Source organism: Microbacterium sp. RURRCA19A (assembly GCF_900156455.1).
GTDB lineage: Bacteria > Actinomycetota > Actinomycetes > Actinomycetales > Microbacteriaceae > Microbacterium.
Map to the genome: position 1 here is coordinate 567,935 of NZ_FTNQ01000001.1, position 55,509 is coordinate 623,443.

Annotated in this window: 58 protein-coding genes and 1 tRNA gene (2 of these 59 only partly in view); 26 read left to right on the plus strand and 33 right to left on the minus strand. The window is 71.2% G+C overall.

Features of this window, described 5'->3' with window-relative positions; all coding sequences use genetic code 11:
• Both BW982_RS02755 and BW982_RS02760 read right to left on the minus strand, forming a co-directional pair.
• A protein-coding gene (locus BW982_RS02755; RefSeq protein WP_076490549.1) for a S9 family peptidase crosses the window boundary here: on the minus strand, positions 1–170 show its beginning. Its footprint begins 1,801 nt before the window's first position; only the first 170 of its 1,971 coding nucleotides appear in the window; its start codon is at positions 168–170; its stop codon lies off the left edge, out of view.
• A gap of 2 nt (positions 171–172) precedes the next feature.
• Complete coding sequence (locus BW982_RS02760; protein WP_076490550.1) at positions 173–937, minus strand: SDR family oxidoreductase; 765 nt, start codon at positions 935–937, stop codon at positions 173–175.
• A gap of 177 nt (positions 938–1,114) precedes the next feature.
• On the opposite strand from BW982_RS02760, the gene BW982_RS02765 reads away from it, so the two are divergent.
• From BW982_RS02765 to BW982_RS02780, 4 genes are all read left to right on the plus strand, one after another.
• Positions 1,115–1,588 (plus strand): NfeD family protein, encoded by a 474-nt coding sequence (locus tag BW982_RS02765; RefSeq protein WP_076490551.1) that lies wholly within the window; start codon positions 1,115–1,117, stop codon positions 1,586–1,588.
• Positions 1,585–2,574 carry an SPFH domain-containing protein gene (locus BW982_RS02770; RefSeq protein WP_076490552.1) on the plus strand — a complete coding sequence of 330 codons (990 nt, stop codon included), beginning with the start codon at positions 1,585–1,587 and terminating at the stop codon, positions 2,572–2,574. The genes BW982_RS02765 and BW982_RS02770 overlap by 4 nt, the downstream gene beginning before the upstream one ends.
• Positions 2,571–3,353 (plus strand): glycerophosphodiester phosphodiesterase family protein, encoded by a 783-nt coding sequence (locus BW982_RS02775; RefSeq protein WP_076490553.1) that lies wholly within the window; start codon positions 2,571–2,573, stop codon positions 3,351–3,353. Before BW982_RS02770 ends, BW982_RS02775 begins: the two co-directional genes overlap by 4 nt.
• Positions 3,354–3,462: 109 nt before the next feature.
• Positions 3,463–3,831, plus strand: a complete 369-nt coding sequence (locus tag BW982_RS02780; RefSeq protein ID WP_076490554.1) for an RNA polymerase-binding protein RbpA — start codon at positions 3,463–3,465, stop codon at positions 3,829–3,831.
• A gap of 14 nt (positions 3,832–3,845) precedes the next feature.
• On the opposite strand, the gene lnt is transcribed toward BW982_RS02780, so the two are convergent.
• The 9 genes from lnt to BW982_RS02825 form a co-directional block, all read right to left on the minus strand.
• A complete protein-coding gene (gene lnt / locus BW982_RS02785; protein WP_076490555.1) occupies positions 3,846–5,408 on the minus strand; it encodes an apolipoprotein N-acyltransferase in 1,563 nt (520 codons plus the stop codon).
• A 69-nt stretch (positions 5,409–5,477) separates the two neighbouring features.
• Positions 5,478–7,952, minus strand: coding sequence for a DEAD/DEAH box helicase (locus tag BW982_RS02790; RefSeq protein ID WP_083696487.1), 2,475 nt, complete (start codon positions 7,950–7,952; stop codon positions 5,478–5,480).
• On the minus strand, positions 7,949–8,707 hold the full coding sequence (gene tatC / locus BW982_RS02795; RefSeq protein WP_076491790.1) for a twin-arginine translocase subunit TatC: 759 nt from the start codon (positions 8,705–8,707) through the stop codon (positions 7,949–7,951). Before tatC ends, BW982_RS02790 begins: the two co-directional genes overlap by 4 nt.
• Before the next feature lie 63 nt (positions 8,708–8,770).
• Positions 8,771–9,025, minus strand: coding sequence for a Sec-independent protein translocase subunit TatA (gene tatA / locus BW982_RS02800; protein ID WP_076490556.1), 255 nt, complete (start codon positions 9,023–9,025; stop codon positions 8,771–8,773).
• A gap of 79 nt (positions 9,026–9,104) precedes the next feature.
• Entirely contained in the window at positions 9,105–10,088 is a 984-nt protein-coding gene (locus BW982_RS02805) for a helix-turn-helix transcriptional regulator (protein ID WP_076490557.1), read from the minus strand.
• Positions 10,085–11,077 carry a helix-turn-helix transcriptional regulator gene (locus BW982_RS02810; RefSeq protein WP_076490558.1) on the minus strand — a complete coding sequence of 331 codons (993 nt, stop codon included), beginning with the start codon at positions 11,075–11,077 and terminating at the stop codon, positions 10,085–10,087. Before BW982_RS02810 ends, BW982_RS02805 begins: the two co-directional genes overlap by 4 nt.
• Positions 11,078–11,103: 26 nt before the next feature.
• Positions 11,104–12,051 carry an FKBP-type peptidyl-prolyl cis-trans isomerase gene (locus BW982_RS02815; protein WP_076490559.1) on the minus strand — a complete coding sequence of 316 codons (948 nt, stop codon included), beginning with the start codon at positions 12,049–12,051 and terminating at the stop codon, positions 11,104–11,106.
• Between the two features lie 9 nt (positions 12,052–12,060).
• Positions 12,061–13,086 (minus strand): tRNA (adenine-N1)-methyltransferase, encoded by a 1,026-nt coding sequence (locus tag BW982_RS02820; RefSeq protein WP_076490560.1) that lies wholly within the window; start codon positions 13,084–13,086, stop codon positions 12,061–12,063.
• Positions 13,083–13,775, minus strand: a complete 693-nt coding sequence (locus BW982_RS02825) for an HAD family hydrolase (protein ID WP_076490561.1) — start codon at positions 13,773–13,775, stop codon at positions 13,083–13,085. Before BW982_RS02825 ends, BW982_RS02820 begins: the two co-directional genes overlap by 4 nt.
• Positions 13,776–13,873: 98 nt before the next feature.
• Between BW982_RS02825 and BW982_RS02830 the strand changes: the two genes are divergently transcribed.
• Complete coding sequence (locus tag BW982_RS02830) at positions 13,874–14,740, plus strand: PAC2 family protein (RefSeq protein ID WP_076490562.1); 867 nt, start codon at positions 13,874–13,876, stop codon at positions 14,738–14,740.
• A gap of 53 nt (positions 14,741–14,793) precedes the next feature.
• Here BW982_RS02830 and BW982_RS02835 read toward each other — a convergent pair whose 3' ends face one another.
• Positions 14,794–15,645, minus strand: coding sequence for an undecaprenyl-diphosphate phosphatase (locus BW982_RS02835; RefSeq protein WP_076490563.1), 852 nt, complete (start codon positions 15,643–15,645; stop codon positions 14,794–14,796).
• Between the two features lie 8 nt (positions 15,646–15,653).
• Complete coding sequence (locus BW982_RS02840) at positions 15,654–16,955, minus strand: M20/M25/M40 family metallo-hydrolase (RefSeq protein ID WP_076490564.1); 1,302 nt, start codon at positions 16,953–16,955, stop codon at positions 15,654–15,656.
• Between the two features lie 138 nt (positions 16,956–17,093).
• Between BW982_RS02840 and BW982_RS02845 the strand changes: the two genes are divergently transcribed.
• Together BW982_RS02845 and BW982_RS02850 are read left to right on the plus strand one after the other, a co-directional pair.
• Positions 17,094–17,178: transfer RNA gene (locus BW982_RS02845), tRNA-Leu, on the plus strand.
• Positions 17,179–17,482: 304 nt separating this feature from the next.
• Positions 17,483–18,526 carry an isopenicillin N synthase family dioxygenase gene (locus BW982_RS02850; RefSeq protein ID WP_076490565.1) on the plus strand — a complete coding sequence of 348 codons (1,044 nt, stop codon included), beginning with the start codon at positions 17,483–17,485 and terminating at the stop codon, positions 18,524–18,526.
• Between the two features lie 210 nt (positions 18,527–18,736).
• Here BW982_RS02850 and BW982_RS02855 read toward each other — a convergent pair whose 3' ends face one another.
• The gene (locus tag BW982_RS02855) at positions 18,737–19,816 is read right to left on the minus strand and encodes a VIT1/CCC1 transporter family protein (protein WP_076490566.1); all 1,080 of its coding nucleotides are present in this window, start codon (positions 19,814–19,816) and stop codon (positions 18,737–18,739) included.
• Between the two features lie 171 nt (positions 19,817–19,987).
• On the minus strand, positions 19,988–21,898 hold the full coding sequence (locus BW982_RS02860; protein WP_083696488.1) for a DEAD/DEAH box helicase: 1,911 nt from the start codon (positions 21,896–21,898) through the stop codon (positions 19,988–19,990).
• A 271-nt stretch (positions 21,899–22,169) separates the two neighbouring features.
• Between BW982_RS02860 and BW982_RS02865 the strand changes: the two genes are divergently transcribed.
• The gene (locus BW982_RS02865) at positions 22,170–23,027 is read left to right on the plus strand and encodes an SGNH/GDSL hydrolase family protein (protein WP_076490567.1); all 858 of its coding nucleotides are present in this window, start codon (positions 22,170–22,172) and stop codon (positions 23,025–23,027) included.
• Position 23,028: 1 nt separating this feature from the next.
• Here the strand turns inward: BW982_RS02865 and BW982_RS02870 are convergent, their stop codons facing one another.
• Entirely contained in the window at positions 23,029–23,835 is an 807-nt protein-coding gene (locus BW982_RS02870) for a TrmH family RNA methyltransferase (RefSeq protein ID WP_076490568.1), read from the minus strand.
• A 72-nt stretch (positions 23,836–23,907) separates the two neighbouring features.
• Here BW982_RS02870 and BW982_RS02875 point away from each other — a divergent pair, with 72 nt between their 5' ends.
• Together BW982_RS02875 and BW982_RS02880 are read left to right on the plus strand one after the other, a co-directional pair.
• The gene (locus tag BW982_RS02875) at positions 23,908–24,756 is read left to right on the plus strand and encodes a Sir2 family NAD-dependent protein deacetylase (protein WP_076490569.1); all 849 of its coding nucleotides are present in this window, start codon (positions 23,908–23,910) and stop codon (positions 24,754–24,756) included.
• A 133-nt stretch (positions 24,757–24,889) separates the two neighbouring features.
• The gene (locus BW982_RS02880; protein ID WP_076490570.1) at positions 24,890–25,477 is read left to right on the plus strand and encodes a histidine phosphatase family protein; all 588 of its coding nucleotides are present in this window, start codon (positions 24,890–24,892) and stop codon (positions 25,475–25,477) included.
• 11 nt (positions 25,478–25,488) lie between these two features.
• On the opposite strand, the gene BW982_RS02885 is transcribed toward BW982_RS02880, so the two are convergent.
• From BW982_RS02885 to pdhA, 5 genes are all read right to left on the minus strand, one after another.
• Entirely contained in the window at positions 25,489–25,956 is a 468-nt protein-coding gene (locus BW982_RS02885) for a MaoC family dehydratase (protein WP_076490571.1), read from the minus strand.
• A complete protein-coding gene (locus tag BW982_RS02890) occupies positions 25,953–27,131 on the minus strand; it encodes an acyl-CoA dehydrogenase family protein (RefSeq protein ID WP_076490572.1) in 1,179 nt (392 codons plus the stop codon). Before BW982_RS02890 ends, BW982_RS02885 begins: the two co-directional genes overlap by 4 nt.
• An 88-nt stretch (positions 27,132–27,219) precedes the next feature.
• The gene (locus tag BW982_RS02895; protein WP_076491796.1) at positions 27,220–28,746 is read right to left on the minus strand and encodes a dihydrolipoamide acetyltransferase family protein; all 1,527 of its coding nucleotides are present in this window, start codon (positions 28,744–28,746) and stop codon (positions 27,220–27,222) included.
• Between the two features lie 55 nt (positions 28,747–28,801).
• Complete coding sequence (locus BW982_RS02900) at positions 28,802–29,839, minus strand: alpha-ketoacid dehydrogenase subunit beta (protein WP_076490573.1); 1,038 nt, start codon at positions 29,837–29,839, stop codon at positions 28,802–28,804.
• 58 nt (positions 29,840–29,897) lie between these two features.
• On the minus strand, positions 29,898–31,061 hold the full coding sequence (gene pdhA, locus BW982_RS02905) for a pyruvate dehydrogenase (acetyl-transferring) E1 component subunit alpha (RefSeq protein ID WP_083696573.1): 1,164 nt from the start codon (positions 31,059–31,061) through the stop codon (positions 29,898–29,900).
• A gap of 176 nt (positions 31,062–31,237) precedes the next feature.
• Between pdhA and BW982_RS02910 the strand changes: the two genes are divergently transcribed.
• The gene (locus tag BW982_RS02910; protein ID WP_076490574.1) at positions 31,238–31,711 is read left to right on the plus strand and encodes an Lrp/AsnC family transcriptional regulator; all 474 of its coding nucleotides are present in this window, start codon (positions 31,238–31,240) and stop codon (positions 31,709–31,711) included.
• 69 nt (positions 31,712–31,780) lie between these two features.
• Here BW982_RS02910 and BW982_RS02915 read toward each other — a convergent pair whose 3' ends face one another.
• Positions 31,781–32,773 (minus strand): EamA family transporter, encoded by a 993-nt coding sequence (locus BW982_RS02915; RefSeq protein ID WP_076490575.1) that lies wholly within the window; start codon positions 32,771–32,773, stop codon positions 31,781–31,783.
• A 72-nt stretch (positions 32,774–32,845) separates the two neighbouring features.
• Here BW982_RS02915 and BW982_RS02920 point away from each other — a divergent pair, with 72 nt between their 5' ends.
• Positions 32,846–33,406 carry a CGNR zinc finger domain-containing protein gene (locus tag BW982_RS02920; protein ID WP_076490576.1) on the plus strand — a complete coding sequence of 187 codons (561 nt, stop codon included), beginning with the start codon at positions 32,846–32,848 and terminating at the stop codon, positions 33,404–33,406.
• 21 nt (positions 33,407–33,427) lie between these two features.
• Here the strand turns inward: BW982_RS02920 and BW982_RS02925 are convergent, their stop codons facing one another.
• Positions 33,428–34,312 (minus strand): alpha/beta fold hydrolase, encoded by an 885-nt coding sequence (locus BW982_RS02925; protein WP_076490577.1) that lies wholly within the window; start codon positions 34,310–34,312, stop codon positions 33,428–33,430.
• 88 nt (positions 34,313–34,400) lie between these two features.
• Here BW982_RS02925 and BW982_RS02930 point away from each other — a divergent pair, with 88 nt between their 5' ends.
• The 3 genes from BW982_RS02930 (at position 34,401) to BW982_RS02940 (ending at position 37,604) form a co-directional block, all read left to right on the plus strand.
• Positions 34,401–35,135, plus strand: coding sequence for an exonuclease domain-containing protein (locus tag BW982_RS02930; protein ID WP_076490578.1), 735 nt, complete (start codon positions 34,401–34,403; stop codon positions 35,133–35,135).
• 96 nt (positions 35,136–35,231) lie between these two features.
• Entirely contained in the window at positions 35,232–36,713 is a 1,482-nt protein-coding gene (locus BW982_RS02935; protein WP_076490579.1) for an HNH endonuclease signature motif containing protein, read from the plus strand.
• Positions 36,714–36,785: 72 nt separating this feature from the next.
• Positions 36,786–37,604, plus strand: a complete 819-nt coding sequence (locus tag BW982_RS02940; RefSeq protein WP_076490580.1) for a carbon-nitrogen hydrolase family protein — start codon at positions 36,786–36,788, stop codon at positions 37,602–37,604.
• 51 nt (positions 37,605–37,655) lie between these two features.
• Here the strand turns inward: BW982_RS02940 and BW982_RS02945 are convergent, their stop codons facing one another.
• The 3 genes from BW982_RS02945 to glgA form a co-directional block, all read right to left on the minus strand.
• A complete protein-coding gene (locus BW982_RS02945) occupies positions 37,656–37,910 on the minus strand; it encodes a type B 50S ribosomal protein L31 (RefSeq protein WP_076490581.1) in 255 nt (84 codons plus the stop codon).
• A gap of 124 nt (positions 37,911–38,034) precedes the next feature.
• Positions 38,035–38,817, minus strand: a complete 783-nt coding sequence (locus BW982_RS02950; RefSeq protein ID WP_076490582.1) for an ABC transporter ATP-binding protein — start codon at positions 38,815–38,817, stop codon at positions 38,035–38,037.
• 131 nt (positions 38,818–38,948) lie between these two features.
• Complete coding sequence (glgA, locus tag BW982_RS02955) at positions 38,949–40,139, minus strand: glycogen synthase (protein WP_076490583.1); 1,191 nt, start codon at positions 40,137–40,139, stop codon at positions 38,949–38,951.
• A 76-nt stretch (positions 40,140–40,215) separates the two neighbouring features.
• Between glgA and glgC the strand changes: the two genes are divergently transcribed.
• Positions 40,216–41,460 carry a glucose-1-phosphate adenylyltransferase gene (glgC, locus tag BW982_RS02960; RefSeq protein ID WP_076490584.1) on the plus strand — a complete coding sequence of 415 codons (1,245 nt, stop codon included), beginning with the start codon at positions 40,216–40,218 and terminating at the stop codon, positions 41,458–41,460.
• 64 nt (positions 41,461–41,524) lie between these two features.
• Here the strand turns inward: glgC and BW982_RS02965 are convergent, their stop codons facing one another.
• A complete protein-coding gene (locus tag BW982_RS02965; protein WP_076490585.1) occupies positions 41,525–41,998 on the minus strand; it encodes an S-ribosylhomocysteine lyase in 474 nt (157 codons plus the stop codon).
• A gap of 102 nt (positions 41,999–42,100) precedes the next feature.
• Here BW982_RS02965 and serB point away from each other — a divergent pair, with 102 nt between their 5' ends.
• Both serB and BW982_RS02975 read left to right on the plus strand, forming a co-directional pair.
• Complete coding sequence (serB, locus tag BW982_RS02970) at positions 42,101–42,742, plus strand: phosphoserine phosphatase SerB (RefSeq protein WP_076490586.1); 642 nt, start codon at positions 42,101–42,103, stop codon at positions 42,740–42,742.
• A gap of 48 nt (positions 42,743–42,790) precedes the next feature.
• Positions 42,791–43,462 (plus strand): alpha/beta fold hydrolase, encoded by a 672-nt coding sequence (locus BW982_RS02975; RefSeq protein ID WP_076490587.1) that lies wholly within the window; start codon positions 42,791–42,793, stop codon positions 43,460–43,462.
• Between the two features lie 76 nt (positions 43,463–43,538).
• On the opposite strand, the gene fabG is transcribed toward BW982_RS02975, so the two are convergent.
• Positions 43,539–44,249: a 3-oxoacyl-ACP reductase FabG gene (fabG, locus tag BW982_RS02980; protein WP_076490588.1), complete on the minus strand. Its 711-nt coding sequence runs from the start codon at positions 44,247–44,249 to the stop codon at positions 43,539–43,541.
• A 133-nt stretch (positions 44,250–44,382) separates the two neighbouring features.
• Here fabG and BW982_RS02985 point away from each other — a divergent pair, with 133 nt between their 5' ends.
• The 4 genes from BW982_RS02985 to BW982_RS03000 all read left to right on the plus strand — a co-directional run bounded on the left by BW982_RS02985 (position 44,383) and on the right by BW982_RS03000 (position 46,644).
• Positions 44,383–44,994 carry a DUF4190 domain-containing protein gene (locus BW982_RS02985; RefSeq protein WP_076490589.1) on the plus strand — a complete coding sequence of 204 codons (612 nt, stop codon included), beginning with the start codon at positions 44,383–44,385 and terminating at the stop codon, positions 44,992–44,994.
• A gap of 43 nt (positions 44,995–45,037) precedes the next feature.
• The gene (locus BW982_RS02990) at positions 45,038–45,406 is read left to right on the plus strand and encodes a DUF3099 domain-containing protein (protein ID WP_076490590.1); all 369 of its coding nucleotides are present in this window, start codon (positions 45,038–45,040) and stop codon (positions 45,404–45,406) included.
• On the plus strand, positions 45,403–45,609 hold the full coding sequence (locus tag BW982_RS02995) for a hypothetical protein (RefSeq protein WP_076490591.1): 207 nt from the start codon (positions 45,403–45,405) through the stop codon (positions 45,607–45,609). Before BW982_RS02990 ends, BW982_RS02995 begins: the two co-directional genes overlap by 4 nt.
• A 135-nt stretch (positions 45,610–45,744) precedes the next feature.
• Complete coding sequence (locus tag BW982_RS03000; protein ID WP_076490592.1) at positions 45,745–46,644, plus strand: SURF1 family cytochrome oxidase biogenesis protein; 900 nt, start codon at positions 45,745–45,747, stop codon at positions 46,642–46,644.
• A 48-nt stretch (positions 46,645–46,692) separates the two neighbouring features.
• Here BW982_RS03000 and BW982_RS03005 read toward each other — a convergent pair whose 3' ends face one another.
• A complete protein-coding gene (locus BW982_RS03005; protein WP_076490593.1) occupies positions 46,693–48,291 on the minus strand; it encodes an ABC-F family ATP-binding cassette domain-containing protein in 1,599 nt (532 codons plus the stop codon).
• A 177-nt stretch (positions 48,292–48,468) separates the two neighbouring features.
• On the opposite strand from BW982_RS03005, the gene BW982_RS03010 reads away from it, so the two are divergent.
• From BW982_RS03010 to BW982_RS03025, 4 genes are read left to right on the plus strand one after another with little or no spacing between them, the layout of a single operon-like run.
• On the plus strand, positions 48,469–49,503 hold the full coding sequence (locus BW982_RS03010; RefSeq protein ID WP_076490594.1) for an iron-siderophore ABC transporter substrate-binding protein: 1,035 nt from the start codon (positions 48,469–48,471) through the stop codon (positions 49,501–49,503).
• Between the two features lie 25 nt (positions 49,504–49,528).
• Entirely contained in the window at positions 49,529–50,575 is a 1,047-nt protein-coding gene (locus BW982_RS03015; RefSeq protein WP_076490595.1) for a FecCD family ABC transporter permease, read from the plus strand.
• The gene (locus BW982_RS03020; protein ID WP_175611013.1) at positions 50,572–51,630 is read left to right on the plus strand and encodes a FecCD family ABC transporter permease; all 1,059 of its coding nucleotides are present in this window, start codon (positions 50,572–50,574) and stop codon (positions 51,628–51,630) included. Before BW982_RS03015 ends, BW982_RS03020 begins: the two co-directional genes overlap by 4 nt.
• Before the next feature lie 46 nt (positions 51,631–51,676).
• Positions 51,677–52,501, plus strand: coding sequence for an ABC transporter ATP-binding protein (locus BW982_RS03025; RefSeq protein ID WP_076490596.1), 825 nt, complete (start codon positions 51,677–51,679; stop codon positions 52,499–52,501).
• A 48-nt stretch (positions 52,502–52,549) separates the two neighbouring features.
• Here BW982_RS03025 and BW982_RS03030 read toward each other — a convergent pair whose 3' ends face one another.
• The 4 genes from BW982_RS03030 to sufC form a co-directional block, all read right to left on the minus strand.
• Positions 52,550–53,479: a siderophore-interacting protein gene (locus BW982_RS03030; protein WP_076490597.1), complete on the minus strand. Its 930-nt coding sequence runs from the start codon at positions 53,477–53,479 to the stop codon at positions 52,550–52,552.
• A gap of 66 nt (positions 53,480–53,545) precedes the next feature.
• Positions 53,546–54,703 (minus strand): MalY/PatB family protein, encoded by a 1,158-nt coding sequence (locus BW982_RS03035; RefSeq protein ID WP_076490598.1) that lies wholly within the window; start codon positions 54,701–54,703, stop codon positions 53,546–53,548.
• Positions 54,704–54,808: 105 nt separating this feature from the next.
• Complete coding sequence (locus tag BW982_RS03040) at positions 54,809–55,138, minus strand: metal-sulfur cluster assembly factor (protein ID WP_013586729.1); 330 nt, start codon at positions 55,136–55,138, stop codon at positions 54,809–54,811.
• Positions 55,139–55,147: 9 nt separating this feature from the next.
• On the minus strand, positions 55,148–55,509 hold the end of the coding sequence (gene sufC / locus BW982_RS03045) for a Fe-S cluster assembly ATPase SufC (RefSeq protein WP_063257896.1). The gene runs 409 nt beyond the window's last position; the window shows 362 of its 771 coding nt (coding positions 410–771); its start codon lies off the right edge, out of view; it ends in the stop codon at positions 55,148–55,150.

A 55,509-nucleotide genomic window follows, 5' to 3' on the forward strand; every position in this document is an offset into this window, starting at 1 on the left:
CGGGTGAGGCGGCGCGGCGTGCCGTCCGGGAGGTCGATCCGCCACAGCTGGCCCACGGAGCGGTCCGCCCCGAGGTCGGGGCGGGACGTCGCGTAGACGCTGAACGCGCCGTCGGACGAGAGCGCAGGGCGCCCGACCGACACGAGGCTCTCGATGTCGTGGGCACGCATGCTCACTCGCCCCCGAAGGAGTCCGTGTCCCCGACGAGGCGCGTGTGATCGGCGGGCACCGGGTCGAGCGCCGCGCGGGCGACCTCCGCGGCGAACTCGGCGACGTTGTAGAGCTTCCCGGCGTCCTCGCGCCGCGCGGCGATGGCGCCGGGGTTGGCGCGCTCGAGCAGCGTCGCCGTGATGGTGCCCTCGATCATGTCGCCGGACACGACGGTGAAGCCGATGCCCCGCTCCTCGAGGGCGGGGATGCGCTCGCGCAGGGCGTCCTCGCCGGCGCGCTTGGACAGCGCGACGGGCTCGTACTCGGGCATCGTCGGCGTCGTGCGGATGAAGTGGGCCTGGTGGCTCGTGACGAACACGACGCGGGCACCCTCGCGCAGGATCGGCAGTGCCGACTCGAGCACGTTGACCTGCGCGTCGCGGTTGAGCTTCAGCGCGTAGTCCTCGGCCATTCCCGACTCCATACCGCCCGAGGCGTTGAGCACCAGCACGTCGAGACCGCCGAACGTGCGCTCCACCTCGTCGAACATCGCCTGCACCGACGCCGGGTCGGTGAGGTCGGCGCCGACGACGAGGGCCTCGACGCCCAGCTCGCGCAGCTGCGCCGCGAGCTTCTCCGCGCGGGGGGCCTTGTTGCGGAAGTTGATGACGACGTTCGCGCCGGCCTCGGCCAAGTAGCGGACCGTGTCGGCGCCGATGCCGCGCGACGAGCCGGTGACGAGCGCGGTCTTGCCGCTCAGGGAGCCGGACGGGAGGGTCTGGGACACGGGAACTCCTGATGGTTCGAGATCGGATGCCGCCCACCACGACGTGGGCGGACACGACAAGAGTCCAGCCTACCGACCGGGATGCCGGCAGCCCGAGGAGGACGCCGTCCGAACGGTCGGCGGCATCCGGCCTCGCCGTGGTACGCGCGTGCTACGTTCGGGCACAGGAGGTGCGATATGGACGTTCTCTCCACCATCGACACGTTCGCCTGGATCCTCTGGCTCGTGCTGATCCTGGTCTTCCTCGTCATCGAGATGCTCACGGTCGAGCTGACCTTCCTCATGCTGGCCCTCGGCGGCATCGTCGGACTCGTCGCCGACCTCGGGGGCGCACCGCTGTGGCTGCAGGTGATCATCGCCGCGATGGCGGCCATCGCTCTCGTGGTGTTCCTGCGGCCCCGGATGCTGCATCGGCTGCAGCGATCCGCGGACACCCGCCCCTCGAACGTCGAGGCGCTCCTGGGCCTCGAGGGCGAAGTGCTGATCACCGTCTCGCGGGTCGCCGGACAGGTGAAGCTCGCCAACGGCGACGTCTGGACCGCGCGCAGCGACGGCGACGCGCACCTCGACCCCGGCGCGCGCGTCGAGGTCGCCCGCATCGACGGCGCCACCGCCGTCGTCCGTGCCCGAGGGCAGGAGAACACACCATGAACGCCGAGAATCTGATCCCCGCCGCCATCGGCTGGGCTCTCGCGATCACCGTCGCCATCCTGGCGATCGTCACGGTCTTCCGGGCGATCCGCATCATCCCGCAGGCCCGTGCGGGCGTGGTCGACCGCCTCGGCCGGTACCACAAGACGCTCCTACCGGGTCTCAACATCGTGGTGCCCTTCGTCGATCGCGTGCGACCGCTCATCGACATGCGCGAGCAGGTCGTGTCGTTCCCTCCTCAACCCGTGATCACCGAGGACAACCTCGTGGTCTCGATCGACACGGTCGTCTACTTCCAGGTCACCGACGCCCGAGCGGCGACGTACGAGATCGCCAACTACCTGGGTGCCGTCGAACAGCTCACGACCACGACCCTGCGCAACGTCGTGGGCGGCCTGAACCTCGAAGAGGCGCTGACCAGCCGCGACAACATCAACGGGCAGTTGAGGGTGGTGCTCGACGAAGCCACCGGCAAGTGGGGCATCCGGGTCGGCCGCGTCGAGCTCAAAGCCATCGACCCGCCCGTCTCCATCCAGGACTCGATGGAGAAGCAGATGCGCGCGGAGCGCGACCGGCGCGCCGCCATCCTCACCGCCGAAGGCTCGAAGCAGTCCCAGATCCTCGAAGCGGAGGGGCGCCGACAGGCGGCCATCCTGCAGGCCGAGGGCGACAAGCAGGCCGCGGTCCTCCGCGCGGACGGCGAGGCCCAGGCCATCCACGCCGTGTTCTCGGCGATCCACGAAGGTCGGCCCGACGACAAGCTTCTGGCGTACCAGTACCTCCAGACGCTGCCGAAGATCAGTGACAGCGCCTCCAGCAAACTGTGGATCATCCCGAGCGAGTTCACCGAGGCGTTGAAGGGAATCTCGGGCGCGTTCGGACCGCGCGCGGCCGGGGACGCGGAAGCGGGGGCGGCCGCGACGACTCCGACCGCCCCGTCCGTGGTGACCGACGAGCGCGGCGCCGCCGCCCCCGCCGAGTCATGACGCGCCACCCGTACCTCTCCCCCGCGCCGCCGCGCGTGCTCGCGCACCGCGGACTCGTGACCGCGGACGACGCGGCCCACGGCGCCGTCGAGAACTCCTTCGCCGCCGTCGCCGCGGCGCACGCCGCGGGCGTCGCGTACGTGGAGTCCGACTGCCACCTCACCGCCGACGGCGTCGTCATCCTCTTCCACGACGACGATCTGAGCCGTGTCACGGGAGACCCCCGCAAGATCGCCGACGTCCGCCTCCCCGAACTCGAAGACCTCATGGCCGGCCGCGGGGGCCTCGTGACCCTGCCGCAGGCCCTCGAGGCGTTCCCCGACGTCCGGTTCAATCTCGACGTCAAGGCCGAAGCCGCCGCCGAGCCCGTCGGACGCCTGGTCGCCCCGCACGCCGAGCGCGTGCTCGTGACGAGCTTCTCCGACGACCGACGGCGCGCAGCGCTCGCGGCCGCCCGGACGGCGGGCGCCGCCCTCCGGCCCGCGACGTCTCCCGGATCGTCGACCGTCGCGCGACTGGTGGCCGCCCGGAGACTCGGGCTCCGCGCCACGGTACGGCGTCTGCTGACGGATCTCGACGCGCTCCAGATCCCCGAGCGCCAGGGCCCCGTGCGCATCGTCACCCGCGGGCTCGTCGACGCCGCGCACGCGGCCGGCGTGGAGGTTCACGTCTGGACGGTGAACGACCCGGAAGACATGCAGCGACTGCTCGATCTGGGTGTCGACGGACTCGTCACCGACCGCGCGGACGTCGCGCTCGCCGTGGTGAACGAGCGCTGAACACACGATGGCCTGAGCATCCTCTGTGAATCTCGTCGCGCAGCCCCCCGTTCGAATAAAGCGCACAGGTGCGGCCGTTATACATGGGGACCGACGAGAGGACCACACAATGGCAGATCGCAGTCTTCGAGGCATCCGACTCGGCGCACAGAGCCTTCAGAGCGAAGACGGGGTCGTTTTCCACGACCGAGCCCAGCACACCTACGCCTGCAGCACCTGCGGGCGCGAGACGGTGCTCACCTTCGCCGCCGATGCCGAGGTTCCCCCGGCGTGGGAGTGCCGCACGTGCGGTGCCGAGGCGCTGCTGCGCATCGGCGACGGGACCGCCACCGTTGACCACAGCGACGACAAGGCGCCCCGCACGCACTGGGACATGCTCCTGGAGCGTCGCACGATCCCCGAGCTCGAAGAGCTCCTGGAAGAGCGCCTCGCGTTCCTGCGGGCCCGCCGCGGCGGAGATCAGAAGATCAGCGCGTAACGCGGATCACGGATTCAGACGCCGGTTCCCTCGGGAGCCGGCGTCTTGTTCGTGCGCCCGCGCACCAGCACGCCGACACCCGCGGCGATGAGGACGACGAGACTCCCCCAGCCCAGGACGATCTTGATCGCCGGGCCGATGACCACGGCGGGGGTGAGGCCCGTCCGCAGCGGCACGTCGGTCAGCATGTGTCCGGCCGTGTCGACGGGCAGCTGGTCGAGGGTCGCCCCATCGGGCGCGATGATCTGACTCGTGCCCACGGTCGACAGGTTCACGACCGATCGCCCCGTCTCGATGGCGCGCATCCGCGCGAACGCGAGCTGCTGCAGGTTCTCGTCGGTCCCGCGGAAGTCGGCGTTGTTGGTCTGGAACATGAACACCTCGGCCCCCTGATCCGCCCCGTCCCACACCACGTCGTCGTAGATGACGTCGAAGCAGATCGCGAGCCCCACGCCCACCCCGTTCACGTCGAACACGGGACTGGCCGTGCCCGGGGTGTACTCGCGGCCGATGAGTCCGATCAGGTCGGGGGCGAACGGCTCCCAGAAGGCCCGGTCGGGCACGTACTCGCCGAAGGGCACCGGGTTGCGCTTGTCGTAGGTCTGCTGCGGCCCGCCATCCGCGGTCCACAACAGGGCCGAGTTGTACAGGCGCGGCCCGCGCTCGGTCACCGCCGAGACCAGGAGCGGCGCGTCGACGCGTCGGGACAGCTCGTCGAGAACGCCCGCGGTGGTCTGGTTGCGGGTCGGATCCGAATCGACGCCGCCCTCCGGCCACAGCAGCACGTCCATGTCCTGGCCGAAGAGAGGGGCGGATGCCGCCAGCTGCGCGTTCAGCACCGCGTTGCGCTCGCGCTGGTCGAAGTAGCCCGCCGGGCCGTTGCCCTGGACCGCGCCGACGCGCATCGAACCCACCGCGGTGGTCGGGAACTGCGGCAGCGCCACGAGGATTCCGAGCACGAGTGCCGCGGGTACAGCGGTGAGCAGGCGGCGGAACCGGGCGACTCGGACGTATTCGACGGCCATCGCGCAGAACAGGACGACGAGGAAACTGAGCCCCGACATCCCGACCCACGACGCGACCTCCGCGAACGGCCCGTTCACCTGCGACACCCCGATGCGCCCCCACGGGAAACCGCCGTACGGCCACGAGCCGACGATCTGCTCCCGGAGGGTCCACAGGGCCGCCACCAGCGTCGGCAGCAGCACGAGGCGCCCCCACGGCCCCGGCGCGATCCGCGGCATCCATCGGTACGCCAGCGCGATCGGGACGGCGAACGCGGCCGTCAGCAACGACTCGAGCACCGACAGGGCGATCCACGGAATCGGACCGAGATACCGCGCGGTGAAAAGGAGGTTGACCGAGAAGAACGCGGCGCCGAAGAGGAAGCCGACGAGCGCGGCCGACCACACGCGTCGACCGGCGAGGGCGGTCAGCGCCATCGCCACCGCCGGGAACGCCACGGGCCAGAGAGCCGGGGCGGGGAACGCGGCGACCAGGAGCAGGCCCGCGGCCGTCGAGAGCGGCGCGGCGAAGGCGAGGCGGAGGATCGGTCGCGGCGCGTCGGCGAGGGGCACCCGTCCAGCCTAAGCGGCGGGGCCGGTGACCTCGGCGCGGTCGGGCGACGCCGCCGGGGAGGGATCCCGCTACGCCGAGGTGTAGGCGACGATTCCGCGCCGCACCGAATCCAGCGCCGTCCGCGCCGTCTTCGCGAGCTTCGGCTCGGCGACGAGCGAGATCTGGTCGAGCAGATCGATCGTCTGCTTCGCCCACCGCACGAAGTCTCCGGCCGCCATGTCGGCGAGCGTCAGCACGCTGTCCAAAGGCAGCCCGCGGGCCCAGCCGTGCATGGCCGGAGCGAGGCCCGACGCGGGCGTCTCCGACCCCGGGAGACGATGGTCGCGTTCGAGGTCGTCGAGTTCCTGCCACAGCGTCTGCGTGGCATCCAGGGCCGCACGGAAGGGTCCGCGCGGCAGGCCCCGCTCCCCCGGACCCGCCTCGTCGCGACGCGGTTCGTAGACGAGGCAGCACGCGAGGGCGGCGAGCGACGGTGCGTCGAGGGCGCTCCACAGACCCTGGCGGAGCGACTCGGCCACGAGCAGATCACGCTCGCCGTAGATGCGGCGCATGGTGCGTCCGGCGGGCGTGAGCGTCGTGGCCCCGTCGGCGTCGATCTCGACGTACTCCAGGGCGGCCAGGACGTCGACGACGCGGTCGAACACGCGCGCCACCGTTCCGGTGCGCTGGTCGATCTGCTGCCGCGTCTTGTCGGTGGAACGCTTGAGCTTCCAGTACCGCTCGGCCCAGCGGGCGTGAGCCTCGCGATCGGGGCAGGAGTGACACGGATGCCTCTGCATGCGGCGCCGCAACGACTGGATCTGCTGCTGCCGCTCGTCGCGCAGGCGACGCGGAGCCGTCGCGTCGCGCCGATTGATCTTCTCGAGATCGGAGAGCTCGCGGCGGATCGTGGAGTACTCGCGGAAGTCGCCGCGATCGCACGTCATCGCCGTCTCGTAGCCGGAGAGCGACTCCTCCGCCTCCTTCACCTGACGAGCGAGTCCGACGACCGAGCGGTCGGCCTGGAACTGCGCGAACGACGACTCGAGGATCTCGCGGGCACGGGCGCGACCGAACCGGTCGATGAGGTTGACCGCCATGTTGTACGTCGGCCGGAAGCTGGAATTGAGCGGATAGGTGCGGCGCGACGCGAGAGCGGCGACGGACTGCGGTTCGAGTCCCTCGGTCCACTGCACGACCGCGTGACCCTCGACGTCGATGCCTCGACGACCCGCCCGGCCGGTGAGCTGCGTGTACTCCCCCGAGGTGATGGCGACCCTCGCTTCGCCGTTGAACTTCTCGAGCTTCTCCAGCACCACGGTGCGGGCGGGCATGTTGATGCCCAGCGCGAGGGTCTCCGTCGCGAAGACCACCTTGACGAGCTTGCGACGGAAAAGCTCCTCGACGACCTCTTTGAACGCCGGGAGAAGGCCGGCATGGTGGGCGGCGATGCCCCGCTCGAGGTTCTCGCGCCACTCCCAGAAGTGCAGGACCGCCAGGTCTTCGTCCTTGAGCGCGAACGTGAGCTCCTCCACGACCCGACGGATCTCGGCGCGCTCCTCCGGCGAAGTGAGCCGCACGTCGGCCCGTCGCAGCTGCTGCACGGCGGCGTCGCAGCCGGCACGGCTGAAGATGAAGAAGATCGCGGGGAGCAGGTGGTTCCGCCGCAGCAGGTCGACGACCTGCGGGCGATCGATCCGTTCGATGCGCGGGGCGTGCGCCGCGCGCAACGGTCGCTGGCCTCCCCGCGGCTGACGCTTACCGCCCGCGTGGCGGGCCGAGCGGTACTCCTGCGCGCGTCGGTTGCTCTCGAACGTCGCGGCGTGACCCCCGCGGATCCGGAGGAGCTCCTGATTCACCTGCGCGGTGGCGACTCCGGCGCGGTCGTCGAAGAGCGGAAGCAGATCTCCGCGGACGAGGACGTGCTGCTCGAGCGGCACGGGGCGCGTCTCGGACACGATGACCTCGGTGTCGCCGCGGACGGTGTCGAGCCAGTCGCCGAATTCCTCGGCGTTGGAGACCGTTGCGGACAGCGACACCAGGCGGACCGAGCGGGGAAGGTGGATGATGACCTCCTCCCACACCGCTCCGCGGAAACGGTCGGCGAGATAGTGCACCTCGTCCATCACCACGAACCGGAGCCCGCGCAGCGCCGGGGAATCGGCGTAGAGCATGTTCCGCAGCACTTCGGTGGTCATCACCACGACGCGCGCCGACGCGTTGATGTTGGTGTCGCCGGTGAGCAGCCCCACCTCGTCGTCGCCGTACACCTCTTGAAGCTCGCGGAACTTCTGGTTCGACAGCGCCTTGATCGGCGTCGTGTAGAACGCCTTGTCACCCGGCTCGAGCATCGCCAGGTGAATGGCGAACTCCCCCACGATCGTCTTCCCGGCTCCGGTGGGGGCTGCCACCAGGACGCTCCTGCCGTCCTCGAGGGCCTGGCATCCGGCGATCTGGAACGGATCCAGGTCGAATCGCTGGGACTCCGCGAAATCGGCGGTCAGGGGGTGCCGGGCACGGGCCGAGGCCCGCGCGAATCGATCTGCCGCGCTGAGTCCGCTCACACGATCGATTTTGGCAGACCCATCGCGTCGAGGCGCTTGGCCTTGCGGCGGTCGAAGAGCAGGGATACTCCCGCGGCGGCGAAGAAGAGCACGACCAGGATGCCGGCGAGCATCACCATGCTGATCACATCGGCGGCCGGGGTCGCCAGGGCGGCGAACACGGTGGCGACGATGATCGCGACGCGCCACCCCTTGAGGATCGCCTTGCCGGTCAGGACCCCCGCGACGTTGAGCGCGACCAGGAACACAGGCAGCACGAATGCGACCCCGATGACGAGCATGAGCTTGAAGACGAAGTCGTAGTACTCGGTCGCGCTGAACAGGTTCGCCGCCCCGTCGGGGGTGAAGCCCGCCATCAGCTCGATCACGTGCGGAACGATGAGGAGTCCGACCCAGCAGCCGATGAAGAACAGGGGGATGGCCGCGCCGACGAAACTCGCCGTGTACCGGATCTCTTTGCGCGTGAGACCCGGCACGACGAACGCCCAGATCTGCCAGATCCACACCGGGGCGGAGAGGAAGATGCCGATCGTGAAGGCGATCCGGATACGGAGATCGAACGCCGACGTCACCGTCGGGAAGTTCAGCATCGATTGGGCGTCACCGCGCTGCTCGTTGATCACACGGATGGGCTCGGTGATCAACTGGATCACCGGATCGGTGATGATGAACGCGATCACCATGCCGACGACCAGGCCGAGCGCGGCGATCACCAGCCGCTTGCGAAGTTCGACGAGGTGAGCGCCGATCGACATGCGCTTGTCGCGCCGCGGTCCTTCCGGCACGTCGATCCGCGGCGGCCCTGCCGTGGCCACGCGCTACGCGGGGGTGTCGTTCGACGCCCGCTTCTCGGGCGTCACAGACGAAGCGGTTCCGGCCTCGGTGGCGCGGGGAGCCTCGGGAGACGGTGCGGCGACCTCGTCGTCGCGCTTCATCTCCTTCATCTCGCTCCGGAAGACGCGCGCGGACTGCCCCATGCTCTTGGCCAGGGCGGGGAGCTTCGCGGCACCGAACAGCAGCAGGATGACCGCGAGAACGATCAGCAGGTGCCATCCGTTCAGATTGCCTAGCATGAGGACTCCTCAGTCTCGTTCGGGCGTGTCCTCCAGTGTAGCCCGTGCGCCTCGACGACGGCCGGAGAACCCTCCGCGTTCACCCCTCGGGCGAGACGTCGCCGCGGTACTGCGCGAGACCCGCGGCCGCCCACGCCGCCGCCGCGGTGCGCGCACCGGTCGGTTCGAGCAGCTCGACCTCGCCGCCGCGGCGGGCGGCCAGGCGCTTCAGGCTCTGCTCGTCGGCGAGACGGAGAGAGGCGACGGCCACCTCGCCCTCGCCCTCGATCGTGGCGCGCTCGAGGTAGTCCGACAACAGCGGCGCCACCGCGCGGGGGAACCGGAAGCGGGCGACCACCTCGTCGTCGGAGGGGGCGAAGAGCTCGGGCACGGGGTCGGCGCCATGGACGGCCGGGATGTCGGTGAGCTCGGGATCGCCGACGCGTTCGAGATGGAAGGTCCGCACCGCCTCGCGCGTGTGGCACCACCCCTGCAGATACCACTGCCCGCCGGCGATGTGCACCTTGATCGGGTCGACGGTGCGGATCGTGGGTTCCGCGCCCGGAGCACGGTAGGTGAACGAGACCGCCACTCCCCGCCGGAGCGCACGGTCGACCACGTCGCGGACGCCGTCGACCGGTCCCGGCGCGACGATCACGGCGGGCGGAGTCGACGAGGCACCGCGCCGCAGCTTGGCGAGCAGGCCCGTGACGAGCGCGCTGTCGCCGACGCCCGGGAGGGTGCGGGTCAGCTGGAGCCCGGCGAGCAACGCGGCCGCCTCGCGGGCGGTGAGGCGCGGCGACCGCTCGAGACCGACGGTGTTCGTGATCGAGATGACGTCATCCCGGTCGAGGAGATCCCAGTCGATGTCGAACAGTTCGTTCGGGAGCTGCCAGTAGCCGCCCTCGCCGGGCAGTCCGATGACGGTCAGTCTCTCGACCATCGCCCGCATCTGGTCGGCGGTGACGTCGAAATCGGCCGCGGCCTCGGCGATGGACACCTCGCCCTTGCCGATGATGTAGGGCACGAGCTGGAGCAGGAGGGCCGCTCGGTCGAGGGCCGGGAGCGCGCGGTCGGAACTCATGCGGCACCCCCGTGCAACGCGAGCGTCGCGCTGAGGCGGCGGATCACCTGGTCGCGGAGGTCGTCCGGCGCGACGACTCGCACCTCGGGCCCGTAGGACGCGAGCTCGTCGGCGAATACGTGCAGGTCGACGTACGGGACGATGATGCCCTGCGGGGCGGACTCCGCCCGCCGCGACAACCGCAGCGCGGCCTCCGTCCCGGGATGGACCTCCAGCAGCGCCCGCTGCCGCCGTGCGACCGCCTCGAGCCCCGCGAGCGCCCGCTCCCCCGCTCCCACCCGCAACGCCTCGTCGAAACGCTCCCGGGTCACCGCGACGTCCCCGACGATGCGCGAGAGCAGGAACGTGCGCTCGGCATCCATCGTCAGATCGAAGCCGAACACGTGCCACCGGGCTTCGTACTCCAGGAGCGCCAGCGGACGGATGCGACGCTCGCGCGACCGCGCGTCGCCCGGACGCAGGTAGCTGAACGTGACCACGCGGCATTGCTCGATCGCGCGCTGCAACGCGGGGAACGCGGCATCCCGCGCCCGGATGCGCGGCGCGTAGCCGATGATCGGCTCATCGACGGGGATGCCGAGCGCGCGGATCTTGCGCAATCCGCTGCGCGCGTCCAGGGAGAGCGACTCGCTCCCCCAGACGCTGCCGGCGATGTTCAACAGCGCGACCTCGGCGGGGCTGAAGGAGATGTCGTCGGGGAGTGCGTACTCGGCGGTCGGCACCCGATAGCGCGCCTCGCGCAGGTCTTCGGGGTCGGCACGGTCGCCGATGGTCTCGATGGGAACGCCGAGCCCGCGCAGGTTCTCTTTGTCGCGCTCGAACATCTTCTCGAGCGCGTCCTTCGACGCCCCGGCCTCCCACTGCTCGCGGTAGCCCGCGACCGACGACAGGATCGTGTCCTTCGTCAGCCCCTGTTCGGTCGCCATGAGGGCGACGACGAGGTTGACCAGGCGCTCCTCCGGAGCGGGTCGGGACGAGGTGGCGGACACCCGCCCATCCTAGGCGCGGTGGTCGGTCAGCCGACGACGCCGAGGATGTCGACCACGTACACGAGGGCCTTGTCCGCGGGCGCCTTCAGCGCCTGCTGGTCGGGCTGCGTCTGGTCGGCGGGGACGACGACGAGGACCTGCGAGCCGACGGTCTGCCCCTCGAGGGCGGAGGCCAGCGCCGGCGGCAGCTTCGACACGGTGGCCTGCCCGGGCGCGCCGTTGTCCCAGGTGGACGCGAAAGTCGTCGAGGCGCCCCAGGCGATCCCCTGGAGATGGATCACGACCGACGAGTCGGCGGTGACCTCTTCGCCCGTGCCCTTCTTGATGGTCTGCGACCGCGCCTCCGTGGGAGCGTCCCCGGCGGGGATGACGACGCCCGGCTGACCGTCGGGCGCGCGCACGACGGACGGCATTCCGGAATCGGCGTTGAACTGGTCGGCACCGTCGGCCGCCGGCAGGAACACCTTCCGGACGTCGAAGACGAAGACCGCGCCGTCGCCCTCGTTCACGCCGAGGGCCTGCGCGCCCTGCGCACCGAGATCGGAGCCGGGGATGGCCACCGCGACACGCGATCCCTCCGACACGCAGTGCAGGAGCGGCGCGATGGCCGGGATCGACTGCGCGAGCTTGGGTAGCGGGGTCGCCGCGGCGATGTCCGACTTGTATCCGGTGGCGACGAGCTTGTCGCCCGTCGTGGCGTCGAACACCGTCACATCGACCAGCGCGAGCTGGTTGTCGGCGGTGATCCGCTCGCCGTCGCCCTGGATGAGTGTCTGCGTGCCGGACTGCTCGGGCAGGAACGGCGAACGCACCGTGATCGTGGGTGCCGTCCCGAAATCGCCCTCGGCCTGGACCGCGGCCCCGATCGCGCTGTCGGTGGGGTCGGAGCAGGACGCGGAGGGGGATGCCGAGCATCCGACGAGGCCGATTCCGGCCAGGGCGGTCACGGCGACGAGGGCGGGGAGTCTGCGCACCGGATCAGTTTAGGCGGTCGCGTCGGGTGCCTCCGTCGCACCCGCGGGGTCGCCCTCGCGTCGACGCACACCGTCGGCGGCCTTCTGCGCCTCGCGGACGCGCTTGCGGAGGTTCTTGTCGGTGATCTCGCGGTCCCCGACGGCGCCGGGGGTCCACAGCTCGACGTCTTCGTCGCCGTAGCTCGACTTCGACGCGCGACGCTTGACCTCCGGCGGGACCGCCCCGGGGGCCAGACGGCGGGCCGTGAGCAGGAAGCCCGTGTGCGCGACCATCCGGTGGTCCGGACGCACAGCGAGCCCCTCGACGTGCCAGCCGCGGACCATGGTCTCGGAGGCATCCGGGTCGGTGAAGAGCCCCGTCGCGCGGATGTACTCCGCGACGCGGCTCAGCTGGGTGGCGGTGGCGACGTAGCAGAGCACGACACCACCCGGGGTGAGCGCGTCGGCCGCGGCGTCGATGCACTCCCACGGCGCGAGCATGTCGAGCACGACACGATCGACGGATGCCGGGGCGACGGCATCCGGGAGGTTCTCGACGAGGTCGCCCACGACGACCTCCCACGTCGACGGGGTCGCGCCCAGGAAGGTCTCGACGTTGGCGCGCGCGACGTCGGCGAACTCCTCGCGGCGCTCGAACGACACCAGGCGGCCGCTCGGTCCGATCGCGCGCAGGAGCCACAGCGACAGGGCGCCCGACCCGACGCCGGCCTCGACGACGGTGGCGCCCGGGAAGATGTCGGCCTGCGAGAGGATCTGGGCCGCATCCTTCGGGTAGACGATGGCCGCTCCCCGAGGCATTGACATCACGAAATCGCGCAGGAGCGGGCGGAGCGCCAGGTAGTCGTGGCCGGAGCTGTTGGTGACGACGCTGCCGTCGGGCTGCCCGACGAGGAGCTCGTGCTTGAGCACGCCGTTGTGCGTGTGCAGCTCGCCGTTCTCACGGAGCGTGATGGTGTGCATCCGCGCCTTGGGTCCGGTCAGCTGCACACGGTCGCCGATCCGGAAGGGTCCGCTCAGGTGCGGGGTCTCGCTCATCGGGTCTCCTGCGGGTTCGTCGCTGCTGCGTGGGTGAGGTGGAGGGCCGCGAGGTCCGCGGCGCCGCGGCCCTCCAGGGTCGGCCAGAGGTCGTGGGCGCCCACGCCGTCCAGCGACACCAGGAGGGGCACACCGAGAGTGACCGCGCCGCTGGCGATGGCCGAGCGCAGGCCGTTGGGCGAATCCTCGATCGCGACGGTGTCGACGATCGAGACCCCGAGGGCGTCGGCCGCCTGGAGGTACGGATCGGGGTGGGGCTTGGGCCGGGTGACGTCGTCACCGGCGACGACCACGTCGAACGCGGGGAAGTCGATGAGCTCGACGACCGACAGCGCCATGCGCCGCATCGACATCGTCACGAGGGCGGTCTTCACACCGGAGCGGCGCAGGTCGGCGAGCAGTTCGCGCGCGCCGGGGCGGAACGGCACCCCCTCGACGGCGAGCTGCCGCAGCACCTCGTCGGTCAGGTGGGCGATGATCTCGTCCACTCCCCACGGAACGCCGGCGTTCTGCAGCAGGCGGGCGGAGTCCTCCAGCGCGAGCCCGACCATCCCCAGCGCCTGCGCGTGGGACCACGTGCCGCCGAACCGCTCCACGAGGGGGGTCTCCGCCGCCATCCAGAAGGGTTCGGTGTCGACCAGGGTGCCGTCCATGTCCCACAGGACGGCGGCGGGGGCGGGGGAAGTCATCGTTCCATCGTATCGAGCGCCCCGGCGGTGGCCTCGCGCTCGCCCGGGCGCATGCGCCTATCCTGGATATCCAGCCCCGCAGGGGCAGAGGAGGTTGCGTGGACGCACTGGGTCGCCGGATCATCGTCGCCGCTTTCGACGGGTGGAACGACGCCGGAGAGGCGGCCTCGGCCGCGGCGTCGATGCTGCGCACCGGCGGCGACTACGAGGTCGTGCACTCGGTCGATCCGGAGCTGTATTTCGACTACCAGTACACGCGCCCGCAGGTCGGACTCGACGCGGAAGGCCGCCGCACGCTCACCTGGCCCGAGGCCACCCTCCTGCGCCCGGCCGGGCGCACCGACGAACCCGAGATCTGGCTGCTCGTGGGGGTCGAACCCGCCCGCGCCTGGCAGGCCTTCGCCGCGGAGTTCATCGACGTCGCCCTGCGCGAGGACGTCTCGGGCTTCGTCGCGCTGGGCTCCATGATGTCCGACGTGCCGCACACCCGGCCGATCTCGGTCTTCGCGGGCAGCGACAACGACGCGGTGCGCCAGTCCCTCGGGCTCGAGCGGAGCCTGTACGAGGGACCGGTCGGCATCCTGAGCGCGCTCGGCGATGCGGCCGAACGCGCCGGCATCCCCACTGCGAGCCTCTGGGCCAGCGTCCCGCACTACGTGGCAGGCCACACGCCGTCCCCCAAGGCCACCCTGGCGCTCCTCGACCGTCTCGAGACCGTGTCCGGCATCCCGGTGCCGCGGGGTGAGCTCGCCGCCGAGGCGATCGCGTGGGAGGCCTCCATCGACGCGGCCGCCGCCGACGACGACGAGATGCGCGATTACATCCACCAGCTCGAGCAGACCCGCGACACGTGGGATTCGCCCGAGGCGTCCGGGGATGCCATCGCGCAGGAGTTCGAGCGCTACCTGCGCCGCGGCGGCGACGGCCCGACGAAACCGGGCCGCGACGACCCGCCTCGCCGCTGAGTACGACAACGGCGCCGTCCCCGAGGGGGCGGCGCCGTTGTCGTGTGTGGGGATCAGCCGGAGATGATGGTCGATTCGGCCGGGACGACTCCGGTCAGGAGCAGGACGATCACGACGATTCCGAGGACGATGCGGTAGATCACGAACGGCAGGAAGCTGCCCTTCTTGAGGTACTGCATGAGGAACGCGATGACGAGGAAGCCGACGACGAACGCGATGACCGTCGCCAGCCCCGTCTCGGCGAGGTTGTACGGTCCGGTGCCCTCGTCGAAGCTCTTGTACAGCTCGTAGAGACCGCTGACGAACACCGCGGGGACGGCGAGCAGGAACGAGTATTCGGCGACGGCGGTGCGCTTGTACCCCAGCGCGCGCCCCAGGGTGGTGGTCGCGCCCGAGCGGGACACGCCCGGCACGAGGGCGAGGGCCTGCGCGAACCCGTAGGCCAGGCCGTGGGGGTAGGTCAGGTCGTCCAGGTCGCGACGGCGTTTTCCGTAGTGGTCGGCGAGCCCCAGGAGGATGCCGAACACGATCAGCACGACCGCCGTGATCCACAGGCTCCGGAAGTTGTCGCGGATCAGGCTCTGCAGCAGGAACCCCGCCACGCCGATGGGGATCGTGCCGATGATGATCAGCCATCCCATGCGGGCGTCGGGGTCGTTGCGCGGCACCCGACCGGTGAGCGATCCGAACCAGCGGGAGATCACCCGCCCGATCTTCTTACGGAAGTAGAGGAGGACGGCCAGCTCGGTGCCCAATTGCGTGATCGCGGTGAACGTCGCGCCCGGGTCGGTCTGCGACGGGAGGAACTCCCCCACGATGCGGATATGCGCGCTGGAGGAGATGGGGAGGAACTCGGTCAGGCCCTGGACGAGCCCGAGGATGATGACCTCGAAGATGTTCTGCATGTGTTCCTTCAGTACGTCCGGATGAGGTCGGCGAGAACTCGACGACCGAACTCGAGCGCGTCGACGGGGACGCGCTCATCCACACCGTGGAACATCCCGGTGAAGTCGAGATCGGACGGGAGTCGCAACGGCGCGAACCCGTAACCGGAGATTCCGAGGGAGGCGAGGGCCTTGTTGTCGGTGCCGCCGCCCATGAGGTACGGGATCACCGGGACCCCCGGGTCGTGGCGGGCGAGCTGCCCGACCATGGCATCCACGAGGTCGCCCGCGAACGGCACCTCGAGGCCGATGTCCCGATGGACGATCTCGACCTCGATGCCGGGCCCGACGATGCGACGGATGTCGTCGAGCGCCGCTTCCTCGGTGCCGGGCAGCACCCGCACGTCGATGAGGGCCTCGGCGCGGTCGGGGATGACGTTGTGCTTGTATCCCGCCGTCAGGCCCGTCGGGTTGGTCGTCGTGCGGAGCGTCGAGCGCAGGAATCCGGATGCCGCGCCCGCGCGCTGCGCGAGGGCATCGGGGTCGCCGGCGTCGACTCCGGTCAGCTCGGCCAATCCCGCGAGGAGCCGCGTCGTGGTGTCGGTCAGGCGGACAGGCCACTGCGTGCGCCCGAGCGCCGCGACGGCCTCCGCGACCGCGGTCACCGCGTTGTCTGGGTGCAACGCGCTGCCGTGGCCGGCACGCCCCCGCGCCACGAGCTTGATCCAGAGGAGCGCTTTCTCGCCGACCTGCAGCAGGTACGCGCGGCGGTCGTCCACGGAGATCGAGTAGCCCCCGACCTCGCTGATCGCCTCCGTCGCACCGGCGAACCATTCGGGGCGGTCGCGGACGACGAGAGCCGAACCCTCGACCCCGCCGTTCTCCTCGTCGGCGAAGAACGTGACGATGATGTCGCGCTCCGGCTGCTCCCCCGAACGCAGCACGTCGGCCACGGCGGTGAGGATCATGGCATCCATGTCCTTCATGTCGACCGCACCGCGGCCCCACAGGATGCCGTCGCGGATCTCGCCCGCGAACGGGTCGACGCTCCAGTCCTCGGCGACGGCGGGGACGACGTCGAGATGCCCGTGGAGGATGAGCGCGGGCTTGTCGGGGTTGCGGCCCGGAATGCGCGTCGAGAGGTTGGTGCGGCGGTCGATCGGCTCGTAGTAGTCGACGTCCAGGCCGAGGGCCTCGAGGTACGCCCCCGCATACTCGGCGGCCTCGCGCTCGCCGCGGGACCGGCCGCCTCCGAAGTTCGTCGTGTCGAAGCGGATGAGGTCGGCGGCCACGCGGGCGACCTCGGGCGGGTCGGCGTCGTGCTCGGACATGCGCACTACGGTACCCGGACGCCGCCGCCTTCCCCGTCCACGCCGCGGCGGGACGCGCCCGGGCTGTCGCCCCGGTTCGGGGGTGCGCCCCGGGCGTGGTAATGTCGTTCTTCGTTGCGAAAGCGACCAACACCCAATGCGCGGGTGGCGGAATAGGTAGACGCGCTAGCTTGAGGTGCTAGTGCCCGTATAGGGCGTGGGGGTTCAAGTCCCCCCTCGCGCACAGAACGAAGAAGGCCCCGGATTCGTCCGGGGCCTTCTTCGTTGTCTGCGCGAGCGGGAGGGCGGCGAACCCGTGCGGGGTTGGGCCCACGCCGCCGGAGGCTCCGCGTGCCGCGCAGCGGCGCGTGGAGGGGCGGTGGGGAAAGTCCCCCCTCGCGCACAGATGAGAAAGACCCCCGGGTTCGTCCCGGGGGTCTTTCTCATTTCTGCAGGAGTGGGAGGGCGGCTCGACCCGTGACACCGGCGAAACGCCGACGTGACATCGCGGTCGTAGCGTCGAGGCATCCCGGAAGGATGGATGCCACATGTACCGGTTCCACGTTCCCACCATCGACATCTCCGCCTGGGTCGGCCGCGGCCCCGAAGCGGCCCGCGCAGCCGTGGTCGCGGCCGTCGACCACGCCTGCCGCACTGTCGGGTTCATGCAGATCGTCGGGCACGGCGTGCCCGACCGCGTGATCTCCGACCTCGAAGACGCGCTCGACGGCTTCTTCGGGCTCTCCCTGGATGCCAAGAAGCAGTACGTCCGCCCGGCGGCGGAGAATCGCGGGTACACGCCGCCCAAGAGCGAGTCGCTCAGTTACAGCCTCGGCATCGACCCGGTGACGCGGATGAACGACTTCTTCGAGGCGTTCAACGTCGGCACGTCGTGGCGCGAGTACCCGGGGACGACCGCGACGGCGGCGGATTACGCCGAGAACACGTGGCCGGATGCGGTTCCGGCGTTCCGCTCGTCGATCGAGACCTACTTCGACGAGGCGCGCCGTGTGGCGCGGACGCTCACCCAGATCTTCGCCGCGGCGCTGCGGGTGCCCGAGGACTCCCTCGATGCGCTCACCGATCACTCGATCGACGTGCTCAGGATGAACAACTACGCCCTGCCTCCGGGGTCGATCGAACTCGGCGCGGAGTTGACCGGAATGGGCGAGCACACCGACTTCGGTCTGGTCACGGTGCTGTGGGCCGACCGGGTCGCGGGGTTGCAGGTGCTGGGGCTCGACGGCTCGTGGAACGACGTCCTGCCCGCCGAGGGCGCGCTGCTGGTGAACATCGGCGACGTGGCCGCGCGCCTCACGAACGACAAGTGGCTGTCGACGCTGCACCGGGTGAAGCCGCCGGTGATCGACGGAACCATCGAGCGGCGGCGGTCGGCCGCGTTCTTCCACGACGGCAACGCCGACGCGGTGGTGGGGGTGCTCCCTCACTTCGCGTCGCGCGAGTCTCCCGCGCTGTACGAGCCGGTGACGGTCGCGCAGCACATCGCGGCGAAGCTCGCGGGGTCCCGCGCGGGCCGGAAGAACGCGTCCGCGGTGCGCGAGGCCGCTCGGCTGACCGCGAGCCGCGGGTGAGCGCGGGTCCGGCACCGCGCGGATCGTAGCCCAGCGCGGGCCCGGCACCGCGCGGGTCGTAGCCCGGCACGGGTGAGCGCGGGCCCGGCGCCGCTCGGCATCCCGCGATAAACGCGATCCACGCCCAGAAACGCGGGGTCGTCCCGTTTCTCGTCGTGGATCGCGTTTATCGGGGAGGGAGGGGCGGAACCGCGGGCGGATGCCGGGGCGTCAGGCCGCGGACACCCCGAACAGCAGACCCAGCACGTACGTCACGGCGGCGGCGCCGAAGCCGATCGCGAGCTGTCGCAGGCCGCGCTTGAGCGGCGAGGCGCCGGAGAGCAGGCCCACCATCGCACCGGTGCCGAGCAGGGCGACGCCCACGAGACCGAGGGCGAGCGCGACCGCCCCGACACCGCTCATACCGAAGATCCACGGCAGGACCGGGATGATCGCGCCGGAGGCGAAGAACAGGAAGCTGGAGATGGCCGCGCCCCAGGCGCTCCCGACGACCTCGTCCGACGACTCCCCCGGTGCCGCGGCGGCCGGGGCGGTGCCGGCCTGGGCGGCGGTGACGACCTCGCGCGCCTTCGCCAGGGCCTCCTCGGCATCCATCCCCCGGGTGCGGTAGACGAGCGCGAGCTCGTTGGCATCCAGGTCGAGGTGCGGAATCGCCGCGTCGGCGAAGTCGCTCTCTTCGGTGGCCTCGAGCAGTTCGCGCTGCGAACGCACCGACACGAACTCCCCCGCGCCCATCGACAGGGCGCCGGCGAGGAGACCGGCGATGCCGCTGAACAGCACGAAGCTCGGGGCTACACCGGTGGCGCCGACGCCCATCACGAGCGCCAGGTTCGACACGAGTCCGTCGTTCGCCCCGAACACGGCGGCGCGGAAGGTGCCGGACAGGCGCCGGCGTCCTCGGGCCGCGAGGCCGCGGACGACCTCGTGATGCACCTGCTCGTCGGCGGCCATCTGCGCGGTCGCGTACGGTTCGTCGGCATAGGGCGAGCGCGCCTCGGCATTCTGGGCGAGCGCGAGCACGAAGATCGAGCCGAAGCGGCGCGCCATCCAGGCCAGCAGCGTCGTTCCGAGGCCGGGCCGGGGAAGTCGATGCGGGGTGTCGCCGAGCAGGTCGATCCAGTGCTGTTCGTGGCGTCCTTCGGCCTCGGCGAGCGCGAGGAGGATCTCGCGTTCCTCGCCCGTGCGGCGGCTCGCGAGGTCGCGGTACACGCGGGCCTCGGCACGCTCGTCGACGAGATAGCGCGCCCAGCGGCGGCGGTCGCGGGCGGTGGGTGTGGCGGCGATCGTCACGGTTCTCCTTCGGGTCGCCCCCACGTTAGGCGGCGCGCACCCCTCCCCCGGGCGCGTCGGCCGATACTGACAGCATTTCGGCCCTCCGAAGCCCGGAACGACGCGGTTCCGGGGAACCGGATGCCAGCATTTCGGGGTCGCGAAACCACCCCGGCGGAGCGGGGCGAGGTCTCAGGACCGGACGCGTTTGCGCAGCACTTCGATGCGCGCCTGCAGCTGCGCGACCGTCGCGTGCGAGACGGCGGGTCCGCCGCAGATGCGGCGCAGTTCGGCGTGCACGAGACCGTGCGCCTCGCCGGTCCGGCGCGCGTAGAGCCCGACGAGGCTGTTGAGCAGCTGCCGTTGCTCTCTCAGGGTGCGATGCAGCGGCTGCGGAAGTCCGCCCTCGTCGACGCCGGGCGGTTCTCGCCCGCTCTCCTTCTCTTTCGCCTCGCGCGAGGAGCGGTGCCGCGATTGGCGCGAGGCGCGGGTCATGAGCACCTCGTGCACCTGCTCGGGTTCGAGCAACCCCGGGATGCCGAGGAACTCCTCCTCCTCGACGGTGCCCGGAACGGCGAGCTGGCCGAACTCCTGCCCGTCGAACAGCACACGGTCGAAGTGCGCGAGCGAACCGAGGGCCTGATACTCGAACTCCTGCTCGAGCGCGTCGGACGCCTTGTCCTCGCGCTCGGCGGCGTCCATCATGTCTTCTTCGGCGTTCCACTGGTCTTCCGCGTCGCTGTCGCGGTCGAGGGCGTGGTCGCGCTGGGCCTCCATCTCCCCGGCGAGAGCGAGGAGCGGGGGGACGTTGGGGAGGAACACGCTCGCGGTCTCCCCTCGCCGGCGGGCGCGCACGAAGCGGCCGATCGCCTGGGCGAAGAACAGCGGCGTCGAGGCGCTCGTGGCGTACACGCCGACGGCGAGGCGCGGCACGTCGACGCCCTCGGACACCATGCGGACGGCGACCATCCACCGGCTCGTGCCCTTCGAGAACGTCTCGATGCGACTCGACGCCTCGGCCTCGTCGGAGAGGACCACCGTGACCTTCTCGCCGCTGATGTCCTCGAGGATCGTGGCGTAGGCGCGGGCCGCGGTCTGGTCGGTCGCGATGATGAGGCCACCGGCATCCGGGACGGTCTCGCGTACCTCGGTGAGGCGTCGGTCGGCCGAGCGCAGGACCGCGGGGATCCAGTCGCCGTTGGGGTCGAGCGCGGTGCGCCACGCCTGCGAGGTGATGTCCTTGGTGTTGTCCTGTCCGAGCTGGGCCTCCATCTCTTCCCCGGCCTTGGTGCGCCAGCGCATCTGCCCGGCGTAGACGAGGAAGAAGACGGGGCGGACGACACCGTCGTCGAGCGCGCGCCGGTAGCCGTAGGCGTAGTCGGTGCGCGAGAGGCGGATGCCCTTGTCGTTCGGGTGGTACTCCACGAACGGGATGGGCGCGGTGTCGCTGCGGAACGGCGTTCCCGACAGCAGCAGGCGACGGGTGGCGCGGCCGTACGCTTCGCGGAGCGCGTCGCCCCAGCTGAGCGCGTCGCCGCCGTGGTGCACCTCGTCGAGGATCACCAGGGTCCTGGCATCCATCGTCAGGCGCTGGTGCACCTCGGCCTTCACGGCCACCTGCGCGTAGGTGACCGCGACGCCGTGGTACTGCCGTGACGGCGTGGCGTGCCGGTTGGAGAAGTACGGGTCGAGACGGATGCCGACCCGCGCCGCCGCCTCCGCCCACTGGGTCTTGAGGTGCTCGGTGGGGGCCACGACGACGATGCGGTCGACGACGCGGCGACGCATGAGTTCGGACGCGAGGCGGAGGGCGAAGGTCGTCTTGCCGGCGCCGGGGGTGGCGGCGGCGAGGAAGTCGCGGGGGCCCTTGCCGACCCCGTCGGGTCCGTCGGAGCCGAAGTACTGGTCGAGCGCCTCGGCCTGCCACGCACGGAGGCGCTGGGCGGTGCCCCACGGGGCGCGCTGCGGGAACGAGGGCGACAGGTGCTCGGCGGCGAAGCTTCCGAAGTGGTGCTCGTCGGCGGACTCCCCGAACGACAGTTCGGACTCGGCCGCGTCGGAGGTGTTCGGGAGGGCCGATGCGCGGGCTTCTTCTTCCAGCATCGAACCTCCTTCCCTCGCGAGCGCGAACATCCACGATAGGCGAGATCGCGGAGGTGCGGTGGCCGCCTGGGGAGCGTTCCGCGACACCATCAGCGATAAACGCGATCGGCGACCAGAAACGTGCCGTCGTCCTGTGTTTCGCCGTGGATGCCGTTTATCAGGACGGAGTGAGACGGCGAGCAGGGCGGCCCCGCCGGGCGCAGCGGAGAGGGGTACGGGCAGGCCCCTTGCCGTGTCGGAGGGCGGGGTTAGCCTGGAGGCGGAGGTTTCGATGACACTCGATCCGCACTCGCCCGCTCCGTCTCCGTCCGACAACGCCGGCCCGCATCCCTGGCGCCGCTTCGTCGCCCTCGGCGACTCCTTCACCGAGGGGATCGGCGACCCCCTGCCCGACGGCGGACACCGCGGCTGGGCCGACCGTGTCGCCGAGGTCCTGGCATCCCAGGTCGACGACTTCGCGTACGCCAACCTCGCCGTGCGCGGGAAGCTGATCGGCCAGATCGTCGCCGACCAGATCGAACCGGCGTTGGCGCTGAAACCCGACCTCATCACGTTCTCGGCGGGCGGCAACGACGTCATCCGCCCCGGCACCGATCCCGACGTGGTGTCGCAGCAGTTCGAGGATGCCGTCGTGCGGCTGCGCCGCGACGGTGCGACGCTCGTCGTGTTCACCGGGATCGACACCGAGTTCACGCCGGTGTTCCGCGGTATCCGCGGCAAGGTCGCGATCTACAACGAGAACATCCGCTCGATCGCCGACCGCTACGACTGCATCGTCGCGAACCAGTGGGGGCTGAAAGAGGTGCAGGACATGCGCTTCTTCGACGACGACCGCCTCCACTACAACACCCTCGGCCATCACGAGGTCGCCCGGATGGTGCTGCGCGCCCTCAACGTCCCCAACGAACTGCAGCCGATGCAGCCCGAGGCCCTTCCGCCGACGACGTGGCGCGCCGCACGCGAGAAAGACCTCGTCTGGGCCCGCGCCTACCTCGTGCCGTGGGTGCTGCGGCGCCTGCGCCACGAGTCGTCGGGCGACCACATCCAGCCCAAGCGCCCCGAGCCGCTGCCCGTGGTGACCCTCGCCCCGGGCCGGGATGCCGCGGCCTCGCGCGGGACGCAGGTCTGAGTCAGCGCAACCCGCGCCCCAGTTCCCACAGCGCCACCGCGCTCGCCGCGGCGACGTTGAGCGAGTCCACTCCCCCGGCCATCGGGATCGTCACGACCGTGTCGGCCGCGGCGAGCGCCCCGCGGCTCAGCCCGTCGCCCTCGGCGCCCATCAGCAGTGCCACCCGCTCGTGCCCGGCCGCGGCGAACGCGTCGAGGGTGACGGCGTCCTCGGCGAGCGCGAGGGCGGCGAGGTGCAGCCCCGCCCGCTGCAGCAGCGGCTTGGCCTCGGGCCACTCGGGCAGCCGCGTCCACGGCACCTGGAACACCGTCCCCATGCTCACCCGCACGCTCCGGCGATAGAGCGGGTCGGCGCACCGCGGGGTGACGAGCACCGCGTCGGCACCGAGCGCGGCCGCGGAACGGAACGCGGCACCGACGTTGGTGTGGTCGACGATGTCCTCGAGCACGACCACGAGCCGGGCGTCCTTCACGACGTCCTCGACGGATGCCAGGATCGGCCGGTGCATGGATGCCAGCAACCCCCGGTGCACGGTGTATCCCGTCACCTGTTCCGCGACCTCGGCCGGAACGACGTAGATCTCGGCATCCTCGCCGGCGAGGGCGAGCGCGTCGTCGAGGAACTTCTCCTGTACGAGCACGGAGCGCGGACGATGACCGGCGCGCAGCGCCCGATCCAGCACTTTGGCGGACTCCGCGATGTACAGCCCGCCCGCGGGCTCCGACACCCGCCGCAACGACACGTCGGTGAGGTCGCGGTAGTCCGCCAGTCGGGGGTCGGAGGCGGCGTCGATGGAGATCACGGGCATCGTCCCACTCTGCCAGCACCCCGGACGACGGTGCCCGCGGGCGGTCCTAGACTCGACCTGACGGAGGTGGGTATGACGGACACGACGAAGGATGCCGAGACCCTGGCATCCATCGATCGAGCCGTCGAAGTGCTCGCCGGCCGCCGCGTGGCCGTGCTCACCGGCGCCGGGGTGTCCACGGACTCGGGGATCCCCGACTACCGCGGCAAGGGCGCGCCGACGCGGACGCCGATGACGGCGCAGCAATTCCTCGCCGACGCCGACGCGCGCCGTCGGTACTGGGTGGGCAGCCACCTCGGGTGGAAGGTGTTCGCCGCCGCCGAGCCGAACGACGGTCACCGTGCGCTCGCCGCGCTCGAGAACGCGGGCGTCTCCAACGGCGTCATCACGCAGAACGTCGACGGGCTCCACGTCCGCGCGGGCAGCCACCGGGTCGTCGAGCTGCACGGCACGATGCGGCGGGTGGGGTGCCTGCACTGCGGTCAGGTGTTCGACCGTCGCGATCTCGCGGCCCGCGTCGAGGCCGACAACCCGTGGATCTCACTTCCCGAGAACGTCGAGCTCGGCCCCGACGGTGACGTCACCCCCGCTTCGGCCGAGGGATTCGTCGTCCCGGTGTGCTCCGTGTGCGGGGGCACGCTGAAGCCCGACGTGGTGTTCTTCGGCGAGTACATCCCGGTCGAGAAGTTCCGCGAGGCCGAGCAGCTCGTCCACGCGAGCCAGGCGCTCGTCGTCGCCGGGTCGTCGCTGGTCGTGAACAGCGGCATCCGCCTGGTCGAGCGCGCGCGGCGACGCCGCCTCCCCGTCGTCATCATCAACCGCGGCGCGACCCGGGCCGACCAGCGGGCCGCGGTGAAGATCGACGCGGGCACCAGCGACGTGCTGAACATCTTCGCCCAACGCCTGCCCGGCCTGCTCTGAACGTCGGACACCGCCGCGGGCACCAGCGACGTGCTCGGCGCCCTCGCCCCACGCCTGCCCGGCCTGCTCTGACGCACCTGACCCCGACGGCGCTCACGGCGACCCTGCCGGTCCCCGCGGGTAGGCTCGAACGGTGACGATCCTCACCCTCGTACGCCACGGCGAGACCGACTGGAATGCCGGCGGACGCGTCCAGGGCTCGACCGACATCCCCCTCAACGACACCGGGCGACTCCAGGCCCGGGGTGTCGCCGAGACGCTGGCCGCCGAGAACGCCGGGCGCGAGGTCATCGTCGTCTCGAGCGACCTGTCGCGCGCGGCCGAGACCGCCGACATCGTCGCGGCGGCTCTCGGCACCACGGTGCGCCGCCGTCTCCCGGGCCTGCGCGAGAGGTCCTACGGCGACGCCGAGGGGATGGATGCGCAGACCTTCGCCGAGACGTACGGCCCGTGGCACGCGGCCGAGGTGCCGGGTGCCGAGGCCTGGCCCGCCGTCCGCGAGCGTGCGCTCGCCGCGATCGCCGACGCGGTCGCCGAGGCTCCCGACGGCGTGGACGTCATCGCGGTCGCGCACGGCGCCCTCATCCGCGAGGTCATCATGCACGCCACCGACGGTGAGTTCCCGCGCGTCGGCGAGCGTCTGCCGAACTGCTCCGCCACCGTCTTCCGCCTGGACGGCGAGGGGTGGGAGATGCTGGCCTACGCCGGCGTCGCGAACTGACCGTCAGCGCTTCATCCGGCTGATTCCTTCGACCACACCAGCACCGTGCGCGTCGCGGTCGCCACCACCTCGTCGTTCTGCGAACGGCCGGTGTGCGCGAGCACGACCACGCCCTGACCGGGACGCGACGCCGACGGACGCACCGACACCACCTCGGTCTCCGCTGTGAGGGTGTCCCCCACGAACAACGGCGCGGGGAAGCTCACATCGCTGAGGCCCAGCTGCGCCACGAGCGTGCCCTGGGTGAGCTGCGCCACCGAAAGCCCGACGAGCGTGGACAGTGTCCACATCGAGTTCACCAGGGGCCGGCCGAACGGCTGGGTCGCCGCGTACGCGGCATCCAGGTGGAGTGCCTGCGCGTTCATCGTGAGGGTCGTGAACAGGACGTTGTCGGCGTCGGTGACGGTGCGCCCGGGTCGGTGACCGTAGCGCTCACCGACGACGAACTCCTCCAGATACAGGCCCCGCTGCTCGATCATGCGGCAACGGTACTCCCGACCAGGCCGAGCGCCCGCGAGATCACCATGAGCTGCACCTCGGTCGTGCCCTCACCGATCTCGAGGATCTTCGAGTCGCGGTAGTGCCGTGCCACGGGGTACTCGTTGATGAAGCCGTTGCCGCCGAAGATCTGCGTCGCGTCCCGGGCGTTGGCCATGGCCGCGTCGCTCGCGGTCATCTTCGCCACCGCCGCGTCCACCGCGAAGGGCTTGCCGGCGTCGCACAGGCGCGCCGCGTGCACCCACGCCAGTCGCGCGGTGTGGACCCGCGCGTGCATCCGCGCGAGCAGGAACTGCACGTTCTGCTTCGTCGACAGCCGCTCGCCGAACACGGTGCGGCTGCGGGCGTAGTCCACCGCCGCTTCGAGGCATCCCTCGGCTGCACCCGTCGCGAGGGCCGCGATCGCCACGCGGCCTTCGTCGAGGGTGCGCAGGAAGTTCTTGAACCCCTGCCCGCGCTCGCCGAGCAGGTTCGCCGCGGGGACCCGGGCGGCGTCGAAGGTGAGCGGGTGGGTGTCGGAGGCGTTCCACCCGACCTTGTCGTACGCCGCGCCGACGGTGAACCCGGGGGTGCCGCGGGGCACGATGATCGTCGAGATCTCGGGGCGCTCCCCGCGGCGGTCCGTGACCGCGGTGACGGCGACGTAGCTGGTGATGGCGGTCCCGGAGTTGGTGATGAACTGCTTCGACCCGTCGACGACCCACTCGTCGCCGTCGAGGCGCGCGGTCGTGCGCGTCGCACCGGCGTCGCTGCCGGCCTCGGCCTCGGTGAGCCCGAACCCGGCGAGCGCGCGCCCGGCGACCAGGTCGGGCAGATACTCGGCCTTCTGGGCGTCGCTGCCGAACCGGTACAGCGGCATCGCGCCGAGTCCCACACCGGCTTCGAGGGTGATGGCGAGGGACTGGTCGACACGGGCGATCGCCTCGATCGCCACGCACAGGGCCGCGTAGTCGCCGCCCTGCCCCCCGACCTCCTCCGGGAACGGCAACCCGAACAGGCCCAGGTCGCCCATCTGGGCGACGATGTCGAGCGGCAGTTCGTGGGCGCGGTCGGCCTCGTAGGAGCGCGGCGCGATCACCTCGTCGGCGAACTCGCGCACCATCCCGGCGAGCTCGCGCTCGTCGTCGGTGAAGGCCTGCTGGCTGTCGATGCTCACGGGGATCCTCCTGGGGATCGAGAGGGCGGATGCCGCGGACGCGGCGGAACGGACGGGGCGGGGTGAAGGGGGCGAGGCGGGGCGCACGTCAGCGCAGAAGCATCGCCCTCCCCGGTTCGCGCAGGACACCGGCGACGTCGGTGAGGAAGCGCGCGGCCTCGGCCCCGTCGACGAGCCGATGGTCGAACGAGAGGCTGAGGGTCAGCACGTCTCTCAGCGCGATCCCGCCCTGGTGCTCCCACGGGGTGCGGCGCACCGCTCCGACGGCGAGGATCCCGGCCTCGCCCGGATTGAGGATCGGGGTGCCGGCATCCACGCCGAAGACGCCGACGTTGGTGATCGAGAACGTTCCGCCCGTCATGTCGGCCGGCGCCGTTCGTCCGGCACGGGCGGTCGCGGCGAGCTCGGCGATGGCGTCGGCGAGGTCGACGAGCGGCAGCGTGTCGGCGTCGCGGATCACCGGTACCACCAGACCCCGGTCGGTCGCCGCCGCGATGCCGAGGGCGACGAAGTGGTGCTCGACGATCTCGCCGGCCTCCTCGTCCCACCGGGAGTTGAGCGCGGGGGTACGGCCGAGCGCCAGGCACACGGCCTTCGCCACGATCGCCAGCACGCCGATGCGGTGCCCGTCGAGGGCCCGATCGGTCTTGAGCGAGGAGAGCAGGTCCGTCGTCGCGGTGACGTCGAGCGTGAGGAACGTCGTGGCGTGCGGCGCGGTGAAGGCGCTGCGCACCATCGCGGCGGCGGTGTGCTTGCGCACGCCGCGGATCGGAGTGCGCGTGGTGCGCGGATCGGTGGAGACAGCCGGGGGGACCGTCGACGCGAAAGGAACGGTGTCGGCGCGCGGGGCGCGCGACAGTGACGCGTCAGCCGCGGGGACCGTCGACGCGAGGGAGAACGGACCGGCGTGCGCCGATTCCGCCCTGGATGCCGTCCGCGCCGCGAACTCCTCGACGTGCGCCCGTGTCACGAGGTCGCCGGGGTGGGTGGCCGCGACGAGGTCGAGATCGACGCCGAGGTCTTTCGCGAGCTTGCGGACCGGCGGTGTGGACCGGGGGCGTTCGAGGACCGGCTCGGCCGCGGCCGCGGGGACGACGTCGTGCGGCGCCGACCGGTGCACCGCCTGTTCGAGGTCGAGCGTGCCGGGCGTCCCGGCGGTGCGGGCGCGGCGGCGCGGACGGGTTCCGGATGCCGGCGCGGCACCGTATCCGACGAGGTTCGGCGTCGCCGCGGGCCCCGTCGCCGGTTCCGTCGTGCGGAGTTCGTCGGCGGCACGCCGTTCGCCGTCCTCGGGGACCGGCGTGTCGGCCACGGACTCCGCGGGGCGGCCCGCGGCCCCGGCTGCGGTCGGACCCGTGGGGGCCGCCGGGTCGGTCTCACCCACCGCGAACGACACGAGAGGCGACCCGACGGCGACGACGTCTCCGGCGGCGGCGTGGAGACCGCGCACGGTCCCGGCGTAGGGCGACGGGATCTCGACGACCGCCTTGGCCGTCTCGACCTCGGCGATCGTCTGGTTGAGGGTCACTTCGTCGCCCTCGTCGACGAGCCATTGCACGATCTCGGCTTCGGGCAGCCCCTCGCCGAGATCGGGCAGCAGGAATTCGGCGATCATCGCACGTCTCCCGTCGGGGTCGACGTCGTCCGGCGAGAGGCGCGGCGTTCGGCGATCATCGCGCACCCTCCGTCGCGGTCGGGGTCCGCGCGGACAGGGCGTGTCCGCTCGTGCGCTCGAGCACGGCATCCACCGCGTACAGCAGGCGGTCGAGGTCGGGCACGTGGTGCTTCTCGAGCTTCGACGGCGGGTAGGGGATGTCGTGCCCCGTCACGCGCTCGGGCGGCGCCTCGAGATGGTGGAAGCAGCGTTCGGTGATGCTCGCGACGATCTCGGCGCCGAGCCCCGCCTGCCGGGCTGCTTCGTGCGCCACGACGACCCGGCCGGTCTTGCGCACGGAGGCGGCGACCGTGGTGAGGTCCATGGGCGACAGCGACCGCAGGTCGATCACCTCGAGCGAGATCCCTTCGTCCTCCGCGGCGAGCGCGGCGTCCAGCGCCGTGCGGACGAGCGCTCCGTACGTGACGATCGTCGCGTCCGTTCCTTCGCGGGCGACGCGGGCGAGGTGCAGGGGCGGGGCGTCGGCGAGGTCGGCATCCAGATCGACCTCCCCCTTGGAGTGGTAGAGACGCTTGGGCTCGAAGAAGACGACCGGGTCATCGGATGCCACGGCCTGCCGCAGCATGACGTAGGCGTCCTGCGGGGTGCTGGCGGCGACCACCCGCAGTCCGGCGGTGTGGGCGAAGTACGCTTCGGGCGACTCGGAGTGGTGCTCGGCGGCCCCGACTCCCCCGGCCCACGGGATGCGGATGACCATCGGCATCCGGATCCGGCCGTTGCTGCGGTAGTGGAGCTTGGCGACCTGGCACACGATCTGGTCGAACGCCGGGTACACGAAGCCGTCGAACTGGATCTCGACGATCGGGCGGTAGCCGCGCAGGGCGAGGCCGACGGCCGTGCCGACGATGCCCGCCTCGGCGAGCGGGGTGTCGACGACGCGCTGAGCGCCGAAGCGCTGCTGCAACCCGTCGGTGACCCGGAAGACCCCGCCGAGTCTGCCGATGTCCTCTCCCATGAGCAGGACCCGGTCGTCGTCGGCGAGGGAACGGGCGAGTGCCGCGGTGATCGCGGCGCCCATCGTGAGCGCGGTCATTCGAGTCCCTCCCCTGCCGACGTCCGGACGCGGGTGGCGGCGCCCTTCCGATCGATGCTCATCGTGCGTCCTCCGTCGCGAATCCGGCGAGGTACTGCGCGTAGTCCGCCTTCTGCTGGGCCAGGGCCGCGTGGGGCTCGGCGTAGACGTGGTCGAACACGGTCTCGGGGGCGCGGGTGGTCGCGCCGATGCACGCGGCACGGACCTCCGCGGCGAGGGTGTCCGCGGCCGCCGCGACCTCGGCGAGGGCGGAGTCGTCGAGCACGCCCTCGGCGCACAGGTACGCCTCGAAGCGGGCGATCGGGTCGCGCTGCGCCCAGCTGTCGACCTCCTCCGACGTGCGATAGCGGGTGGGGTCGTCCGAGGTGGTGTGGGGGCCCATTCGGTAGGTCACCGCCTCGAGGAAGGACGGGCCTTCGCCCCGGCGGGCACGGTCGAGCGCCCAGCGCATCGCGGCGACGCAGGCGAGCACGTCGTTGCCGTCGATCCGCAGACTCGGGATGCCGAAGCCCGGCGCGCGACCCGCGATGGGGTACTTCGTCTGCACGGTGACCGGCTCGGAGATCGCCCACTGGTTGTTCGAGCACACGAACACGACGGGCGCCCGGAACGTGGAGGCGAAGACCATCGCTTCGTTGACGTCGCCCTGGCTGGTCGCCCCGTCGCCGAAGTAGGCGACGGCGACGTCGTCGGAGCCGTCGCGCTGCGCGCCCATCGCCCACCCGGTGGCGTGGAGCGTCTGCGCCCCGATGATGATCTGCGGCGGGGCCGCGTTGATCGTGGTGTGGTCGTACGCGGAGTGCTCCTCGCCGCGCCAGGCCAGGACGTAGCCCTCGGGCCGGGCGCCGCGGGCCAGCAGCACGCCGTGCTCGCGGTAGCTGGGGAAGACGAAGTCACCGGCGGCGAGCGCGTGGGCGGTGCCGATCTGGACGGCCTCCTGTCCACGACACGGGGCCCACAGCGCGAGCTGGCCCTGACGCTGGAGGGCGACGCCCTCGGCGTCGAGGCGACGGGTCAGGACCATGTCGCGGTGGAGGGCGCGCAGTTCGTGCGGCGAGAGGTCGGCGATCCAGGGGTCGAGCACGGCGTCGGGGACGCGGGTCCCGTCCGGTTCGAGCACGCGGACGACGTCGTCGACGTCTCCGACGCTCGCGCGGGGGGCGTCCGCCGGGGTTCCGGGGGCGGCCGGTCCGTGGTCGGGCTGGGTCTGGGTGTACGTCATCGTCATCCCTCCAGGTGCGGCCCGCGATCCTCGTGGGAGCGGGGGCGATCCGGGTGCCGGCGGCGTCGCCGACAGGGCCGACCGTACGCGTGGCGGGCAAGGCGCTCAAGACCTCCGCCGCAGGTTCAGCAATGTGCGCATTGCGGAGACGTGGCGTCCTGCTAATGTTTCGCACCATGACCAAACTCGACGCGGTCGACCTCGACCTCCTCCGCGCCCTGTCCCACGATCCGCGCGCCACCGTCGTCGCGCTCGCCGAGAAGCTGGGGCTCTCGCGCAACACCGTCCAGGCGCGCATGAGCCGCCTCGAGAAAAGCGGGGTGTTCCTCGCGTTCGAGCGCACCCTGTCGGCCGAGGCGCTGGGCTTCCCGATCGAGGCGTTCCTGCAGGTGACGGTGCGGCAGGCGGAGCTCCCGGCGATCCGTGAGGCGCTCGCTCAGGTGCCCGAGGTGCTGCAGGCACACGGTCTCAGCGGTCAGGTCGACCTCCTCGTGCGAGTGGCGTGCCGCGACACGCAGCACCTGTTCGACACCGACGCGCGGATCCTCTCGATCGAGGGTGTCGAGCGCACCGAGACCTCCCTCGTCATGGGAGAGGTCATCGGCTACCGCGTGGGCCCGCTGATGAACCTGGCGCGCGAACGGCTGTAGGGCCCGTCGACCGCCGCCGGCTCGCGGCGGACGCGGGCGACGCGGCTACGACCGATCCCCCAGCCCCGTCTACGGCGAGGGCACCACCGGGATGGTCGCCGTCTCGGTCCGCTGCTCCACCGGGTCACCGGCATCCATCCGCACGAGCACGACACCGGCGAGCAGCACCGCTCCCCCGATGAACTGCACCGGCGCGGGCGTCTCGCCGAGCAGGAGCCACGCGAACCCGAGCGCGAACAGCACCTCGCTGAGCCCGACGAACGACGCCACGCGCGAGCCGATGAGCGGCACGGCGATGACCCCGAGCGCGTAGCCGAGGGTGGTGGCCACGGCGCCGACCCACAGCAGGGGCAGGATGCCGGGGACCTCGAGGCCGACGATCGAGACGGTGATCGAGGGGGCGGCGAACGGCAGCATCCCCGAGACCACGAGGAGGGCCATGACGACGGTCCCGACGATCAGACCGCCGGCGGCGAGCGCGAGCGGCGGGAGGGAGTCGCCGGCGCGCGCGGCGATCACGAAGTACACCGCCGTGCACGCGGCGGCGCACAGGGCGAACAGGGTTCCGAGGAGGTCGAACCGCGCACCGCTGATGTCGACGACCAGCACGAGGCCCACCATCGCCACGACCGAGCCGACGATGACGAGCTTCGAGGGGGCGCGTCGCGTGCGCACCCACACCGCCGCGACGAGCAGCACGGGCGCGATGTACTGGATCAGCAGCGCGACGGCTACCGGCATGCGCTGCATGGCGGCGAAGTAGAACAGCTGGCATCCGGCGACCGCGGTGAGCCCGAAGGCCGCGATGAGGAGTCCGTGCTGCCGCAAGAACCCGCGCTGGCGACGCATCGCGCGGATGAGCGCGGGCGAGAGCAGCAGGGATGCCAGCCCCATGCGCACGAGGAGCACCGCGCCGAGCGACCACCCGCCCTCGAGGAGCGGTTTGACGAACGGTCCACTGGAGGAGAACGCGAGCGCGGAGCCGACAGCGATGGCGAGTCCCGTGACGGCACCCGACGCGCGGTGGGTCGGACGTGGGAGGGTGGAGGAGGAAGTGGTCATGCAGTGCCCGCTGTCAGGAGTCAAGTACGTTTACACTCGTGACAGTAGGGCCTTCGCCTGTCAGGAGTCAACATGGTCTTCATTCGTGACACCGAGCTCGTGCTCCGCGCCACGGTCGAGCTGGTCAACACGCTCCCCCACACCGACACCACGGGGGTCGACACTCTCGTGTCCGCGGACCAGCTCGACGACTTCGCGACCCGGCACGCCTACACCGGATCGCGCACGCACGACGAACGAGAACTCGCTGCGGTGCGCGGCATCCGCCCCCGCATCTACGAGCTGTGGACCGTCGACCGCGACGAGGCCGTACCGCTCGTGAACGCGATGCTCCGCGACGGCAAGGCCCTCCCCCAACTCGTCCGGCACGACGACTTCGACTGGCACATCCACGCCTCCGACCCGTCCGACGCCCTCGCCCAACGCATGCTCGTCGAGGCCGCGATGGCGTTCGTCGACGTCATCCGCGCCGACGAGTACGCGCGCGTGCGCGTATGCGACGCCGACGACTGCAGCGGCGTGTACATCGACTTCTCGAAGAACGGGTCGAAGCGCTACTGCGATGCCGGGAACTGCGGGAACCGCATGAACGTCAACGCCTACCGCCGACGCAAGGCCGACCAGCCGGCCTGAGCTGCGGCTGCCGCGCGGGGCTCAGGGCTCGGAACGCTCGAGGAACCGGCGGATCGCGGACGCCGCGGCGGCGGGCGTCTCGTAGTGGATCAGATGACCGACCGCGGGGATCTCGACGAGTTCGGCATCCGGGAACAGCGTGGCGAGGTGACGCTCGGCTTCGATCGGGGTGATGTCGTCCTTCTCGGCCGCGATCAGGAGCGTGGGCTGGACGATGCGCGGCGCGAACTCCCGCACGTCGTGCGAGACGCTCGTGACGAACGCCTCGTGGAGCACGTCGCGATCGGCGAAGCGCGAGAAGTAGGCGTCGTGCTGCTCGTGCACGAAGCGGCGCAGCTCGGGTTCGCGGGTCTTCGCCATCGCGATGCTCATGACGCGCACGATGACACCGTTGCGCAGGAGCGCGTCGCCGAGGGCGCGGGGCAGCCGCGCACCGGCGAGGTAGTAGAACACCGCCAGCCGGGTGAGGAGACCGCGAGGTCCTTCGAGAGCGGGGGCGCCGATCGGGTTGACGAGGATCAGCCGCGGGGTCGCCAGGCCGCCGGCGACCGCCGCGGACGCGACGATCGAGCCGAAGGAATGCCCGAGCACGACCGCACCCGGGGTCTCGGACTCGACGAACGCGCGGAGCCAGTCCGCGTACGCGTCGAGGTCGTGCGCGCGTCCGGGCAGCGGAGCGGTCTCGCCGAATCCCGGAAGATCGGGAGAGACGACCCGGATGCCGTGCAGGTGCGCCACGACCGGTTCGAGCCCGTGGTGCTCGCCGCGGAACCCGTGCACCGCGACGATGGTGGTTTCGGCGGTGTCGTCGCCATAGGTCCAGTACGCCGTCGTGCCGCCCAGGATCTCAGCCGTGCGCCGTTGCACCGGGATCTCGGCCAGGAGCGGGGCGTAGGGATTCGGCATCCGTCGATTCTAGGCGGGGAGGCTCGGCGCACTCGGCCTCCCGGTGCGCCTCGGGGGCCGTGTCGGTGCCCCGTCTTAGCCTGATCGCATGACCACGTGGCAGGCCGAGCCGCTCCCGCTGTTCCAGACACCGGAGTGGGCGCGCGTCGTCGGTGTGTTCGACCTCGAGACCACGGGGGTCGATGTCCGCGACGACCGGATCGTGACCGCGCACGTGGGCGTGCTCGACGCCGACGGCCACGTCATCGACGCGCGCGATTGGCTCGCCGACCCGGGCGTCGAGATCCCGGCCGGAGCCGCGGCGATCCACGGCGTCACGACCGCCCGGGCCCGCGCCAAAGGAGCACCGGCCGCCGCGGTGGTGTCCGAGGTCGTCGAGGCACTCCGAGCGCTCTTCGACGCGGGCATCCCGGTGGTCGCCTACAACGCGCCCTTCGACTTCTCCCTGCTGAGGAACGAGGCGGTGCGTCATGGCATCCCGCCGATCGACGCCCCCTCGCCTGTGATCGATCCGCTGGTCGTCGACAAGACCTACGACCGCTACCGTCGCGGCAAGCGCACCCTCTCGCACGTCGCCGCGCACTACGCCGTGCCCTTGGAGTCCGCCCACGAGGCGTGCGCGGACGCCGTCGCCGCCGGACGCCTCGCCCTGGCGCTCGCCGAACGCTACGCCGCATGGCTGCCGCCGACCCTCGACGAACTGCACACGCGCCAGATCGCGTGGGCGCGCGCGCAGGCGGCGAGCCTCACGGAGTACTTCGTGAAGATCGGTCGTCTGGATGCCACGGCTCCGCCGATCGACGGGGCCTGGCCGATCCGCTGAGCGGGGCGGGTGGCACGATGGCCGGGCGCGCGGTGATCGACGGTCGGCGACGACTGGCCACGGGGCGATGTCGGACCCCCTCATTAGTGTTCGAATATGGAGATCCCGGCACCCCCTCGCGATCGGTCGTCGACGACCGGCGGGCAGGTCTGGGCGCCCTGGCCCGACGGTGATCGTCTGCAGGCCGACGCGGATTCCGCCTGGGCGATCGCGCTCGGGATCGTCGACGAAGCCGACGTGCGCGGCGCCGATCGCGGAACGTCTCACGGCCCCACCGCGCTGCTCGACCGCCTCGACGATGCGGCAGTGGCCCGCCATCGGGCCACTGCCGCCGAGTACGACCTGATCCACCGCGTGCTGCGCGACGCGCTCGATGACCCCGACCCCTGGGTCGGCCCCGACCCCACGCTCGACGGACTGTGGCACGACCCGCGGGGCCGCACGCCCGCGGCCGTCCGACGTGACCGCCTCGACATGGCCGAGCGCGCCGCGGCGGCCGAGATCGCGGTGCGGCTCCGGATCGCCGAACAGACCGTGCGCACCCGCGCGGCGCACGCGGGCGTCCTTCGCGAGCGCTGCCCGGGGATGTGGGCCGCGTTCACCGAGGGACGGGTGTCGGAGCGTCACGCGGTCGAGACCGCGCGGCTGGCCGCGACTCTGCCGGAGGATCGTGACGCATGGGGAGCGTTCGACCTCGGTGCCCTCGACCGGGCGCTGAGGCTCGCGCCCGCGCGGTTCGCCACCGCCGCGCGCGTCTTGCGCGAACGCGTGCACGCCGAGTCGATCGAGGCGCGCCACGGCCGCGCCCGCGGTAACCGCGGAGTGTGGATGACGGCCGAACTCGACGGCATGGCCACGCTCACCGCCTTCCTTCCCGCCGACCGCGCCGCCGCGGCGATGACGCGCCTCGACCGCACGGCCCGGCATCTCGCCGCCGCGGTCGACGAGACGCGCACGCTCGCTCAGCTCCGCGCCGATGTGTTCGCCGATCTGCTCTCCGGCGCGGGACCGACGGTGGATGCCACACACACTCACGTCTCCACGACGCCGGGCACGCGCGACCGCGCGACGGCCGTCCGCACATCGACCGCCGCGCCGGCCCCCGGCCGCCCCAGCGTGATCGTCACGATCCCCGCTCTCACTCTGCTCGGCGCCGACGACGCTCCCGCGACCCTCGACGGCTACGGCCCGATCGACCTCGGCACGGCTCGGCGGCTGGCGGGAGACGCGCCCTCATGGATCCGCGTGCTCACCCACCCCGTCACCGGCGCGCCCGTCGCCCTCGACCGCACGACCTACCGGGTCCCCACGGCCCTGCGCCGCTGGCTCGGGATCACCTCGCCGGCGTGCGCCTTCCCCGGGTGCGCCCGTCCGACGCGCGACTGCGACCTCGACCACCTTCACGCGTGGAGCGACGGTGGCGCGACCGACGACGACAACCTCGATCCCGAGTGCCGCCACCATCACCGAATGCGCCATGAGAGCCGCTGGTCCGCCAGCCGCGATCCCGATACCGGCGACCTCGCGTGGACGACACCCCTCGGGGCGCACGTCGAGGCCGACCCACCGCCGTTCTAGACGCGCATCGCGCCGCGCATCGCGTAGCCCACCGCGCGCGCCGCGCGATCACACGCCTGCCAGACTTTCTCCGTGACCCTCCGCATCGCCACCGTCCAAGCCGAGGCGACACGCGGCGACCTCGACGCCAACCTGTCGCGCGCTGCGGACTGGATCGAACGAGCCGGCGCGCAGAACGTGGACGTCATCGTCTTCCCCGAGGCGTTCACGACCGGTTACGACGACGCCGTCTTCTCCGGCGCACTCCCGGACGCCGCCGACACCCGCTGGCTGGCCGCGGTGCAGCGGGCCGTCGACCGCACCGGCATCGTCGCGATCCTCAACACCGCCCTGGACCGCGGTGACCGCCGCACGTTGACCGACGTCGTCGTCACGCCGCACCGACCGGCCGTCGTGGCCTACGACAAGCAGCACCTGTATGACAGCGAGCGCACCGTCTTCGCCGCGGGCGACGCCGGGTTCTCGTTCGTGGTGAACGACCTGCGCCTCGCACTGTCGGTCTGCTACGACGCGAACTTCCCCGAGCATGCCGCGGCGGCCGCGGCGGCGGGCGCCGACGTGTACGTGAACAGCGGCGCGTATTTCCCGGGCGGCGCACACCGCCGCGACCTCCACTACGCCGCTCGCGCCCTCGACAACGGCATGTACGTCGTGTTCAGCGGCCTCGTCGGCGGGACGAATCACTTCATCGGCGGCTCGGCGATCTTCGACCCGACGGGCCGCCGCGTCGCCGCGGTCGACGACGTCGAGGGGCTGGCCATCGCAGACCTCGATCGCGACGAGATCGTGCGCATCCGCGACGACCAGAGGATGTGGGCCGATCGTCGCGCAGAACTCGGCCCGCAGCGCACGTTCGGACCGCTCACCGGCGGCGCGCCCGCCGCCGAATGACGGAAGCCCCCGTCCCGAAGGACGAGGGCTTCCGGCGAGAACCGCTGCGACTCAGCGCGAGCCGCCGAAGTTCTTGAAGCGCTGGTTGAACTTCTCGACACGACCGGCCGAGTCCATGATGCGCTGCTTACCCGTGTAGAAGGGGTGCGAAGCCGACGAGATCTCCACGTCGATGACGGGGTACTCGACGCCGTCGAGCTCGATCGTCTTGTCGCTGGAGACCGTCGAACGAGTGAGGAAGGTCTCGCCCGAGCCGAGGTCGCGGAACACGACGGCCTTGTACGTGGGGTGGATGTCAGTCTTCATGGGAGGTCCTTTGAGAAGTGGTGCCCTGGATTCTGCCAGGACGGTCAAAGTCTGCGGCGCCGGGGGCACCAAAGGACGAGTCTATCAGGCCCGTGGCCCCGCTACGACGCAGCTTCCGAAGCGATCAGGACGCGCGTGCCGCGTAGCGGCCGGCATCCTGGGTCAGGCTGATCTGCACCCCGAACGTCGCCGACAGATTGTCGGCCGTGAGCGCCTCGGACAGGGGCCCGGATGCCACGATCTCGCCGTCGCGCAGCAGCAGGACGTGCGTGAACCCGACGGGGATCTCCTCGACGTGGTGGGTGACCATGATCATCGCCGGCGTGGTCGGGGCCGACGCGTAGCCGGAGAGGAGGGCGAGGAGTTCTTCGCGGGCGCCGAGGTCGAGGCTGGCGGTCGGCTCGTCGAGCAGCAGCAGTTCGGGGTCGGTCATGACCGCCCGGGCGATCTGCACGCGCTTCTGCTCGCCGTCCGACAGCGTCCCGAACGTGCGGTCGGCGAGGTGGTCGAGGCGCCACTCGGCGAGCACGCGCAGCGCGCGGCGCTCGTCGATGTCGTCGTACTGCTCGCGCCACCGACCCGTGACCGAGTACGCGGCGGTCAGGACGACGTCGAGCACCGTCTCTTCCGGCGGCACCCGGCGCGCCATGGCCGACGATGCGAATCCGATGCGCGGACGCAGCTCGAACACGTCCGTCCGCCCGAGACGCTCGCCGAGGATCGTCACCGAGCCCGACGTGGGATGGATCAGCGTGTCGGCCAGCTGGAGCACGGTGGTCTTGCCGGCACCGTTGGGGCCGAGAACGACCCAGCGTTCATCGTCGGAGACGGTCCAGTCGAGGTGGGACACGATGTCCCGGGCGTTCCGGCGGACGACGACGTCGGAGAACTCCAGAACCTGCGGCATGCGTCCAGCCTAACGGCCTCGGCGCACCGGCAACGGCGCGCCACCCCGGCCTGGGGACAGGCCCGTCGCTTGCCCGCGACCTCCGCGGACGTCGTGCCCACCGAGACCGCCCTGCGCGCCAGAGCACGGAGTTACTTCCCCGCGACCTCCGCGTACAGCGCCGCGGTCGTCTGGGCGATCGCGGCCCAGCTGAAGTCGTCGATCGCGCGTCGGCGCCCGGCCTCGCCGTACTCCGCCGCGCGTGTGGCATCCGTCACCACCTCGGTGAGGACACGGGCGAGATCATCGACGAAACGTTCCGGATCGACGGGGGTGCCGGTGCCGTCCTGCACCTGCTCGATCGGCACGAGACGGCCCGTGACACCGTCCACGACGACCTCGGGAATGCCCCCGGTGGCCGTGCCCACGACGGCGGCGCCGCAGGCCATGGCTTCGAGGTTCACGATGCCGAGCGGCTCGTACACCGACGGGCAGACGAACGTCGTGGCCGCCGTGAGGATCGCGCACAGTTCGTGGCGCGGAAGCAGCCGGTCGATCCACACGACGCCCTCGCGCGTGGACTGGAGACCGCGGACGAGCTCCTCGACCTCGGCGAGGATCTGCGGGGTGTCGGGCGCACCGGCGCACAGCACGAGCTGCACGTCGGGCGGCAGCTGCTCCGCGGCGCGCAGCAGGTAGGGCAGCCCCTTCTGGCGGGTGATGCGCCCCACGAACACCACCGAGGGCCGCGAGGCGTCGATGCCGACGGACGCGAGGAACGCCTCGTCGGACACCGGATGCCACGCCTCGGTGTCGATGCCGTTGTAGATCACGCGCACCTTGGCGGGATCCAGCGACGGGTAGCTGCGGAGGATGTCCTGACGCATGCCCTCGCTCACGGCGACGACCGCGGCGGCGCCCTCGTACGCGGTCTTCTCGATGAAGCTCGACACGGCGTAGCCGCCGCCGAGCTGCTCGGCCTTCCAGGGACGCAGCGGCTCCAGGCTGTGGGCGGTGACCACGTGCGGGATGCCGTGCAGCAACGACGCGAGATGCCCGGCGAAGTTCGCGTACCAGGTGTGGGAGTGCACGACGTCCGCGCCGGCGACGTCGGAGACGATCTCGAGGTCGGTACCGAGGGTCTGGATCGCCCCGTTCGCGGAGGCCAGTTCGGTCGGCACCGCGTACGAGGTCGTGTCGGGTTCGTCGCGCGGCGCGCCGAACGCCCGTACCTGCACCTCGGTGCCCTCCGCGCGGAGGGCACGGACCAGCTCGGTCGCGTGGACACCCGCTCCTCCGTAGATCTCCGGCGGGTACTCCTTGGTCACGACATCGACGCGCATGACACGAACCGTAGCGCAGCGAAACCCCCGCCGCGCGCCGGTTCCCGGGATCGCGCTCGCACCTTATGGTGGTGCCATGCCTGCAGCGCCGAAGGTCTTCGGAATCATCCTCGCCGGCGGCGAGGGAAAGCGACTCATGCCCCTGACGGCCGACCGCGCCAAACCCGCCGTGCCCTTCGGGGGTCAGTACCGCCTGATCGACTTCGCGATCTCGAATCTCATCAACTCGGGACTCCGCCAGCTCGTCGTCCTGACGCAGTACAAGTCGCACAGTCTCGACCGGCACATCTCCCAGACGTGGCGGATGTCGCCGATGCTGGGGTCGTACGTGGCATCCGTCCCCGCCCAGCAGCGGCTCGGCAAGCGCTGGTTCTCCGGTTCGGCAGACGCGATCCTGCAGTCGATGAACCTCATCCGCGACGAGAAGCCCGACATCGTCGTCGTCATCGGCGCCGATCACGTGTACCGCATGGACTTCGCGCAGATGCTCGACGCGCACATCGCCTCCGATGCGCGCGCCACGGTCGCCGGCATCCGTCAGCCCATCTCGCTCGCGAACCAGTTCGGCGTCATCGACACCGACCCGTCCGATCCGACGATGATCCGCGAGTTCCTCGAGAAGCCGCAGAACCCGACGGGGCTCGCCGACGCACCGCACGAGGTGCTCGCTTCGATGGGCAACTACATCTTCGACGCCGACGCGCTCGTCGAGGCCGTCACGCACGACGGCGAACTGCCGACCTCCGCGCACGACATGGGCGGCGACATCGTTCCGTACTTCGTCAATCGCGGCGAAGCGGCGGTCTACGACTTCCAGCGCAATGACGTTCCCGGGTCGACCTCGCGCGACCGGTCGTACTGGCGCGACGTCGGCACGATCGAGTCGTTCTACGACGCCCACATGGATCTGATCTCGACGCTGCCCATCTTCAACCTCTACAACACCGACTGGCCGATCTACTCGCAGACCGTCAACGCTCCCCCGGCGAAGTTCGTGCGCGACTCCGTGGGCCGGATCGGCAACGCCATCGACTCGATCGTCTCCCTCGGTTCCGTGCTCTCGGGCACGCATCTCGAGCGCAGTGTCGTCGGGCCGTGGGCGCTGGCCGGCGGCGGATCGACGATCACCGACTCGGTGCTCTTCGACGGCGTGCAGGTCGGCGCGGGAGCGCGTATCCACCGCGCGATCCTCGACAAGAACGTGACCCTGGCCCCCGGCGCGACCATCGGTGTCGACCGCGAACGCGACCTCGCGCGCGGGTTCACCGTGACCGAGACCGGCATCACCGTCGTCGGGAAGGACGTCCGCGTCGAGGGCTGAGCAGCCCGGATGCCGGAAGGGGCGGTGACCGCGATGGTCACCGCCCCTTCCGCGTCTCAGCGGATCAGACGCCCACGCGCGCGAACGCGTCGCGGCTGATTCCCTGGGCCAGGACGACCTTGGACCACTCGCGGGCGGTGTGCAGGCTGTGGTCGCGGTAGTTGCCGCAGCTGAACGCGTCGGTCCCGGGGACGTCGTCCCATTCCACGTCCTCGGCGATGGCGCGGAGCGAGTCGGTGACGGCGACGACGACATCGCCGAGGTCGGGCTCACCCCACATGATCAGGTGGAAGCCGGTGCGGCATCCGAACGGCGAGATGTCGATCACGCCGTCGATCCGGTCACGGAGGAGGCTCGCGAGCAGGTGCTCGATCGTGTGGATGCCGGCGGTCGGGATCTCGCCCTCGTTCGGCTGCACCAGCCGAACGTCGAAGTTCGAGATGACATCGCCGCGCGGACCCGACTCGGTGCCGATGAGGCGGATGTAGGGGGCGAGCACGGCGGTGTGGTCGAGCGTGAAGCTCTCGACGTCGGCCATGGAGGGGTCCTTTCGGCGGCGGGCACAGACATCCCCAGGGTACGCGCGACCTCGTCGGCCGGCGCCGCGTGGGTCGCCGCGTGACGCGCTAGGGTCGAGGCCGTGCCCGCACCCGCTCGTTTCCTCGTCGTCCTGGACGCCGACTACACCCTCATCCGCAACGAAGTCATCGAGCTCCTGGCCGACGAAGCCGGCCGCGGGGCCGAGGTGGCCGCGGCCACGGAAGCCGCGATGCGCGGCGAGGTCGACTTCGCCGATAGCCTGCGGTCGCGGGTCGCCGCCCTCGCCGGGGTTCCGGTCGAGGCGTTCTCGCGCGCGATCGCGCGCATCGAGCCGACGCCCGGGGTGCGCGTCCTCATCGACGCCGTCCATGCCCGCGGTGGCGTGGTCGGGGTCGTGTCCGGCGGGTTCCACGAGGTCCTCGACACCGTCGCCCCCGATCTCGGCGTCGATGTGTGGCGCGCCAACCGGCTCGTCGTCGCCGAGGGCGCGCTGACCGGAGAGGTGGACGGACCGATCGTGGATGCCACGGCCAAGGCCGACACCCTGCGCGAGTGGGCATCCGCACACGGCGTGCCGATGCCGCTCACGTTCGCGATCGGCGACGGCGCCAACGACCTGCGCATGATGGAGGCCGCGGGCCTCGGTCTCGCATTCAACGCCAAGCCCGCGGTGCGCGCCGCGGCCGACCTCGTGGTGGGCCCCGTCGATCTGGCCGAGGTCGTCCCGCTGCTCCCTCGCTGAGCGAGCGCCGCCCTCCGCGATGTCGGAGGCCCCTCCTACAGTGACGTCATGGACGTGATTCTGGTTCCGGGCCTCTGGCTCGATGCATCGTCGTGGGATGCCGTTGTCCCCGCGCTCACCGAGGCGGGGCACCGCGTGCACCCGCTGACCCTCCCGACCGACGTCGACGCCGGCATCCGCGACTGGGTCGACGCGGTCGTCGCGCACGTCGACGCCGCTGCGGGCCCCGTGGTGCTCGTCGGACACTCCGGCGGGGGGAACGTCGTCTGGGGAGCCGCCGACGCGCGGCCCGACCGCATCTCACGTGTCGTGTTCGTCGACACGATGCCCCCGCCCCCGGGCGCCATGATCTCGGAGTTCCCCGTCGAGAACGGCGTGGTGCCGTTCCCGGGCTGGGACTTCTTCGACGAGCCCGACATCGCCGATCTCGACGACGACACGCGCAGACGTGTGGCCGCGTCGGTGATCGACGTGCCCGGGAGCGTCCCGACCGATCCGATCCCGCTGTCGGACGAGCGGCGCCACGACATCCCGGTGACCGTGCTGTCGGGCCGGCTCGACGACAACGGAATCCGCGAAGCCCTCACCCAGTGGGGCGCGTTCGCCGACGAGTTCGAACGCATCGGCGATGTCGAGGTCGTCACGCTGGACAGCGGCCACTGGCCCCAGTTCTCGCAGCCCGAGGCCTTCGCCGCGCGATTGGTTCAGGCGGTGCGCTGAGCGGGGGTGCGGGGTTTGCCGAGCCCCCGGCGTGGCGCGCGGCGAACCCTCGACGCCTGCCGGGAGAACCCCGCCTTCAGTGCCCCATCCCGAGGCCGCCGTCGACGGGGATGACCGCGCCCGAGATGTACGCGGCGTCATCGCCGGCGAGCCACGTGACGACACCGGCGACCTCGTCGGCCGAGGCGAATCGACCGGCGGGGATGTTCTTCTTGTACTCGGCCTGGGTGTCGGCGGGCAGTTCGGCGGTCATGTCCGTCTCGATGAACCCGGGCGCCACGACGTTCGCGGTGATGCCGCGGCCGCCGAGTTCGCGGGTGAGCGATCGGGCGAAGCCGACGAGGGCGCTCTTGGACGCGGCGTAATTGATCTGCCCGGCCGAGCCGTACAGACCGACCACGCTCGAGATCAGGATCACGCGCCCCCAGCGCGCCTTGAGCATGCCCTTGGACGCGCGCTTGACCACGCGGAACGCGCCGCCCAGGTTGGTCGAGACGACGCTGTCGAAGTCGTCCTCGCTCATCCGCAGGAGCAGCGTGTCCTTCGTGATGCCGGCGTTGGCGACGACCACGGCGATCGGTCCGAGCTCGGCCTCGATCTGTGTGAACGCGGCGTCCACGGCGGCGGCGTCGGTGACGTCCGCGCGGACCGTCAGGGTCCCGGCCGGTCCCTCGCCCGAACGTGCGGTGACCGCGACACGCCAGCCCTCGGTGACGAAGCGTTCGGCGATGGCTCGTCCGATGCCGCGGTTTCCTCCGGTGACGACGACGACGCGGTCCTGGGACATGTGAGACTCCTGCGGTGCGAGGGACGGAACCGGCCCAGCCTACCGACGACCCCGGCCCCGCCGGTCCTCGGGCGTTTGACACGGCCCGCGCCGCGCTGGAAGCCTGGACACGAGTACGACGAAAGGGACGCCCGTGAGCGACGACCAGACCCCCGCCCCGCGCAACGACGGCGACACGCCCGCCACCGCCGGCGCACCCGACGCCGCCGCGTACCCCGCTCCCCCGGCACCGCCCGTCCCGCCCGCGCCCACCGCGGACGCACCGTCGTACGCTGCCCCCACCGCCGATGCCCCCGGATACGACGCCCCCGCTGCCCCCGCCTACGGCGCGCCCGCGGCCCCGGCGTACGGTGCTCCCGCGGCCCCGGCCCCGGCCTACGGCGCTCCCGCCTACGGGCAGGCGCCCGCGTACGGGCAGACCCCGGCGTACGGGAAGACTCCCTACGGATCGGCCCCCGCCGCGTACGGCTCCGCCGCGCGGACCAACGTGCTCGCGATCATCTCGCTCGTGGCATCCATCGCCGGATTCATCGGGCTGATCCCGGTCATCGGTCCGATCGCAGCCGTCATCACCGGCCACATCTCGCTGGGCCAGATCAAGCGCACGGGAGAGCAGGGACGCGGCATGGCCCTCGCCGGCACCATCGTCGGCTGGGTCGGAATCGGCGTGATCGTCCTGATCGCGATCTTCTTCATCGTCTTCGTGGGGATCGCCGCGAGCCAGTCGTCTCGATACGGCGCCTAATCCCGCCCGAGCACCCCGCGACGGGCGTACTCTGGGTCTCACCGTGAAGACATCGCCCCGCGCTCAGTCAGCGACGTCGCTCCCGCAGGCTCCGGGAGACGACGCCGGATCCCGTTTCACCAAGTACATGGTGATGATGGGGATCCGCCTTGCGTGCTTCGCGGCGATGTTCCTCATCACTCCGTACGGCTGGTACACCTTCGTGTTCGCCGCCGGTGCGATCTTCCTCCCCTACCTCGCCGTGATCGTGGCGAACGTCGGCCAGGATGCCGACGTGGTCGACGCCGTCGCACCGGAGCGCATGATCGAAGCGGCGCCGTCGACCCCCGCCGTGGACGACTCCGACGCGCCGACCGTCATCCGCATCGCCGAGACTCCGCGTCTCGAGCAGCCGCGCGACGAGCGGTCGTGACCGACGCCCCCGTCGAATGCTCCCGCGCCGGTTGCCGCGCGCCCGCGGAGTGGGCGATCCGGTGGCGGAACCCGCGCATCCATTCCGAGGACCGCCGTAAGACCTGGGTCGCCTGCGGTGAGCACGTCGGGTACCTCCGCGAATTCCTGAGGGCGCGGGACTTCCCCGTTGAGGTCTCCGCGCTGGCGGGGGATCCGGCGTGAACACCGACCCAGCGACCGACGTACGCTGGATGACGTGGTCAGGCCTGTAGAGATGAGTGCGCGCGCCGCGCGGCGCCCCCGTCCTGCCCGCTCCCCGCTGGCGCATCGCGAGCCACTCCGGTCGGGAGGGCCGTCATGAACGGGCGCGAGATGCCCGCGGCCGCACGCTGGAGCATGTACGTCGGCATCGCGATCCTCTTCGCCATCGCCTGCGGGTTCCTCTCGAACTGGCAGTTCTCGCGCAACGCCGACCGCAGCGAGCAGCTGCAGCTGGTGGCCGACAACTACGACGCCGCACCCGTGCCCCTCGGCGATCTGCTCGCGCCGGGCGCGGAGTTGAACCCCGCCGACGAGTGGCGCCCGGTACGCCTGGAGGGGCGATACCTCCCCGACGAGCAGCTCCTCGTGCGCAACCGGCCGCACGGCGGCACGGCGGCCTTCGAGCAGCTCGTGCCCTTCCGCCTCGACGACGGCCGCACGTTCCTCGTCGATCGCGGCTGGCTCCCGCCGGGCGATCGCCAGGCGGATCCGGACGAGATCCCGGCACCCCCGTCGGGCGAGGTGACCGTCGAAGTCCGGCTGCGCCCCGAAGAAGCCGCGCCCACCTCGGGTCGTACCGCCGAGCTCGGGCAGGTCCCCACGATCAACCTCGGTCTCGTCGCCGAGCAGACGGGCCCGATCGAGCAGGGCGCGTACGGCCTGTTGATGTCGGAGTCCCCCGCGCCGGCGACCGCCCCGACGCCCGTCGATCCGCCCAGCAACGACCCCGGACCGTACCTCTCCTACGCGGTGCAGTGGATCCTGTTCGCTGTGATGGGGTTCGGCTTCATCGCGTACGTCATCGTGAACGAGCGCAAGCTCCGCCGCGAGGAGGCAGAGGATGCCGAGGGCGACGGAGCGCCGGAGGCGACACCGGAGCCGGAGAAGGTCCCGCACGAGCGCCGCCGGGTCGACCCCGTCGCCCTCCACCGGGCACGCAAACGCCCGAAGGATCGCGACGCCGACGACGAGGACGCTCTGCTCGACGCCCGCTGAGCGCGCAGAATCCCGGCGGCCGCGGCATCCGCTCGGCTCGAAGGGGCGTTACGCCAGTGTGATCAGATCCGCGTAGTCGCGGCCCCAGATGTCTTCCACGCCATCGGGCAGGATGAGCACGCGCTCGGGGTTGAGCGCCTCGACGGCTCCCTCGTCGTGCGACACGAGCACGACCGCGCCCTCGTAATGCGCCAGGGCGCCGAGGATCTCCTCGCGCGAGGCGGGGTCGAGGTTGTTCGTGGGCTCGTCGAGCAGCAGCATGTTCGCCGACGACACCACGAGCGTCGCGAGCGACAGGCGTGTCTTCTCGCCGCCCGAGAGGACACCGGCGGGCTTCAGCACGTCGTCGCCGACGAACAGGAACGAGCCGAGCACCTTCCGGGCCTCGGTCGCGGTGATGTCGGGGGCGGCGGACATCATGTTGTCCAGCACCGACCGGGTGACGTCGAGGTTCTCGTGCTCCTGGGCGTAGTAGCCGATCTTCAGACCGTGCCCGGGCTCGAGCTGACCGGTGTCGGGCTGGTCGACGCCCGCGAGGATGCGCAGGAGGGTGGTCTTGCCCGCACCGTTGAGACCCAGGATGACGACGCGCGAGCCGCGATCGATCGCGAGGTCCACGTCGGTGAAGATCTCCAGCGATCCGTAGGACTTCGACAGACCGGATGCCATGAGCGGCGTCTTGCCGCACGGGGCAGGCTTCGGGAACCGGAGCTTCGCGACCCGCTCGTCCTGACGCACGTCGTCGAGGCCCTGGAGCATCTTCTCGGCGCGCGCGACCATCTGGTGCGCGGCGGCGGCCTTGGAGGCCTTCGCCCCGAAGCGCGCGGCCTGCAACTGCAGGGCCGTCGCCTTCTTCTCGACGTTGGCGCGCTCCTTCTTGCGGCGCTCCTCGTCGGCCACCCGCTGGCGCAGGTAGTTCTTCCAGTTCATGTTGTAGACGTCGATGACCTGGCGGTTGGCATCCAGGTAGAACACCCGGTTCACGGTCTCGCCGACGAGCTCGACATCGTGCGAGATCACGATGAGCCCGCCCTTGTACCCCTTGAGGAACTCGCGCAGCCACACGACGCTGTCGGCGTCGAGGTGGTTGGTCGGCTCGTCGAGGATCATCGTCTGCGCGTCCGAGAACAGGATGCGCGCCAACTCGATGCGCCGGCGCTGACCGCCCGAGAGCGTCTTCAGGGGCTGGTCGAGGATCCGGTCGGGGAGCGAGAGGTTGTGGGCGATGGATGCCGCCTCCGCCTCGGCCGCGTACCCGCCGGCTGCCTCGAACTCCTCGGTGAGCCGGCCGTACTTCTTCATCGCCTTCGCCGCGACCGCGGGGTCGTCGTCGCCCATCGCCAGCGACGCCTCGTGCATGCCGAGAGCCAGGGAGCCGAGGCCGCGGGCGTCGAGGATGCGGGTGCGCGCCAGCATCTCGGGGTCACCCGAACGCGGATCCTGCGGGAGGTAGCCGAGCTCGCCGCTGCGGTCGACGCCGCCGTTCGCGGGCAGCAGGTCGCCCGCGAGGACCTTGGTGAGTGTCGTCTTCCCCGCGCCGTTGCGGCCCACGAGGCCGATCTTGTCGCCGTCCGAGACGCGGAACGACACCTCCGACATCAGCACGCGCGCGCCGACGCGGATCTCGAGATCGTGCACGGCGAGCACAGCAGACGTCCGTTCGTCGAAGGAAAGGGAAGGCGGCCGATGATGGCCAGCCACCCAGTATACGGCGCGTGCGGATTGCCTCGCCGTCGAGACGTTCCGGCGACCCCGGGTTTGCGGTCGCGACGAGACCGTGATCTAAACTAAGCCTATCCTTACCTAACTCGCAGGAGGTCCTCTGTGTCCCGTTTCCGCGCGCTGGCTGCTCTCGCCGCCGCCACGGCCCTCGTCCTGACCGGCTGCGCCGGCACCTCCGCCGCCCCGGGCACGCAGGACGCCTCCACGGCCGCCGACGGCTCGTTCCCCGTGACGATCGACCACGCCTTCGGCGAGACGACCATCGAGAGCGAACCGAAGCGCGTCGTGACGGTGAGCTGGGGCAACCAGGAAGCCGCCCTCGCTCTCGGTGTCGTGCCCGTCGCAATGCCCAAGGTCACCTGGGGCGACGAGGACGGCGACGGACTCCTCCCCTGGGTGAAGGACAAGCTCGACGAGCTCGGCGCCGAGACCCCGACCCTCATGGACGAGACCAACGGCTTCGACTACGAGGCGATCGCCGACGCGAAGCCCGACGTCATCCTCGGCGCGTACTCGGGCATGACCCAGGAGCAGTACGACACCCTCAGCAAGATCGCCCCCGTGGTGGCGTACCCGGAGATCGCCTGGGGCACCACCTGGCAGGACATGACCCTGACGGATGCCAAGGCCCTCGGCCGCGAGACGCAGGCGCAGGACCTCATCGCCGACCTTGAGAAGCACGTCGCCGACGAGACCGCGAAGTACCCGGCGCTGGCGGGCATGAAGCAGATGTTCACGTACATCGACCCCACCGACCTCAGCACCGTCGGCTACTACTCGCTGAAGGACCCGCGGGCGATGTACCTGAGCGAGTTCGGAATGACGCCCTCGTCGGCGGTCGAGACCTCCAGCGCCGACGGCGAGACCTTCTGGTTCACCCAGAGCGCCGAGCAGATCGAGAACTTCTCCGACGTGAACACCCTCGTCGGCTACGGAACCGACGCCACGCTCGCCCAGCTCCAGGCGGACCCGCTGTGGTCGCGGATCCCCGCCATCGCTTCCGGCGCGGTCGTGATGCTGCCCGACGACACCTCGCTCGCGGCGGTCGCGAACCCCAGCCCGCTCTCGATCGGCACGCAGCTGGGCGACGAGTACATCGGCCTCGTCGGCGCCGCGGCCCAGAAGGCCGCGTCCTGATGCGGATCCCCCACCCGTCGACGCGATGACCGTCCTCGCTCCGACTCCGACCGCCCCCGGCGACGCCCGTCCGCGTCGCTGGGGGCGGCGCCGGGTCGTGGGCCTCGCGGCCCTGATCGTGGTGCTCGTGGTCGCCGCCGTGCTGTCGGTGACCTTCGGCGCACGCGATGTCGCACCGGCGGACGTCTGGGCGGGACTCACCGGTTCCACCGACACCGCGTCGGCCGCGGCCGTCGCCAAACGGGTCCCCCGTACGCTGCTCGCCATCCTCGTGGGCGGCGCGCTCGCCGTCTCCGGTGCAGTTCTGCAGGGGGCCACGCGCAACCCGCTCGCCGACCCGCAGATCCTCGGCATCAACGGCGGGGCCGCTCTCGCGATCGTGACCGGAATCGCATTCTTCGGTCTCGGTTCGGCCACTTCCTACGTGTGGGTGGGGATGGCGGGGGCCGGAGCCGCCGCCGTCCTCGTCTACGCCATCGGCTCCCTCGGCCGCGGCGGCGCGACGCCCCTGCGGCTGGCACTCGCCGGTGCGGTGACCGCGGTCGCCTTCAGTTCGTTGACCAGTGCCATCCTGCTGCCGAACACCGCCGTGATGAACGTCTTCCGGTTCTGGCAGGTCGGCGGTGTGGGGGGCGCGACCCCCGAGACGATCCTCCAAGTCTTCCCGTTCCTGCTGGTGGGACTGCTCATCTGCCTCGTGAGCGCCTCCGCGCTGAACACCCTGGCGCTCGGCGACGAGCTCGCCGCCGGGCTCGGCGCCCGCGTGCGCACCGCCCGCCTGGTCTCCTCCGCCGGCGCGGTGATCCTGTGCGGCGCGGCCACCGCCGTCGCCGGTCCGATCGGCTTCGTCGGCCTCGTCGTGCCGCACATGATCCGACTCGTCGTCGGCGTGGATCACCGCTGGCTCCTCCCGGTCTCCGCGCTCGGCGGTGCGGCCCTCCTCACCCTGGCCGACGTCATCGGACGCGTCGTCGCCCGTCCGGACGAGATCGAGGTCGGCATCGTCACCGCGCTCCTGGGCGCGCCGTTCTTCATCGCCCTGGTGCGTCGGCAGAGGATGCGAGCCCTGTGAGCGCGATCCTGACCCCCGCCGCCCCCTCGGCCCTGGCATCCGTCTCCTCCGGTCGGCGGCGCCGCCGCCGGCGCTGGGCGCTGGTCACCGGCATCCTGGCGGTGCTCGTCGTCGCCGCATTCGCGCTGTCGCTGATGCTCGGCCAGACCTTCTACTCCCCCGCCGAGGTGTGGGGCGTCCTCACCGGTCAGCGCGTCCCGGGCGCGTCCTTCACGGTGGGCGAGCTGCGGCTGCCCCGTGCCACGACCGCACTGTTCACGGGACTCTGCTTCGGGATGGGTGGCGTCGTGTTCCAGACGATGCTGCGCAACGCCCTCGCGAGCCCGGACGTCATCGGGATCAACACCGGCGCGAGCGCCGCCGCCGTCATCGGCATCGTGGTGCTCGGTCTCGGCGAGACCACGGTGTCGTTCCTGGCGATGGCCGCGGCCCTCGCCGCCGCCCTCGCGATCTACCTGCTCGCCTACCGCAACGGCGGGTCCGGGGCGCGGCTCATCCTCGTCGGCATCGGCGTCGCCGCGATGTGCCAGGCGGTGGTGTCCTACGTGATCGCCCGCGCCGCCGAATACGACCTCCCCGCCGCGATGCGCTGGATCACCGGCAACCTCAACGACGCCACCTGGGCCCGCGCGCTGCCCGTCGTCGGCGCGGTGCTCGTGCTGGGGCCCGTGCTGCTGGTCCTGGCCCGGCGACTCGAGATCCTGCGGATGGGCGACGACACCGCCGCCGCCCTCGGCCTTCCCGTCGAGCGCAGCCGGCTGCTGCTCATCGTCGCCGCGGTGGGTCTGCTGGCGTTCGGAACCGCGGCGGCGGGCCCGATCGCGTTCGTGTCGTTCCTGGCCGGACCGATCGCCGTCCGGGTCCTCGGGCCCGTGGGCTCGCCCGTCCTCCCCGCCGGCCTCGTCGGCGCCCTCCTCGTCCTCGTGGCCGACTACTGCGCGCAGTATGCGTTCGGTACGCGACTTCCGGTCGGCGTCATCACCGGCGTGCTCGGGGCGCCCTACCTCATCCACCTGCTCGTGCGCAGCAGTCGCTCCGGGGGGACCGCGCTATGACGACGCCCCCTCCCCGCACCCGCCCCGACGGAGAAGGACCCCGACGATGACCACCGAACGCACTCTCCACGCCGAGGGCGTCACCCTCGGCTACGGCGACCGCACCATCGTCGACGCGCTCGACCTCCGCCTGCCCCCGGGGCGGGTGACCGCGATCGTCGGCGCGAACGCCTGCGGCAAGTCGACGCTGCTGAAGGCGATGGCGCGGCTGCTCGCCCCGACGAGCGGTCACGTGCTCCTGGACGGCAAGGCCATCCACCGGATGCCGACGAAACAGGTCGCGCGCGTGCTGGGGCTCCTCCCCCAGTCACCGGTCGCGCCGGACGGCATCGCGGTGTCCGACCTCGTCAGCCGGGGACGGCATCCGCACCAGGGCGCCCTCGCCCGCTGGACGCGCGCCGACGACGCGGCCGTCGCGCGGGCGCTGGAGGCCACCGACACCGCGCACCTGGCCGACCGGCACGTCGACGAGCTCAGCGGTGGACAGCGCCAGCGCGTGTGGATCGCGATGGCACTCGCCCAGGAGACCGACGTCCTCCTGCTGGACGAGCCCACGACGTTCCTCGACATCAGCCACCAGATCGACGTGCTCGACCTGCTGACCGACCTGAACCGCGAACGCGGGACCACGGTCGCGATGGTGCTGCACGATCTCAACCTCGCCGCACGGTACGCCGACCACCTCGTCGCGATGGCCGGGGGCCGGGTGATCGCCGCCGGAGACCCCGGCGAGGTCATCACGGAGCAGACGGTGCGGGACGTGTTCGGACTGGACAGCCGCGTGGTCCCCGACCCGCTCACCGGCCGCCCCATGGTCATCCCGATCGGCCGCCATCACACGGTCGTCGAGCCGGAGCAGGCCCGGGCCTGAGGACCGGCCGGGCGACGCCCGACGCCCGAACGGGCGTCGGGCTGACCCTCACTCGGTGCGCTCGACCTGTCCGGCGCGCCAGTAGCCCATGAACGCCACGCGCTTGCGGTCGACACCGGAGCCCTGGACGAGGAGTCGTCGCAGCACCTTCACGGTCTGCGACTCCCCCGCGATCCAGGCGTAGAACTCGCCCTCGGCGTCGGCGGGGCTGTCCCACAGCAGCTCCACGTCGACGTCGATGTCGTCCAGCTCCTGCGGGCGCGGCGCGGCCGCGCGGGCGAGCACGTCTCCGGATGCCGCAGCCCAGGCCTCGACCGCCTCGATGAGGGCCTCCCCGTGCGGGCGGTCGTCCCGTGCGAGCCACTCCACGCGCGCGGAGCCGGCTGCCAGGGGAAGGGCGTCGTCGACGGTCGGGACCTCGATGAACGCGTCGACGACGAACCCGGGGCCGAGCCCCTCGAGGATCGCGCAGATCGCCGGAGCGGCGGTCTCATCCCCGGCGAGGAGCAGGCGCTGAGCGGTGCCGGGGTGGAAGTCGATGCCCTGCGCGGACTCGGCGCTGCGGGCGTCGGGCCCGACCACGAGGATCCGGTCTCCGGTCGTCGCGGCTTCGGCCCACGCTCCGGCGGGGCCGGCGTCGTGGTGCAGGACGAAGTCGATGTCGAGCTCGAGGGCCTCGGAGTCGATCCGGCGCACGGTGTAGGTGCGGAACGGCATCCGTTCCTCGTCGGGGAGGTCGCGCCACCGCGTGTACCACTCACCGTTGTCGATGGCGACGGGGTCGGTCTGGCCGATGTCGCACAGGGTGCCGTCCGGTCCGGGCAGCACGAGCTTCACGCGCTGATCGCGACGATCGGTACCGAAGACCTCGAAGTCGGGCGACGTGAAGGTGATGCGCGCGAAGTGCGGAGACAGTCGACGGGCCTCCTTCACCACGGCGACGTACGGGCGGTAGGCGGGACGCGTGGCTGTCTTCACGGGATAAGGATATCCTTACCTATCCTCGGATGCCACGCGGAGACGTCGCGAAAGGTCGCCGCCGAACTACCCGACGAGCGCGCCGATCCGCGCGATCGCCTCGCGCAGAACCTCCGGAGCACAGCCCACGTTGATGCGCACGTGCCCCACACCCTCCGCACCGAACAGCGGGCCGTGATGCAGCGCGACCTTCGCCTCGCGCCGTACGAACGGCGCCGGGTTGTCGCCCCAGCCGTAAGCGGAGACATCGACCCACGCGAGGAACCCCGCCTCGGGCACACGGTACCGCGCGAGCGGAAGGTGCTCGGCGAGCAGGTCGGCGAGCAGCCGACGGTTGTCGTCCAGCGCCACGAGGAGCTGTGCGAGCCACGCATCGCTCTCCGGGGCGAACGCGGCGCGGTTGGCGATGACCCCGAACAGCCCCGCCCGCCACTCGACCTCCCACGGCAGCGCCCGCACGACGGCAGCGGTCTCATCCGACCCCGTCACGATGACCGCGCACTTGAGACCGGCGAGGTTGTAGGTCTTGCTCGCGCTCGTCACGGTGTACCCGACGGCCGCCGCTTCGGGGGCGGCGTCCAGGAAGGGAATGAACACCGCCGGCGCGTGGGTCAGCGGCGCGTGGATCTCGTCGCTGACGACCGTGGCGCCGTAGCGGTGCGCGAGTCGCGCGAGCCCGGCGAGCGACTCGCGGGTGTGGACGGTGCCGGTCGGGTTGTGCGGGTTGCACAGCAGGACGGAGCGCGCACCCGCGGCCAGGGCCTGCTCGATCCCCTCGAGATCGAGCTCCCACCGCTCCCCCGTGTCGCGCAGCGGGACGCGCTCGACGACCGCACCCGCCTCTTCCACGGTGTCGTAGAACGGCGGGTACACCGGCGGCGTGACCACGACCCGGTCCCCCGGCGAGGTCACGGCGCGGAGCACCTCGACGACGCCCATCATGACGTCGCCGGTCCAGCGGATGCGCGCGGGGTCGGGGCGCCACGCCCACCGGCGCTCGGCGAAATCCGCGAAGTCGAGGTCGATGCCCGGCCGCGGCGGCGTGTATCCCGTGTCGCCGATCTCGACCGCGCGCGCAAGAGCGGCGGTGATCGCCGGGGCGAGCGGGAAATCCGTCTCGGCGACGAACATCGGGATCACGTCGTCCCCGTAAGATCTCCACTTCGTGCTCGAACGCTGTCGCAGCAGTTCGAGCGGCAGGGCTTGCAGAGGGCGGACGCTCATCCCGAAAGCCTAATGAGAGCCCCGGATGCCGAGGAATCCGGCGTCAGAGAGGGAAACACGAACGCCCACCCCGGTGGTCCCGGGATGGGCGTTCGATGAGCGTGTTCAGATCGCGAAACCGAGGGCGCGCATCATGTCGCGGCCGTCGTCGGTGATCCGTTCCGGACCCCACGGCGGCATCCAGACCCAGTTGATGCGGAAGCGGTCCACGACGTTGTCGAGGGCCTGGGCCGTCTGCTCCTCGAGGACGTCGGTGAGGGGGCAGCCCGCCGACGTCAGGGTCATGTGGATGACGAGCGCGTCGTTCTCGTCGTCCCACGCGAGGTCGTAGATGAGGCCCAGGTCGACGACGTTGATGCCCAGCTCGGGGTCCATGACGTCTTTGAGGGCCTCGGTGACCTCGTCGTACTTCTCGGGAGCGAGCGTTGCGGTCATGTAACGATCTTACGCGTCGACCGGCGCACCGGCCTCGAGGAAACGGTCGTAACCCTCTTCCTCGAGACGGTCGGCGAGCTCGGGGCCGCCCTCTTCGACGATCCGGCCCTTGACGACGACGTGGACGAAGTCGGGGCGGATGTAGCGGAGGATGCGGGTGTAGTGGGTGATGAGGAGCACGCCGAGATCGGTGTTCTCCTTCGCCCGGTTCACGCCCTCCGACACGATCTTGAGCGCGTCGACGTCGAGGCCCGAGTCGGTTTCGTCGAGCACCGCGATCTTCGGCTTCAGCAGCTCGAGCTGGAGGATCTCGTGACGCTTCTTCTCGCCGCCGGAGAAGCCCTCGTTGACGTTGCGCTGGGCGAACTTGG

Excerpts from the sequence above, each read along its gene's own strand:
- BW982_RS02765 (WP_076490551.1), top strand. The coding sequence starts at position 1,115 with ATGGACGTTCTCTCCACCATCGACACGTTCGCCTGGATCCTCTGGCTC.
- BW982_RS02770 (WP_076490552.1), top strand. The coding sequence starts at position 1,585 with ATGAACGCCGAGAATCTGATCCCCGCCGCCATCGGCTGGGCTCTCGCG.
- BW982_RS02775 (WP_076490553.1), top strand. The coding sequence starts at position 2,571 with ATGACGCGCCACCCGTACCTCTCCCCCGCGCCGCCGCGCGTGCTCGCG.
- BW982_RS02780 (WP_076490554.1), top strand. The coding sequence starts at position 3,463 with ATGGCAGATCGCAGTCTTCGAGGCATCCGACTCGGCGCACAGAGCCTT.
- tatC (WP_076491790.1), bottom strand. The coding sequence starts at position 8,707 with ATGTCGATCGGCGCTCACCTCGTCGAACTTCGCAAGCGGCTGGTGATC.
- tatA (WP_076490556.1), bottom strand. The coding sequence starts at position 9,025 with ATGCTAGGCAATCTGAACGGATGGCACCTGCTGATCGTTCTCGCGGTC.
- BW982_RS02805 (WP_076490557.1), bottom strand. The coding sequence starts at position 10,088 with ATGAGTTCCGACCGCGCGCTCCCGGCCCTCGACCGAGCGGCCCTCCTG.
- BW982_RS02820 (WP_076490560.1), bottom strand. The coding sequence starts at position 13,086 with ATGAGCGAGACCCCGCACCTGAGCGGACCCTTCCGGATCGGCGACCGT.
- BW982_RS02825 (WP_076490561.1), bottom strand. The coding sequence starts at position 13,775 with ATGACTTCCCCCGCCCCCGCCGCCGTCCTGTGGGACATGGACGGCACC.
- BW982_RS02835 (WP_076490563.1), bottom strand. The coding sequence starts at position 15,645 with ATGCAGAACATCTTCGAGGTCATCATCCTCGGGCTCGTCCAGGGCCTG.
- BW982_RS02840 (WP_076490564.1), bottom strand. The coding sequence starts at position 16,955 with ATGTCCGAGCACGACGCCGACCCGCCCGAGGTCGCCCGCGTGGCCGCC.
- BW982_RS02850 (WP_076490565.1), top strand. The coding sequence starts at position 17,483 with ATGTACCGGTTCCACGTTCCCACCATCGACATCTCCGCCTGGGTCGGC.
- BW982_RS02860 (WP_083696488.1), bottom strand. The coding sequence starts at position 21,898 with ATGCTGGAAGAAGAAGCCCGCGCATCGGCCCTCCCGAACACCTCCGAC.
- BW982_RS02865 (WP_076490567.1), top strand. The coding sequence starts at position 22,170 with ATGACACTCGATCCGCACTCGCCCGCTCCGTCTCCGTCCGACAACGCC.
- BW982_RS02870 (WP_076490568.1), bottom strand. The coding sequence starts at position 23,835 with ATGCCCGTGATCTCCATCGACGCCGCCTCCGACCCCCGACTGGCGGAC.
- BW982_RS02875 (WP_076490569.1), top strand. The coding sequence starts at position 23,908 with ATGACGGACACGACGAAGGATGCCGAGACCCTGGCATCCATCGATCGA.
- BW982_RS02885 (WP_076490571.1), bottom strand. The coding sequence starts at position 25,956 with ATGATCGAGCAGCGGGGCCTGTATCTGGAGGAGTTCGTCGTCGGTGAG.
- BW982_RS02895 (WP_076491796.1), bottom strand. The coding sequence starts at position 28,746 with ATGATCGCCGAATTCCTGCTGCCCGATCTCGGCGAGGGGCTGCCCGAA.
- BW982_RS02900 (WP_076490573.1), bottom strand. The coding sequence starts at position 29,839 with ATGACCGCGCTCACGATGGGCGCCGCGATCACCGCGGCACTCGCCCGT.
- pdhA (WP_083696573.1), bottom strand. The coding sequence starts at position 31,061 with ATGACGTACACCCAGACCCAGCCCGACCACGGACCGGCCGCCCCCGGA.
- BW982_RS02910 (WP_076490574.1), top strand. The coding sequence starts at position 31,238 with ATGACCAAACTCGACGCGGTCGACCTCGACCTCCTCCGCGCCCTGTCC.
- BW982_RS02915 (WP_076490575.1), bottom strand. The coding sequence starts at position 32,773 with ATGACCACTTCCTCCTCCACCCTCCCACGTCCGACCCACCGCGCGTCG.
- BW982_RS02920 (WP_076490576.1), top strand. The coding sequence starts at position 32,846 with ATGGTCTTCATTCGTGACACCGAGCTCGTGCTCCGCGCCACGGTCGAG.
- BW982_RS02925 (WP_076490577.1), bottom strand. The coding sequence starts at position 34,312 with ATGCCGAATCCCTACGCCCCGCTCCTGGCCGAGATCCCGGTGCAACGG.
- BW982_RS02930 (WP_076490578.1), top strand. The coding sequence starts at position 34,401 with ATGACCACGTGGCAGGCCGAGCCGCTCCCGCTGTTCCAGACACCGGAG.
- BW982_RS02935 (WP_076490579.1), top strand. The coding sequence starts at position 35,232 with ATGGAGATCCCGGCACCCCCTCGCGATCGGTCGTCGACGACCGGCGGG.
- BW982_RS02945 (WP_076490581.1), bottom strand. The coding sequence starts at position 37,910 with ATGAAGACTGACATCCACCCCACGTACAAGGCCGTCGTGTTCCGCGAC.
- BW982_RS02950 (WP_076490582.1), bottom strand. The coding sequence starts at position 38,817 with ATGCCGCAGGTTCTGGAGTTCTCCGACGTCGTCGTCCGCCGGAACGCC.
- glgA (WP_076490583.1), bottom strand. The coding sequence starts at position 40,139 with ATGCGCGTCGATGTCGTGACCAAGGAGTACCCGCCGGAGATCTACGGA.
- glgC (WP_076490584.1), top strand. The coding sequence starts at position 40,216 with ATGCCTGCAGCGCCGAAGGTCTTCGGAATCATCCTCGCCGGCGGCGAG.
- BW982_RS02965 (WP_076490585.1), bottom strand. The coding sequence starts at position 41,998 with ATGGCCGACGTCGAGAGCTTCACGCTCGACCACACCGCCGTGCTCGCC.
- BW982_RS02975 (WP_076490587.1), top strand. The coding sequence starts at position 42,791 with ATGGACGTGATTCTGGTTCCGGGCCTCTGGCTCGATGCATCGTCGTGG.
- fabG (WP_076490588.1), bottom strand. The coding sequence starts at position 44,249 with ATGTCCCAGGACCGCGTCGTCGTCGTCACCGGAGGAAACCGCGGCATC.
- BW982_RS03000 (WP_076490592.1), top strand. The coding sequence starts at position 45,745 with ATGAACGGGCGCGAGATGCCCGCGGCCGCACGCTGGAGCATGTACGTC.
- BW982_RS03015 (WP_076490595.1), top strand. The coding sequence starts at position 49,529 with ATGACCGTCCTCGCTCCGACTCCGACCGCCCCCGGCGACGCCCGTCCG.
- BW982_RS03025 (WP_076490596.1), top strand. The coding sequence starts at position 51,677 with ATGACCACCGAACGCACTCTCCACGCCGAGGGCGTCACCCTCGGCTAC.
- BW982_RS03035 (WP_076490598.1), bottom strand. The coding sequence starts at position 54,703 with ATGAGCGTCCGCCCTCTGCAAGCCCTGCCGCTCGAACTGCTGCGACAG.
- BW982_RS03040 (WP_013586729.1), bottom strand. The coding sequence starts at position 55,138 with ATGACCGCAACGCTCGCTCCCGAGAAGTACGACGAGGTCACCGAGGCC.